The following is a 57,671-nucleotide window of genomic DNA, read 5'->3' as shown; positions in this document are numbered from 1 at the left end:
CGATAATTCTAAGTAAGGATCTTTACCATCATTACCAAACAAATATTGCCCTTTACCCTTAGTAACTTTATGCAGAGTTTTATTGTTTTCTCTTTCGCTTTTTATAATACCGCTCGACTCAGCCCAATACTGAATCGCTTTAACCATATTTTTACCAACGCCAAGCTCAACAATAGAATGACGAATACTTTCTTCGTCAGAACTTGAGAAATTACCATTTGAATTCAAATGATTAACCGCTTTGAATAGCCATCCATAGCGCAGAGGGAAAGTATCATGACCTGTAAATTTAGCTTTCATAGCTTTTTGAGTGCCTCTGGAGAAATTGTCCAAGCGGCGATATTAACGTGAATTAAGATTAAGAGGAAGACTTCTAGGTAATTAATCAGTAAAAAAACTGTACCTTTATACAGTTTAATTTAATTTATCTCAATACCTTGTAGATGTAAGGTCTTTATTGTAAAGTTTTGAATATAAAGATAAATAATCAAGTGATTTAGCCTGACTTTGTACCTGTAGGCTCTAAGTAAATGGAAGCTATCATATTGATTTATATTAAAGGACTAAAAATGCTTACTAAAATTTTATCAAACTTTTCTGAAGATGAATTGTTAAACTTTCTCCCCAAAAATTCAATAAATTTCGCACTTCAACTTGATATACAAGAGAACCAGATTTCAGAAACTAACGCCTATAATAAAAATAAACTGGCAGGTATAGTTGCGAGTGTTAAACAGGTTGACTTTATTTTTGATTCGCAATTGCGTATTAAGCTAATTGAACGATTATCAGCACAGCAACTAGCTGAGTTGTTTCCTAGCTTTGAGCTTGAAGCAAAAAACGTTACTCCAAAATACTATGATGCCATCATAAGTTGGGCTGGAGATAATCCTGAAAAGTTCGCAGCTTTATTAGGACTTTCTGCGCTATATGAAAGTCAATTAAGCCAAGATAATGGATTAGAAAGCATAACGTGTATTGAGCCAAGTTACGGTCTTTATCCATACCAACAAAACATTAGCAAACAGGTGTTTACTGAACTTGCACAGGATAAAAAACGAGTACTGATTCACTTACCTACAGGTGCAGGTAAAACACGCACTGCAATGAATATTGCTACTGAGCATTTAAGGCAATCTGAAAGTAACCTAGTACTTTGGTTAGCAGATAGAGAAGAGCTTTGCTCGCAAGCTTATATAGAGTTTTCAAAAGCATGGAAGTCATTAGGTAATCGCTCTACCTCTCTTTATGGCTTTTACTCAAGTTCAACTGAAAGTTTGAGTGGTATCGATTCGGGTTTTGTTGTTGGTGGCTTACACAAGTTTTTGAGTTTACGAAAAAGTGATTCTAGACAGCTCCAACTTTTATATAGCAAGCTTGCTGAAAAAGTAACATTAGTAATTTTTGATGAGGCCCACAAGGCTGTCGCGCCAAAGTTCCAAGAAGTTGTTCAGGACTTTATTGAAGATGAGTCATTCCATGCAGATCTGATTGGTTTAACAGCCACTCCAGGCAGAAGTTATTCTGAAGATGGTTTATCAGAAGAAGATGCCCGTTTAGCCGATTTTTTCTATAACAATAAAGTATCTATGCAAATTTCAGGCTATTTATCGCCAATAGATTACTTAGTTGAGAAGGGCTATTTAGCAAAAGCTAACTTTAAATCATTAAATTATGATCATTCAGGTATTGCTGCATACGAATTAAGAGATGCGGGTGGTGTTGAAACGATGACGACGCTAGCAAATAACATAGAGCGTAACCGACAGATCCTAAATACGATTATTGATGAATGTAACCTTGGGTCACAAATCATCGTTTTTGCGTGTACCGTAGAGCACGGAATTAACCTTGCTACTGCACTTGCATATCAAGGTATAAAAGCAGCTTCTATTGATAGTAAAAATGATACGGCAGAGAGTCGAAGAGCAAAAATAGCACAATATAAAAACGGTAATTTACAAGTTTTGGTTAATTTTAATGTATTAACTGCAGGGTTTGATGCCCCTAAAACAAATGTCACTGTTATCGCAAAGCCAATGAACTCATTAGTACAGTACTTACAAATGGCTGGTCGTGCCATGCGTGGTTATAAAAGCGGCGGTAATAAAGAGTGCAATATTTATACAGTAATGGATAACATACCTGAATTTCAAAGTATTAGCCTAGCATTTGGTTATTGGAATGATATGTGGGCAGAAAAGGAGACTAAATAATGAGTAACAGATTTTTAAGTGCAGAAACTGTAATAGAATCTTTAAGAGATAATGGTTACAACAATACTGCATACGCGCTTGCCGAGTTAATCGATAATAGCCTGCAAGCAACCGCTACGCGTGTGGAGGTTGGTTTTATAGAAGAACAACAAGAAACCCGGAAAAATTACACTGTTTCAGAAATCTCCCTTTGGGACAATGGTGTTGGTATGGATCTCGATACCTTAAGAGTTGCCATGCAGTTTGGTGGCGGTACGCATCGTAAAGATGCCGGTGGTATGGGTAAGTTCGGTATGGGTTTACCTAACTCATCTATTTCTCAGTGTAAGCGTGTTGATGTGTGGAGCTGGCAAGCCGGTGGAGAGCCTCATCATACATATTTAGATGTTGATGAAATGAAAAGCGGCGCACTTGAAGATGTCCCAATGCCAACAGCAAAAGCAATTCCTACAAAGTACGAAAAAGCTTTTTTTACAAAAAAACCAGAATCTGGCTCTTTAATTATTTGGTCTAAGCTCGATCGCCTAAGTTGGAAAACGGGCAAGTCAATCTACCGTCACTGTGAGCATCTAGTCGGCAGAATGTATCGTAATTTCATTAGCGATGACAATATAAAAATAGAAAGCATCACTTACCGTAAATCAGCTGATGACAGACTTGATGTTTACGATAAAGAAACTTTTAAAGCTAATGATCCAATGTATCTTAAAAAGAATACTTCGTTGCCAGAATTGCCAGGTAGTTATAAAAATGAAGCTTTTTTTGAAAAAATGGATGAGGAAGTAATTTCTGTAGAATACATAGATGCAGATGGAATACCTAAACGAGATGATGTAACCGTTACCACCTCAATGGTTAAGAAAAATATATCAAATCGAATTCTAAAAGATACTATCGGAAAATTAGGTGGTACTGCTTGGGGTAAACATTGTAGTAAAAATGTAGGAGTTTCAATTGTTCGTGCTAATAGAGAATTAGTTTTAAGAGATTCATTTCTAACTTCTGCACTGAGAGAGAGCAAAGGGCGATTTATTGGTATTGAAGTATCTTTTCCGCCAACCCTAGATGCTGTTTTTGGCGTAACTAACAATAAACAAGATGCTATCAGATTAATTCCTTACGAGATGAAAACCATCTTTACGCAAGCCGGTTTTGACTCTGAACAAGAGTACTTAAGGGATTTAGAAGAAAACTCTGATTCCTTATTACAAGTGCTAAAAGTTGTTGCGGTTATAAAAAAGCATGTTTCTGCTTTAACAAAGGCCTTAGATACAATCAATGTAGAAGGCAAGGCAATCAAAGGCGAAGAACCAAAAACAACCTCAGAGGGTGCCGCATCTAAAGCAACACAAGGTTCGGCGCATCGTGAAACTCATGGCCATAAAACAAATGATGAATCATCAAAAGAGCTTAATAAAGACGATGTTGTAAAGCACCTTACTCAGCAGGGCGGAATGAGCAAAGAAGAAGCCGAAGAAAAGGCAGAACGCTTAATTCTTACAGGTAATCGTTTTTTAATCGAAGATGTAGCACGAGATTCTGAAGCATTTTTTGATGTATCAACAAGTAAAGGTTTAACGTTAGTTTTATTCAATACAAATCATGTTTTTTATCAAAAGCTTGTAAGTAAGCTTGGTGGTGATGAGCTCGAAATAATGCAAACTACTATCGCAGGCTTTGCCCGTGTGATGAATGAAACAACTGACGAAAAACGTTTAAATTATCTAAATACAATTCGTCGCGAATGGGGCTTAGTTATAAGTGAGTTTCTTCAAGGCCCTGAAGATGATGATGCGGACGACTTTTAATGTCGAGCTTAATCTCAAATACTGAGCTTACGCAACAATTAGAGGCACTTCTTCCTAGTTGCGCAAATTTAATTATCATCTCAGCCTTTATGACTCAACCAGCTACTCGCTGGCTGGGTCATTTAATTACAGCTAATAAGCCTAAAGTTAAATTGGTAGGTCGTTTTACACCAAATGATTTTGTCAAAGGTGCAAGTGATTTAAATGCATTGCGAGATTGCATCAATAATGGCTACGAAGTAAAGGCATTAGCAAACCTACATGCAAAAATTTATCAAATTGATCACGATACTATTTTTAACGGTAGCGCTAATTTAACAGGTAAAGGGTTAGCTTTAGTTAATAATGGAAATTTAGAATCGTGTAGCAGAGTTAATGCGTGTGAACAATCTAAAGCATTCATAAATAAAATTGTTGAATCAGCAACTAATCTAACCCTAAATACGCTTGATAAAATGCAAGCTTATTTAGAGCAATTTGAAGATGCAGATAAAGCTGAGTTACCTGCGGTGTGGCCTGAAGAGATACTATCACAAACATCAGAATTGTTTGTATCTGACTTTCCGTTAGGTAAACCAGGCGTTAGTTTGAACGAATATCAACTCAATCCTTCATTACCTTTTGCTCAAATTGAATATGCTAAAGATGACTTAGTATTAGCTTCGACTTTATTCAAACAAACTAAAGCATATTGTTGGCTAAAAGCACAAATTACTGAAAACCATTCAGACCGCGACTTAGGTTTCGGGCAAGTATCAAGGTTACTACATGACGTTTTATGTGATGATCCAGCTCCATACCGTCGAGATATAAAAGGCATCCAAGCCAATCTATATGGATATTTAGCTTTGTATGCATCTAATGAGATAGAAATATATGTTCCTGGGGGGAGAAGCCAGGTTTTAAAAATAAAAAATAATTTTACCTAACGGATTTATATGAAAAAATTTAAAGAAATAACTTTAGATAGCTTAAGAGATATGAGAGGTCATCAGTATAGAAACTTAGTACGTGGTAAAGATCGATTACCTACTAATCCAGGTGTTTATATTTGGAGGTACTGGCCTTCACCAAACTCATTAAATAAAGAGGGACTGATAAAGTTTATAAATGAATTAAACGCTAGTTTCCCTATATATGAAGAAATACTTAAAAATAACCGCGCCACAGTTACAATGCAAAGAACTGCTTTTGGTGAACGAGGCGGAGAGGGCCTTTTGGGCATAAATAAGGCTAATAAAAAAATACAAAATTTATTAAAATATATGGAAACAGATCAGGTGTCTAGAGAGAAACTAGCATCAATTTTAGAAACTATGATTTCAACAGCACCTCCTTTATACATAGGTAAAGCGGATAATATTAAAACAAGGCTAATACAGCACTTTAATTTGGAAACTGACTTTTCAGTTAGGTTAAAAGAATCGTTGATTCCAATAAAAGATATCTATGTTTCTTTTCTAATAGATGAAGTATCCGAAGAAGATAAAATTATCACGACAGGGATTGAAGAAATATTACAGCGTATTACAAACCCTCCTCTAACAAAACGATACGGTTAATGGAACACATTATGCAAAAAAGAAAAAAAAGAACAACGGGTACCGAACCTAATTTAAATACGTATGATTTTTCGAATCCTATAAGTTATTTTCGTTCAGACTTTGGTCGTTCAAACGAAGATGTAGGTGTTTTTACACTTAATTTGACTTGTGGCCAGTTATTGGCAGATTTTAAAATATTTGAGGATATGAATAGTGTCGAACATTGGCCCGTTAGTACTTTAATTCAAAGGGAGTTAGATCATAACCGAGCAAAAAATATTGCTAATGATTATCTTTTAAAAGATGGTGGATTAAAGTTTTTTCCATCCTTGACTGCTGTATTAATTCCAACAGATGATAAATACCAGCCTATAGATGAATATTTACAACCATCAGAGGATAGTTTAAATGCATTTACAACTAAGTTTTATAAAGGAGATAACAAGTATTCGACTGATGGATATGAATTACCTAAAGAATTGGTTGGCGGGATCTTTGATATAATATTTGATGAATCCCAAGGAGATATTGGGTGGGATAAAAATAAACTGACAGCTGTAATTATTGATGGACAACATAGGTTGAAATCATTAGAGGCAGCTGTTGCTGTAGATAAGAGTTTTATGAATTGTAAACTAAATATAACACTTATAGATGTTACAAAAATTAGTAAATCTCAAAAACAAACCCCAACTAAAGTAGCTCGTGATTTGTTTGTAACAATTAACCATACACCCGAACAAATCGATGAGGCAAGACTATGTTTAATGGATGATAAAGATGCTTTATCAACTTTTACACAGGTGTTAGTCGATGATGCAGATACTGAGAACAAACCAGCTATTCGTCCAGAGCTCGTTGATTGGGATTGTGAAGGTGGAAAACATCGTAGTGAAAATAGTCTCTCAGGTGTTCTTGTGTTAAGGCAAATTATTTTAACCGCATTATTTGATAATGTGAAATTGTCGTCTATTGAGGATAGGCAAAACAAACGAACTGTAAGCAAATGGTTGAGTAAAGTTGATGCTTGGCTTGGTATTGATGAGTTAATCAAGGATAAATTTGGAGAAAATGAAAGTTTAGGTAAAAGGTTTGATATAGCGAATAATGGCGCAATGCAGCAAGACGAGAGTGATGAAGATAGTTTGTTTTTATTTTCATATAACAATGAAGTGTCTGAGCTATTAAAGTCCCAGTTTAAAGCACTATATTTATCTACATTTAGACATGTTTACTCAAACCTTTCCCCATTTAAAGATATCAATGATGTAGCAGAAAAAAATAATATTTTTAAAGTTGGAAGTAGCTTAAATCGATACTTTAGATCTTTTAAAGGCAAGAGGCTAACAATGAAAAAAGATATTGTTGTAGCTTCTGAAGTAGATATTTATGAAAAAGAATTACGCGAACAAAGCAAAAGCAATATTGCACACACAGTGATGGGACAGAAAGCTATATTTAAAACATTGTTTGATAGTTATTTATTCGAAACAGCGCATGATGAACCTGATATTTTAAATGCTACAAAAAAATTCACTCAAGAGTTCAATAACGCATATGATATATTGACTACATCGGGGAGTTTCGATGAGAATTTATTCTCAATAGAGTTTGAGAAAAAAGGAAAGAGTGTAAGTAATTCTTTATCTGTAGGTAGTAAATTTTGGAAAGGTATAATACTCAAAGTTAATGATGAAATTGATTACTCTACAACAGCAGTTAAAATTTTATCAGGTGTTTTTGATGATTTTATTGTAGCTGTAAGAGAAGACAGTAAATTTGAATTTAGTAATCGCTCCTCTATAATAAAGAGACATGAAAGCCATTTAAAAAGAATTGGAATAGAATTTGGTGAGGATAATGAGGATGATGAAAATGCCAAGCGCAATGAGTTAGCTGTTAATGTTGTTGCTCATAAAGAAAAAGTAGTGAATAAGCTTATTAATAAATATAAATAAATCGCCTGCAGTAATTATTGTTCTTATAGGTAAATTTACAGGGGGCTATAATTTAAAAAATCTATACCCTCTAATTTCCTGGTTGTTAAGAGATATTAATGACTTAAATTGAATTAATGAAAAGTTTTTATCTTTAATGTTTTTTTTAAAATTAATTAATATTTTGTTAAACGCCTTTTGCTTTTTATAATCATCAAATGTGTCGTCAATATAATCAATTTTATTGAGAAGTAGCGGGCGCTTCTCTTCAATTATGTAATCAAAAAAATCAACATCCTGATCGGCCATTTTTATTTTAACGCGTTCTTTTAGCTCCGGAAGGGGGGAGTTATAAAACCCTTCGTAACCGAGCAGTGTCACTTTACCTGAATGTATATGAATTTTAATAAGCTGAATATCATCAAGCTCACCATACATTTGTAGGGCCGCGCCAATATATACGCGAAGCACAAGGGGTAATAAAGTGATAAAGTCTTTATGCAGTGTTAGTGAGTGAGGCTGGTCGTTTTCAAAGTCGATTTTACCTGCAGGTAGTAGCTCTACGGCTTCGACGCACAGCGATTCAATTAATGCACTATCTGCTATTTGAAAAAGCAGCTCAGAGGCTTGGTGCTGCGCTATTTTGTAAGTGTCGAAGAATGCTTTAATGTCGCGCTTTAAGTCTTCTGGCTGTTGTGCGTAAGGTTTACGCTTTTCAAACATAGCAAGTGCAAAGTAAAGCAGTAAATCTTCTTTACGCATTGTTTCTGCTGTTTTTAGCTCGTCTTCTTCAAACCATTTTAATACAAGTTGCAGGGCTTTTTTATTTGAGCCAATAACTTCTTTTATTTTTTCGCTTTGCGAATATTCATTGTTTGCTGGGCAGCGGCCAAGCGTTAAGCATGTTAACCAAAACGATTCAAAAAGTTGCTGGTGTTGTGTAAATAAAATTCGCGCTTGTTCTTCATTAACAGGTTCTGGCGCTGTTAGGTGCTGCCATTTATATGCACGTTTATGGCGGTTTTGTAAAAAGTGTTGTTCGAGCTGCTTATCTTTAAATATGTAATAAATACCAGGAGCAACAGCAATCGCGTTTTCGTCAACGCTCATTTCTATAAATGCTTTAAGCTCTGCTTGCGTGTAGTATTTTTGAAAGGTATTACGACTCGTAATTACGCCATCTTTATAAGGTTGAAACTGGCTTATCAGTGTTTCGTTGCCTAACATTGCCGACACAATAAGTAACTTTTGTGAAAGCTCCCATGCACCAAGTAACGCTTCTATTCGCTCATCTCTATCTTCTATTACATTAATCACAAAACCAATGTTAACAATGTCAGAAATAACTTTATCAGCATCAGGACGGTAGTTTAAATCCCAACCTAATGCATCTATTCCATGGGCTTCGAGTTCTCGTAAGTCGTCACCTCTGCCGCACCCGTAATCAAATATTGAATAGTCGCCGCTCAAAAAACCATTTTTAGCTAATGATTTTAAAGGAGCTGAAAGTTCATGTCGTACAATGGCCGTTAAATGCCTGTCTATTGTTTTATCGTTATCAGGGCTTTGTACGGCAGAGCTTCGAAATAAACGACCATCAACTAGCTCATATCCTTTTTTAGCAATTAAACGTTCCCAAGAACCTTTAAAACCGATCATACGCGTGTTTTCGTATAAGCCTGCTTGCTCACCTTCAGCAGTTAGGTCACAGAATAATTGGTAATACTTACTAGCTGGTGAAACCATAGTTTCTTTTCGGTGCAAAATAGGTGGATTTTCGCTGTTATTGTATTTTGTTATTCTGTGCGACAGCTTTGCTAGATCTACTGTAACGCTTTGCTTTAATGCGGGGTAAGAGTCTTGATAAAAGGTTGGGTAGCTTAACAGTGAAAGCCTAAAGTCACTTTTAAACAGCTTGATTAAGTCGAAATCGGATTCATCAACCTTTAAAGCTTGCGCAACAACTTTAATAAATTTAACTAAATCGGCAGGTGCATCAGCAAATGCATCTTTATGGAAATAAATTGCATCAGGTAGCTTTTTTGCTATTTTTACTTTTTTTACAAGCTGCTTAAATTGCTCTGCGTTCATAGTTTAATAATTTGCTAAATGTAGTGCCTGCACTTTACAGGGGCTTAATGTATCCAAACTATATAGTTCATCTTGTTGATTTACAATGCAAGGACACTCAGCAATATAAAAGTTGATACCATTTTCTGTTTTTATACTTCTTAAGTAAACGGGAACTATAGGCATAGATGAAGGAAGTTTTTGCAATAAGCTTAAACTAGGGTAAAGCAATTTGTGTTTTGCTAGTGAATCAAACTTATCGCCATGTTTTGCTTCTATCACAAATAAGTGTTCTTTACCGTCTCGCTTAGCAACAAAGACAGCATCGATTTCAACTTGGCCATTTATATGCTCAAGGGCAACGTCTTCGTTAGCGAGTGGCTTAAAGTTAAACGTGAATGTACTTTGCCCCGTTGCTGGCACTACTATAGTTTTGTCATCTTTTAAGTTAAGTGCTTCAGCCATTAACCCTGATGCTATAGCTAAATTTACAACTGAGGTTTCAGTGACTTTGGGCAGGAGCTGAAATGCAAATAAGCTTCTTATTGATACGTTTGGTAAGAATAGCTCTGGTTGCAATTGGCCAAACAGAGCTTGGTCATTAAAAAAGAAATCGTTTACATCATTTGATTTTACAAGTGAAAAATAAGTTTGATTATCGCCTAAGCGAGAGCCAAGCCTAAGTACCATCGTATTACAATCTCGTAAAGTTTTTGGCAGCTTTTTTATCGAATCTATAGATATTGATGCTGCTGTGTTTGCCTTTAAATTATTGGTACTCACATATTTTTGAAAGCTTTGTGCAGAAGATACGTTTTGCTTATTTGCCTGCATTTCCAGCACTATATTTTGAAATAGCATTTATTCGCCCTTGCTCTCAATAAAATAAAAAAATGCTCGCCCGCGCTTCTCAAACTTAAGCTCACCTCGCTCTCGGCGATGCATTAACTCACAGTCTGATATTTTTAAGAGCTTTATCGTTTCTTTGCTTGAAAACCACTCACCTTGTTGTTTTTGGTTAGCCATTTAAGTTACTCAAATTATGTATAAATTTAATATACCTAACTCTAAGTACATCGACAAATTTAGCTTAAACTCGACAGCTAAGGTATCCCCCCGTGATTACATCCGAAATTAAATGAATGATGAGTAATTAACAGCATGGATGCTGTTAAAAGCGTAGCTTGGCCATGGATGGCCTATCTACGCTGGTTACGTTTATATCATTCATTTGATTTAGGAGACAGTGTGATCCTCGGGGCGCCGTGGGGTTCCAAGGGGCGGTCGGCGGTATCCGCCCCTTGGTTGCCATCGCCAACGCGATATTTGTAAATTATTTTAAAAGCTTCGCTTTTCGCGCGAGCAAGCTGAGCGCCTACAGGTGTTTAGGTGAGCTTTGTAGCGTTGATTGGGAGTTATGAGCCTGAGTTACTAGAGGTCAAAGCGCGATGTAAAATCGCACCTACGGGTTTGTTGAGTTCGATGGCTTAATTAATGTAGGTGAGGTTTTATACCTCGCGGGTGCTTTATAAAAACCAAGACACAAGGTGCACTCCCACCCATAGTTTTAATTTTTGCTTTTTGGATTAGTAATGTTGATGTGTTTTTTCACATTTATAGGTACACTATTTTAAAGTTTTAATTCAGGGAATGAATAATGATTAAATGGATTTTACTGGTATTTATTAGCGTATTTACAACTTTTCCTCAAGCTGGTGAGGCTTACACACAAGCCCAATGCGATAGCATTAAAAAGCAGCGCGAAGCTATTCGGTCTCAATTTAGAAGTGGCTACAGTAATAAAGAAGGTGAGCGTTTAACTGCGCGCGATAAAGCGCTATTTACATTACTTGCTAATCACTGCAGTAAGCCTAAAAAGAGTGGCAGCGCTTATCAGGCTACTTCTTCTACCCCAACCCGTACGCCTAATAGCAATTGGTTACTCAATCAAAAAGTATCAAACATGTCTTTGCACAGCGATAGCTATAAAGATGCCACTAAGCTTGATGGTTGGTCTAAATTTTATAAATTGCCTAAACGTTGCCGTAAAAAATGGATGGAGTCGGCCGACTTTATATGGTGTAGCGAGTATCGGGGTAAGCAAAAAGAGTTATTTGAAGCACAGTGGCAAGGGCGTCCATAAATATGTTTAAAACAAAATTACGCGTGGTGTTTGTATTTTTTGTGCTGCTAATTGCATCGGCGCTCATTGCTAATCATTTTACTGGGCGGGTATTTAATTATCATGATCCTATAGGCGAGGTTAAACGAATTTATAGTAGTATATCGTCGCAGGTAACTACTGAACCGTTAGCAACTAAACAGCTTAAAAATATAAGCTCGGCAACTTTACAAAATGCATCAGTATCTGCCGATAATCATTTATCGCAAGCTAACAATACGCGCTGCGTAGATGTATCGTTGGGTAAGGTTAAATATAAACGTAATGGCGATATATTTACGTGGACAGACAGTGACGGTGTGCCGCATTTTAGTGATAAAAAACCGGATTTTGCGGTAGCAACTTACGATCCTGGTTTTATTGAACCGTTAGATTACTTTGATCTTACTTTAAATACGCCTAATTTACCTTCGTCATTTAACCAAGCGTTACGCATAAAACTCAATACTGTATTTAAAGTATATGGACAGATTATTGGCGTGCATGCACTTAAAAAGGTAAAGCTTAATTTAACGGTATTGCCTACGCGTGGTACTTATGAGGCCGCAATTAAGCAACGCGGTGGTGACTCTACAAACACTGCGGGTATGTATTTTCACGCGAGTAATTCTGCTTTTATTCATTATGATAATGCACACAGTGCAATGCGAACTGCGGTACATGAAGCAGTGCACGCCATTAATAAAGCAGTTTTAGGCTACACCCCGAGATGGTTTAATGAGGGATTTGCAGAATACTTTGAGCTTACTAAAAGTAATATGCAAACAGCTATTGTTGAGTCGAATAGTTCATGGACGAAAAATAACAATATTACTAAAAGTGTATTTTCGATTGATTCGTTAGTGGGTTTGGATGACTCGTGGAAAAAAGGTGATACCAGTAAGCTGTACGCAAGCAGTTGGGCTGCAATTTACTTTTTAATGGATACGCAAGCAGGGCGATCGTTACTTAAGAATATAATGCTTGCTGAGCAAGAATTTCTCTGTAATAAGCTATCTGAAAAGCAATTAAAAACGATGATGTATAAGCAGCTTCCTAATCTTAATCGTGAATATTCTAAGCGGTTAAAAAGTCCTTTAAAAGCGCATATATTTTAAATTACAAACCAAAAGCGCGATGTAAACTCCCGCCTACAGCTTTTCGCGCGAGCAAGCTGAGCGCCCACAGGTGTTTAGCTTGGCCTTATTTAAAAGCCAAAGCGCGATATAAAATCGCACCTACGCTTTTGTTGAAAGTTGTGTTTGCAATGATGTAGGTGAGGTTTTATACCTCGCTTATAAATACATTTTTTACCACAGAAAAGTGAATTATTGTTCTATGTAGCGCTTAAAAGTAATGAGGCAATTAACTCTGCTATTCGCCTCATTGCATGAGGCAAATAAATTGTTATTCGCCTCACCATGTGAGGCGAATAGGTGTTTAGGTGAGCTTTGTAGAGTTGATTGGGGTAATGATCTAGTTACTAGAGGGCAAAGCGCGATGTAAAATCGCACCTACAATTTAAAAGCTTCGCTTTTCGCGCGAGCAAGCTTTGCGCCTACAGGAGTTTAGGCGGGCTTTGTAGCGTTGATTGGGAGTTATGAGCCGTTACTAAAGAGCAAAGCGCGATGTAAAATCGCACCTACGGGTTTGTTGAGTGTCGTGTTTGAGTTGTTGTAGGTGAGGTTTTATACCTCGCATGGTGTTTTTATAAAGCCAAAGCGCGAGATAAACTCACGCCTACTATTTTAAATATTGTGCAACCTCTTATCCCAGCCGCGTTACTTTTACTTTTATTTTTCCGGCATTAGCGCCATAAAAGCGGCTTAGGTCGTTTGCGAATGGGCAAAACTCGCCAGATTTATCTATTTTAATATCGGCGCCGTTGGCTATTTCAAAAAGGTGGTCGTCGTTTTTATTAATAGCACCAATGAGTGAAAACCATTGCGCGCGAGGAAATCGTCTAAATGGTTCAAGCACGGCCATTGGGATTTCTTTTACGCCAAGTTGTACGTTGTCGCGGTTCCAGCCTAATGGCGTGCACTTTATGCCATCGTCAAACCAGTATTGATTTGGGTATGGGGTAAAGCGATACGTAGCGCCTTGCTCTAGCATGAGGCCGGTTGCGTTGTATTGCTCAGAGGCAAATACCACTATATCTTGGCTTTGGTTAATGCTCAGCACACTCATGTTTTGATTAGCCAGTTCTATATGTTGGCTTAAACCAATAAAGCTAAGTGTGGTGTTGTCGTTGTAGCTAATTTTGTAATGCAGTTTTTTAAGTGATTCTGGGCGATAACTGGTTAGTTTATTAATGCGTTCGGCTACGCTGTAGTGCACTAAAGGCTCAAGGTTGCTGGCTTCGTCATCAATTAATACATAGCACTCTCTATCTACTAGTTTAAAAAATGGGTTAAACCAAAAGTAATTTTGTTGATGACTTAATGCGAGCGGATCGGGCGTTACGGTTACGTCATCTTGTGCTACTAAGTTGCTGTCGGGGAGTAGGGTTTCGTAATCTATGTCGTGGCTAGTGAGTAACGATATATTAAGCGGTTGTTCTATTAACCACTCAAGTGCATAGCGCAAGCTAATATCGGCTAGGCCATCGCGGTAGTAACCGCCTCCAATGTCTGAATGCGCACCTGCAAACCATAATTCAGTAATATTGTTTTGATGGTTCATGAGTGTGGGTTCAAAGGCGCGGCGTTTTTCGTCAAGGGCTACGCAGTGCAGCGCGTGAGTAATGTTGTTGGCAATGGTGTGGTTTTCAAAAATAACATGCTCTGCGCCACGTGTGGCTTTACTTACTTTTGATAAGCCAATAGAGGCGACGGTATCAAACACACATACATACACGTTGTTGCTTATTAAGGGTTCTAAACATTTAGCAAAACGTCTGGCAAGCGCAGCGCCTCGGCTAAAGCCTGTTAGCAGTATGGTATCGCCTAGTTGATAGTGAGCTTTAAAGTCGCTTAATGCTTGATTTAAAATACTGGCTACGTCGTCACCACGAGGTGCAAGAGTTTGGTTTAAAATACGTTTAAGGCGGCTGCCTTTAGTACCAATACCTTGATAATAAAAACTGAGTTGGTTAGCAAAAGGAGTAATAGGGGAGTCTTCTAATTTACCGCCAAGCAGTAAATGCAGTTTTAGAATGTTGGTAATATTAGAGTCTTCTTTAAAATGATCTGAGCTAAATTGTTCTGCGTCACGGGGCTCGTTTCCTGTGCCGTCAAAGTTAAAAATTAGCGTTTTACCCGTCATAACCCAATTCCCTTAGTTGTTTTAAATACTCTACACAGACTATGTTAAAAATTAAAGACAATATTCATCAGGTAATGACGAGCTAATTTATGGCTCGCCTGCTATGAAGATCAGTGATTATAAAAAGTATAGCTATTTAACGTTGTTTCCTCTAATGGTTTAAGCGCAGAGTTAAGTTGTACCAACTGCTGATAAACTTCAGGGTAAAATATTTTTAATCGGGCAACGCGAGAAAAGTGGTTTGGTTCAAATTTTTCAACAAGCTGCAAAGCTAAAGGAACCATTGGGCTTAACTCACCTTTGGTGTAGCTTTGTTCTAGCGCTAAGTCGAGTATATCTACGCCAAGTTTACTGGGAACAGTCGGTATTTTGTTATCAATTAGAAATTGGACTGCTTCGACAGAAGACGACGCAGCTTGTGTATAAACGTCGCGTCCATGTATATCGGTAATCGAAAAATCAAAACCAAGTTGTGCAAGTTCTTGCCATTGACTAAGCGGAATCCAGCTTAGTCTAACCAACTCTGTTGGAGGGATAGGTAGCGTTCGACTATTCCAAATAGGCACTAAGTCATATGGATTCTTAAGTAACCTAATAAATAGCACGTTTGTCTCTGTTTGATTTAGTGGAGTTGTCTGGCTGTATTCATGTGCTTTTTGAAATTCTTTTTTAGCTAAATACTCACGAAATACACTATCGCTTCTATCTGAAGAGGTACGGCGGGCAAGAGTGTTCCACCAATAATTAACTAAAACAGGGTCTATATTTTGTAATACGTCTTCAAAGTTACTGCCATACTCTTTTTCGATTTTGCGCACTTTGTCGTAAGCATCACTATCTCGTATGAGCTTTTGGGCTGCAAACAGCTTTTCTGTTAATTGATTACAATTGCTTGAGGCTGAATCTAGATCTTCTTTTTTATGTTGTAGCTCTAGTAAAAATTGAGATATTTCAGAGTTATCTGGCTCAGTTACTCTAGGCAGCATAGAGTTTTCAATTATAGAGATTTGGCTAAAGTAGAGGTAACTTAAAGGGTTTGTTTGCTCACTAATAAAAGTACCTTGTTGATATTTAAATTTGTTTTCAAAAAGTAGAGTCTTATCTGATGAATTTTTATAATTAAACTCACCATGGGCTTTATATCCTTCGGCGATTAAGTAATCCATCATATCAGTCTTACTTTTATCTAAATCTTCTAAAGTTAAGTTTCCGTTTTTAGGTAAATTAATTATGGCAATATCTAACGCTGTAAATAGGCCTGCTTTATTGGTTGGCGAGACTCCTGCTTGTTTTAATGCTTTTACTAAGGGTAAATTAAATTGGCTAATAGCTAAATCGGCTAAGTTATATAAAACGGTAAAATTGTCATAAATAGGCATATCATTAAGTGAAGGTACTTGCTTCATTAACGCAAAAATATACTCATTAGGTAGACCGTTATTTATAGCTACTGCGAGTTCATTTACCGTAAATTGATTTACTGCGATTACATGCTCAAATTCGTCAATGGAAAGTTTATTTGCATTGAGCATAAGTAGCGTGGCGGGAGAGATAACATTACTACCTTCAATACGAATAAACGACTGCAAATAAGTGGTAAACGTGTCGGAATTGTTTAATAGTGCATAGAGGGTTTCTTTTTTTACATTTTCATCAAGTGGAACGTTAAATGTTAAACCAGCAGGGCTTTGGGTAGCCGAACCTAACTGCTGCACCATCTCTTTTACTTTATCAGTGGTGAAATTTTGAATAGCTTCAATGCCTTGCCAGTCAGCTAAAATAGCTATGCTTTCAATTATTTTATAGTCTTTTTTTTGTTTATCTTTAATCGCTTCTTTAAGTAGCGTTGTATATGACTGATAAGATGCCTCGTACAAACCTGAATACATTAATAGGTCGGCGACAGAAGTACCTTTGTTGAGTTCATTTTTAAAAAATAAAGTAAGCGATTGGTTTATTTCATTTATTTTGTATGCTTTATCAGCCGATTTATTTTTACAAAGGCTAATTTCGTGTTTTAGTTTTACTACTTTCTGTTGTGGGGATGCTTGAACGATCTGCTTTTGTTGTTTTATTTTGGGCTGAACTATATTTGAGGCAGGTTTTAAATTTTGCTTTACTACTGGTGAGCTGGATTGAGCTATAAATATATAAGTTGCCAATACAACCGTAGCAATGGCAATAAGCGCCAGGGGTCCTTTTTTCATAAACGTTAATCCTTTAGGTTCACTATTTCAATTATCCACATGGTACTATTTTAGATACTAATAGTGTAAGAGGCTTTAATAAAGTATTAATTTATTAAAGCCATTTTATAGGCTGCTAATTCAGTTTGCTTTTAATGCAATTTCATTTTAGGGCGCACTACTCGCAGTACTTTTTCGCTTATCCATAATGCAAAGGTTTTTGCGCTACCGTGTATGGCGCGTTGGTGCATACGATATAAAGATATATACATAAAGCGGGCAATTTTACCTTCAATAAAAAAGGTATTGCTGGTTAGGTTGCCCATTAAGTTACCTACCGTGCTGTAGCTCGATAAGTTAACTAGCGAGCCATGGTCGCTGTATTTAAAGCCGCGTAGTGGTTGCTGCTTTAACGTGGCGATGAGATTTTTTTCGACGCATAACGCCATTTGATGCGCCGATTGTGCGCGTGGTGGTACTTGCTTGCCGTCGGCTTGGGTAAATGCGCAGCAATCGCCTAATACAAAAATGCTTTCGTCAACGGTGCTTTGTAAAAACTCGTTTACTTGAATTTGGTTGCTACGAGTAAGCTCAAAAATACCTAAGTCTTTAATAAAATCAGGTGCTTTTACGCCTGCCGCCCACACCATTATATCGGCATCAATGTGTTCTTCATCTTTGGTGATAAAGCCTTGTGCGGTGCCTTCTTTTACTTGTGTTTGCTCGCGCACGTTTACGCCAAGCTTTAATAGCTCGCGTTTGGCACTTACGGCAATACGCTCTGGTAATGCAGGTAAAATACGCGGTCCAGCTTCAATTAAATGAATATGCAAACGCTTAGATGACATATTTGTTAAGCCATAAAGCTTTAATAGTTCAGACACATGATAAAGCTCAGCTGAGAGTTCAACGCCCGTAGCGCCGCCACCTACAATGGCAATATTAAGTGATTGTTGTTGGTTGTCGTCTTGATGAAGGCGGGTAAAGCTGTCGAGTAATGAGTGCTGAAAGCGCTCTGCTTGTTGGCTTGAATCTAAAAAGTAGCAATGATCTTTTATACCCGGAGTATTAAAGTCGTTACTTACGCTGCCAATGGCAATAACAAGGTGATCGTAGCGTACGGTACGCCCAGGTAAAATGGTGTGGCCTAATTCGTCGTTAAGTGGTGCAAGGGTAATTGTTTTATTGCTTTGGTCTATATTGCAAAAAGTACCAAGTTGAAAGTTATAGTGATGTTTTGCGGCATGGGCTGAATACACAACGCCATCTAAATCGGGGTCAATAGAGCCTGTCGCTACTTCGTGCAGTAACGGCTTCCATATGTGGGTGCGGTTTTTGTCTATTAGTAGAATTTCTGCTTGTTTTTTCTTTCCTAGTTTATGACCTAATTGCGTTGCGAGTTCTAATCCGCCAGCACCACCGCCAATAACGACAATTTTAGGTGTAGTAATATTCATAACGTTGCCCTCAAAAATAATATACCCAAATAATCTGTATTATTTTTAGTGTTTTGAGGTTACTTGGGTATGGCAAAAAGTTATTTTTGGCAAACGTGACTATTTATTTTTACGCTATTAGTTTGCGCCTAAATAAAGGATATGTCAGCAAAAAATGCTGAATAAAGGCATATAAGTTATACTCACTTTTTTATCGTTTAGCTGTGCAGTTAAATTGCTGTTAAAACACCAAAAGGACATTTATGACCACGCCACTAATTCAATCACTTGAGCAGCACTTTGGTTTTAGCCAATTTAGAACAGGCCAACAACAAACTATTGAGCAGCTTTTAAATGGTCAGTCGTCGTTGGCTATATTTCCTACGGGCTCGGGTAAATCGTTGTGCTACCAGCTAACTGCGTTGCATTTACCAAATTTAACCTTAGTTGTATCGCCTTTACTTGCATTGATGAAAGATCAAATTAGCTTTTTAAATAGCAAAGGCATTTATGCTGCCAGCCTTGATTCGAGCCAAGATCAAATGCAAAGCAGCACCGTAATGAACGATGTTCGAAACGGTAAAATTAAAGTATTAATGGTGTCGGTTGAGCGTTTTAAAAACGAGCGTTTTAGAGAGTTTATAAGCCAAGTTGCGCTTTCGATGTTAGTGGTAGACGAAGCACACTGTATATCTGAATGGGGCCATAACTTTAGACCCGACTACCTTAAATTGCCGCGTTACCGCGAAGAGCTTAATATTCCTTTAGTGTTGTTACTTACGGCAACGGCCACTAAAAAAGTAAAACGCGATATGGCAGAGCGCTTTGCTATTGCGCCTGAGTGCATTGTGCAAACGGGCTTTTACCGCGCTAATTTAGATTTAAGCGTGCTGAGTGTTAAAACCGCCGATAAAAACACAGAGCTTGCCAACATTGTACGTGCGCAAAGTGGCCCTGGTATTGTGTATGTAACGCTGCAGCAAAGTGCCGAGCAAGTAGCAAACACGCTCAGTGCGCAAGGTATTCATGCTGTTGCTTACCACGCAGGGCTTGAAGATACGCTACGCTGGCAAATTCAAGATGACTTTATGGGCGGTAAAATTAACGTAGTGGTGGCAACCATTGCCTTTGGTATGGGCGTTGATAAATCGGATATTCGTTTTGTTATACATTACGATTTACCTAAATCGATAGAAAATTACAGCCAAGAAATTGGCCGAGCAGGGCGCGATGGTAACCCGTCAAACTGCTACACGCTTGCTAATTTAGATGGCCTAAACACAGTCGAAAACTTTGTATATGGCGACACCCCAGAGCTGAGCGGTATTGAATACGTAATTAACGATATTCGCCAAAGCCACCAGCAATGGGAAATGCAAGAATATAGCCTTTCAAGCGAAAGTAATATTAGGCAACTGGCACTTAAAACCTTACTTGTACAGCTTGAAATGCAAGGCGCTATAACGCCGCAATATGCCTACTACGCTGATTTTAAATACAAATTTTTGGTTGATAAAAACGAGCTACTTGGTCATTTTGATGAGCAACGCCAAGCATTTTTAACACAAATATTTAGCCATACCGATTTTAAAAAAATATGGGGCACGCTAAATTTTGACTCCCTTACGCAAGCCGCGCAGGTTGATCGCAAACGCGTAGTGGCTGCTCTTGATTACCTAGCCGAAAAAAACCTAATAACGCTCGAAACCAAACGTATTACCCAAGTATACAAAGTGCATAGCGAGGTTATAAATAACCCAGAACTTGCCCAGCAACTTCACGACTACTTTACCGACAAAGAACAAGCCGAAATTAAACGTATTGCTGCACTTGTGCGCTTTTTTGAGCTACAAAGTTGCTTAAGCTATAACTTAGCGCGCTATTTTGACGATCAAAATGCACCTGAGCAATGTGGGCATTGTAGTGTGTGTAGAGGGCATGCGGTTAAGCTTGAGTACTCTATAGAGCCTGCATATATTGACGATCAGCTTATTTATCAAAAAGTTGATGAGTTTTTAGCGCATATGGCGGGCAAGGGTAATAATAATGTGGGGATTGAAACCCAATGCCGCTTTTTAGCGGGGATGAGTGTGCCGTTATTTGCGCGTAATAAAGTACGCCAGCTGAGTGGTTTTGCACTGTGTGAGCAAATGCGTTACAGCGATATTAAAGCAAAACTACTAGCGCGTTAAATTAGTTACTGTATCCTAGTGGCTTATTCAAAAAAGTAAGCCACTATGCCTCATATTGTTATCCCCGTTGAAAATATTTCTACTACCCCAGAGCCCGTTACGTGTGCTAACTGCCAAGCCTGTTGTTGCCAATTAGAAGTGCGCATAGTAACCGACACTGGCGTGCCTTTTAACTATATAGAATACGATAAATGGGGCAGTGAAGTAATGAAACGCGCTGACGACGGTTGGTGCCAAGCACTCGACCGCAATACGCTTATGTGCTCTATTTACGAAAACCGCCCATTAGTATGTCGCGAGTTTGAAATGGCCTCGGGTGAGTGTATTACCGAGCGCGATTTAGCGGGTATATAGTCCGCTATTATTAATGTACATAAACAACAAAGGGGCTTAAAAGCCCCTTTGTTTATTGCTTACTATAAAAATTAAACTTTAAAGTAGCTAATATACTTTTTAAGTGTGTTTGAAAGGTCAGCTAATGCAACAGCTTCTTGTGCGTTACTGTTAAGCGACATGCTGGTTTCTTTGGACATACTGGCAATTTCTTCTACGCCAGTACTAATTTGCGCCACGGTGGCTACTTGGTTTGATGTTGATTCAACAATTTCAAGCACGTTACTTAATGAATCGTTAGCTTGTTGCTGTATTTGATGCAGTAACTGGTTTGCCTCGTGAGTAAGCGTTAAGCCATTTTCTACTTGCGGTACTGTGGTTTCCATAGCTGTTACCGACGCTTGCGTGTTTTCTTGTACTTGCAAAATCATCTTTTCAATATCGCCTGTAGCATCACCGGTACGTTGGGCAAGTTGCCTTACCTCGTCAGCAACTACTGCAAACCCTCGGCCTGTTTCGCCTGCTCTTGCAGCTTCTATTGCTGCATTTAGTGCAAGCAAGTTTGTTTGATCAGAAATACTGCGGATCACACTTAAAATATCGCCAATGTGTTTTACATGTTCTTGCAGCACGTTTACTTGGGTAACTGTGGCTTTTACGGTTACTGAGATTTGCTCAATTTCGGCCGCTACTTTTTGCACTGCAATACTACCTTGCTGCGATAATTGCGCGGTTATTTTTGAGTTATCTTCTGTTTGCCTAACTGAGTCGGCTACAGCATGGATACTACGGCTCATTTCTTCTAGGCTGCTTACTGCCGAGTTTGTATAAGTTACTTGTGCGTCAGCGGCACTAAGTGCTTGCTGCGAGCCAGATGCTACGCTTGCAGAGTGCGTAGAAAGCTCTTCAGATGAGTTAATAATGCTATCTACAATGGTTTTTAATTTAGATTGCATCACCCCTACAGAAGCCATCATGCTATTTGGGCAACACGACTGCACATCACCTCTTAAGTCGCCTTGTGCAATAAGGGCAATTACTTCGGCGGCTTCTTGTGGTTCGCCACCTACTGAATTTCTGATCAGTTGGCTAATAACATACGCAACGCTTATGCCTATTAAAAAGGCAAGTGCGGTGAGCGAAATCATCCAAATTTTAAACGAGCTGGCAATATCGAGAGTATCAATAGTGGTGGTTTGATTTGCTTGCTCTTGCAGGTTTATAAATTGGTTTATAACATTTAGCCACTGGGTAAACGCAGGGCGCGCATCGGTTAATAAAATGCGCTCAGCTTCGTTTAGGTTTCCTGCATTTTTAGCGTTTATTACACCTTGAATGAAAGGTTGAGTGCGCTGCTCTATTTGATTTATTTTATTAATTAGAGCGCGTTCTTCACTATTCATATTACCCATTAGCTCGGCCATAGACCGGCTTGATGTTTGGTAAAATGCGTTTAGCTCTTTTATGCTCTTTAACACGGAGCTTAAACTGCTTTGATCGGTAATTAGCACTACATCGCGCACGGCTATTGCTCTGTCGTGTACGCTGCCTCTAAAGTTAATTGCGTAACGTTGCTTTACCGAATTTACGTCGGTCATGTGGGTAATGTTATTATTAATGAGGCTAACGCGCGAAATACCAATAATGGTTAAAATAAGCATCATTGATAAAATTACGCCAAAGCCGGTCGTTAAACGCATGTTTATGGTCATGGTTGATCCCAAGTGTGAGTCAATACGCGCAAGAGCAGCTTGTATTATTAGTGATTATTCTAAAACAATAGCAGCATTATGCCTTATTAATTAAAGTTTTATTAGCAATAAGGGGTTGTTTGTTAATTTAGTTTACAAGCGTAACTTTAATGAGGAGTGTTTTTCAGGCATTAAAAAAGGGGCTAAATGCCCCTTAATGTTATATAAAAATATTATATAAAAGTTTAGTCGTACTTTGCTTCTAGCTCATTAGCTGTATGAAACTTCTCATGGCTTTGTAATTGCTCGTCGTATTTAACGAGGTTTTTAAAGTGCGCTAATTGACCTGAGTTTTTAACTATTTCAACAATAAACGACATCATAAAATCAGCGCCCGTTAGGGTATCGCCCACTAAATAACGTTTACCTTCAAGGCGGTCGTTAAAGTAGCTAATTACTTTAGCTGTTTCAGCGTCAGCATAGCCTTCTAAAAACTGCGTTTTAGCGCCGTCTTTTAGTACAAACATTTTAAGTAAAAGCGGTAAAATTGCTGAGCTTTCTGCAAAGTGCAGCCATTGCTGGTAGTCAACATATTCAGCGGTATCTACTTTTGGAGCAAATTTACCATTGCCGTATTTAGTAATAAGGTAGTCGGTAATCGCGCCTGATTCGGCAATAATTAGGCCGCCGTCTTCAATCACTGGCGACTTACCAAGTTGATGAATATGCTTTAATTCGTCAGGGGCTAGGAAGGTGTCTTTATTACGCTGATAAGCCACAATTTCGTAATCAACATTTAGCTCTTCTAAAAGCCAAATTACGCGTTTAGAACGTGATTTATTTAAATGGTGTAGTTTGATCATGTCAGTCCTTTTGTGGCTTGTAAGGACTTGGCCTTACAAACCGTTTAAAATTAAAGTGGGTTATTAATTTTAACCACAGTTTTACCAAAGTTTTTACCGCATATCATGTCGTTGAACGCGCCTACTGTATTTTCGATGCCTTCTACCATGTGCTCACGGTATTGAATTTTTCCGTCTTGTAGCCATTTTTGCATGTCTTGTGCAAACTCGTCGTAACGGTCGCCGTAATCATCAAAAATGATAAAGCCTTGCATTTTAATACGCTTAGTAAGCAATTGACCCATTAGCATACCTAAACGGTCTGGGCCTTCTGGCAAGCTAGTAGCGTTATATTGCGATACTAAACCACACAATGGTACGCGCGCTGCGGTATTTAGTAATGGTAGTACGGCGTCGAATACTTTACCGCCCACATTTTCGTAGTAAACATCAATGCCTTTATCACAGGCTTTTTCTAACTGCTCTGCAAAGTCATCAGCTTTGTGATCAATACAGGCATCAAACCCTAGTTTTTCAACTGCGTGTGCACATTTTTCGCTGCCACCAGCAACACCCACTACTTTACAGCCTTTAATTTTAGCTATTTGACCAACCGTTGCACCTACTGGGCCTGTTGCTGCTGCAACAACTACGGTTTCGCCTTCTTTAGGCTGGCCAATATCAAGTAAACCCATGTAAGCAGTAAAGCCAGGCATACCCATAATACCTAATGCGTATGAAGGGTTTGCAGGCTCTTTACCTAACTGCATTAAACCTTCGCCATTGGTAATGGCGTAATCTTGCCAACCTGTGTAGGCAAGTACCCATTCACCGATCCTAAACTTATCGTTTTTAGACTCTTCGACTTGGCACACTGTAGCGCCAACCATTACATCACCAATATTAACTGGGTCAGCGTACGACTTAGCATCACTCATACGACCACGCATGTATGGGTCTAGCGATAGGTAAATGGTACGTAGTAAAACTTCGCCGTCTTTTAATGCAGGAAGCTCTACCGTTTTTAATTTAAAGTTTTCATCTGTTGGAGCGCCATTAGGGCGTGATTCAAGAGTAAGTTGGCGACTAGTCGTAGACATATAAGATCTCCTATTAATATAAATAAACTACTTACCGAATGTTTACGCTTTAAAAATCGTGATCAGCTAAACAATAATGCGCGGCTAAGCAGTATGAATATGTACAATGCGTACCTTAATAAAGGAGTTTTGGGCGGGTGGTTGATAATTCAACCTTTGCAGAGTATTTATTCTAAATGGTTTATTTTAGCTTGCTAAAAATATGGCTATTGTAAAACACCCCGTTTTTATAAATGGCCTGTTTAAGCACAGCCTCTTGCTCAAAGCCACTTTTAATAAGTGCTTTCATAGAGCCGGTATTACCAGCAAACACAGCGCCAAAAATTCTGTTTATGTGTGAGCTTGCAAACGCTTCATTGCATATAAGTTCAATAGCGCGAGTAATAATGCCTTGCCCCCAATAGGCTTTATTTAGCCAATAACCAATTTCGCCACTGTGGCTGTATTCAAATTCGCCGGGAGTTACACCAATACAGCCCGCAAATTGCCCATTTACCTCAATGGCTTTAACTGTTGCATCAATTACGCCGTTTTTTGAGCCTTGGTTTATCCACCAATCAGCATCGGCTTGCGTATAAGGAAACGGAATTTTTGACGATAAATAACGCGTTACCTGTTCATCATTTAAGGTGCTAATAATAAAAGGCGCGTCTTGGGCTTTAAACTCTCTGAGGGTGATCATATTTTTTCATAAATTTTTAGTATGCACACTAACTTAACAATCATTTAAGAGTTAAACAATCAGAACCTAAATTAAACGGTTTACGGCTATTACTTTGTTTTAAAGTCCTCTAATATAAGCAAAATATTACACCTATTTTAGATGCCATTATGCACCCTCACATTAAAGCGCTTTATAACAGCGCCCAAAAACCAAGCCGTTTAATTATTGGTTTAATGAGCGGTACCTCGTTGGACGGGCTTGATGTTGCACTGTGTAAAGTAACGGGCGCGGGCTTAAATACACACATTGAGGTTTTAAATTTTACTACTGTTGATTACAACGACGATTATAAAACTAAAATAAAGCAGGTATTTGCTAAGCGAGAATGCGATTTAGAGATTGTTACTTTACTGCACCCGTGGGTAGGTAAACTCCATGGCAATATGGTTAACCAGTGCTTAGCTAAGTGGAATATAAACCCTGCAAGTATTGATGTAATAGCAAGCCACGGGCAAACCATTTATCACTGCCCGCAGTCGCAGCATAACCACAAAAGCTTTACTAATGGCACCTTACAAATTGGCGATAGTGACCAAATAGCCGTTACTACGGGTATTACAACCATTGGTGATTTTAGACAAAAACACATAGCCGCAGGAGGCGAGGGCGCACCACTGGCTGTGTATGGCGATTATTTGTATTTTTCGAGCGCTGCTGAGAGTCGGATTTTGCTAAATATGGGCGGCATTGCTAACTTAACGTTTTTACCCAAAAATGGTGATGCAAACGGTGTGTTTAGCTCCGACATTGGCCCCGGTAATACCATTATGGATGCCTACGTACAGCAACATTTTAAAGATATGCATTATGACGATGGCGCAAAAATAGCAAAAGCAGGCAAGATAAATACACCATTATTGAATGCATTGTGTAATAACGCATTTTTTAAACTCCCAATGCCTAAAACCACAGGGCCTGAGGTATTTAACTTAGCGTATTTAAATGCTGCACAGCAGGTTACAAATACTCACCATTTAAGCCATGAAGATGTAATGGCCACCTTAAATACCTTTACTGCAACCGTTATAGCAAATGCATTAAACGAGTGTGCAGAGCGCGCACAAAATTGTGTGGTGTATGCAAGTGGTGGCGGTATTCATAACCCGTTGCTAATGGCGCAACTTACAGCGCTTTGCCCACGTATTAAGGCTTTTAAAAACACCGACGATTTAGGTATAAACCCCGACGCAAAAGAGGCTGTACTATTTGCTATTTTAGCAAACGAATGCCTAGCAGGAGAGCAGCAACACCTAAGTAATACTGCACAAGGTATTGCGGGAGTTACTATGGGTAAAGTAAGTTTTGCAGACTAACAACTTATAAGTAGCGTCGCGTAATTTAAGTGCAGCCAGCACTAAAACAGCGATAAAAACGTAGAACCCATACTCGCAAAGTAGCTACGAACGCCCTGAGGCTTAGCATGTTCAGTTGTTATGTGTTCAGGAATATAGCCTTGCTCAAATGCTTTAATGTACACATCGAGTTGTTGGCTTTCTTTTAAGGTCGTGTTTTTTCCGTGCAGCATCATTTGCACTACAAAACATTGGCTTTGTGTAATGTTACTTAAAGTAAGGTTTACAGTACCAGATTCAAGGTCGTCATTGCTTAGCATTTTTTCAGTAAAATACTGTGCCCCACGCGCACTGGGCTGCGTAGCACTTAGTGAAATAACATCGCTCTCATTTGCGCCATCAGGCAACACACACTGCAGCGTAATGTTATGCGCAGCATTGGCTTTTAGCGATAGCTTTTCATATTCCATAGCGTGGCTCATCGCCGCAGACATAGAATCATCAAATGATTGCTGTGCAAATGTTAGTTGCACTAAGGGTGTACTCATCTTACTTAGTCTTCTTGAGTTTATTCATTTATCGGATAGAAATTATCGCGGATCAAGGTTACAGATTTATGACTAATTGCACTAATTAGTACAATTATTGAGTGGTTTGATCAAAGAGGATCTTTGCACTTCTAATATGAAAACAGTTTGTGATACATTTAGAGTAGATAGTCATATACAGCAAAGTCAGGCGAGTGAGTATTGACTAGATAAAGCCGCTAACCAGTAATGCTATGTAAAATGAGTAAATAAAAAATATAATGTAAATTATATTTTAGTGTAAACACTTTATCCCACAGTAAAAAATAAATTAAGCTCAAGCAACTGGCATCAGAACGAAAAAACCCACGCCTAAGCATGGGTTTATTCTTTATCTTTTGTCTTTGGTGGGCTGCATAAGCAGGGATATCCAAAGCTCTCAATAAACACATTACCAGAAAATGTATTATGATCAACCAAAGATAAAGAAAAACTTATAAGATGGAAAGTTAATGCGATACAAAGCAATTGAAAAGACCATATCAATTAGTCGATTTACAACATACAGAAATGCTGTCATTGCGAGTACTGGTGTTGATTGCGGTATAAAAGCTCTCTCGCTATATGAATGGAATGCAAATTTATCATCTGATTTTTTATTTCCTTTACATATATATGAAGTGGTATTACGTAATGCTATTAGTGAAGCTATTGCAAAAAGATATGGTACTGATTGGCCTATTAATACGGTATTTCAAAACTCACTGGCTTATAAAAATAAAAGAGAGCTATTAAGCATTGTTAGCAATAATTACTAAGGGTTAGGCAAGGTGTTACCAGAGTTAAAGTTATCTTGGTGGGAAGAAATGCTAACGCGGAGGCATGATGGGCGTATTTGGAACGTTCATATTCAGACTGCATTTCCAAACGCTGATAACCTAACTGCGGCGCAAATTAGAACGCTATTAAAAGAAGCTTGCTTTGTAATAAGAAAAATAAGAAATCGAATCGCTCACCATGAGCCTATTTTCAACCACAATAAGTTACTTGATATTTATCCTTTAATTGAAACTACTGTGGCAATGCGGTGTAAAGAAACAAAAATATGGTTGGATGAAATAGAAAAGGTTAATAACTTACTTTTGAACCCTGTTATATGAAAGTATTAAAAATTTATTTGGTACATAAGAGGGAAAACTGAGTCTAAAAAATGAGAAAGAGTCATAACTCCATCTATGCCCAAAGATCTTTCACCAAAACAAAGTACATAGGCTCATTAATATGTTTTCTCTCATAGTTTTGAAGATTGAGCGGATACAGTTGATTAGCTCACACACTTGACTATTTGTAGCGAGCGGAAAGTACAATCTTAGTTGAAAGCTGTCTAGAGGAATGCTTGAAATCCACGAGTGTAATTTATTAGCCAAAGTAAATACTCCGAGCTAGTTTTTACAACGACCAAATAAAAAGCAGATACCTAATTAGCATCTGCTTTTATATTTAAAAACCACAGTGCTAAGCGCTGTGGTTTTTAATTTTTAACGAAGAATATTTACTTAAGCTTGAGGTTTAATTAAGTACTTTTCGCCTGTTGCTTGTTTAGAATAAGCCGCGATTGATTGTAAATGTAACACCTCAGCTAATGACACTTCGTGCGTGTAATTGCTCGCAAATGTTGTGGTGATTTCGTCTGCAATACGTTTGCGCATTTTTATTACTGTATCTGTGCTTAACTTACCTAAGGCATTAAATAACAAGAATCCGTTTACACCCCATGCAAAACCAAAGTTACGGTTTATTGTGATAGGGCCTCGGTTTAATGCACCATAAATATACACTTGTTTGTAAGTGTCTGAGCCATAAACGCTGTGCTCTTTCATATCGCGTGCAGCTGCAACTTCCATACAGTTAAGAATATCACTTGTTAGTTGGCCGCCACCGATTGGGTCGAACGCTATAGTTGCACCCGTTTCAATTATTGCAGCGGTTAGATCAGCAAGAAAAGTGTCGCTGCTTGAGTTAACAATATATTTTGCACCCATATCGCGCAGTAATTTTTCTTGTTTTGGTTTACGAACAATATTAATTAAATCAACGCCATCAGCAATACAAATACGGTTTAGCATTTGGCCAAGATTAGAGGCTGCAGCCGCGTGAATAATAGCTTTATGACCTTCAGCGCGCATGGTTTCTACCATTGCTAGTGCGGTAAGTGGGTTAACAAAAGATGATGCACCTTCTTTAGCGGTAGTCCCTTCTTTTAGCTCTAGGCAACTTTGTACATTGGCACAAATAAATTGACGATACGTACCAGCGCCAATTACAGCAACGGTTTTACCCATTAATGCTTGTGCGGCTGGTGATGAACCTGCTGCTACAACGGTGCCTGCGCCTTCATTACCTACTTGTGTGGCTTTACCTACGCGTGTTTTAAGTGATGGCATAAATTGAGCTGGAACATCGGCAGTAATTACTGGGTTTTCATCAGTACCCGATTGCTTTGCAGTAGACATATCAGCTGCGCTGAATAAAACGCCTAAGTCTGATGGGTTTAATGGTGCAGCTTCAATACGAATAACCACTTCATCGGCACTAGGCTTTGGCATCTCGATGTTTTTTAAGGCAAGTGTTAGTTTATTGTCTTCGCTGATAGTTGAAGTAAGTTGGATATTTTTATCTGTCATTATGTTTGCTCCCACAAAAATGAGTATTGATTACTGTTATAGCTAAGGGCTGTTATAGCTAAAGGCTTCTTATATAGCTAAGGGCTATTTAGCGTTTACTGCTTGAATTTGCACTTTCACTTTTTGCATAAATTCAGCCATATTTGATTGGCGATCGGCCTCTATGCTTTGGGCAATGGCTAATTGGCTCATTGATTCGTTCCACTCTTTCATACCGGGAACTTGTGCTAGTACATCCCAATCAAGCTGGCTTGAACCAAAGGCGCTAACTATGGTGTTTACGTAATAAACGTAAATGTCTGCCATTGTAAATTGCTCGCCTGCAATCCAAGGTGAAAACTTACACACGCTACTCAAAGCGGTTACGCCACGCGTTAATACTTGGCGTACTTCGGCTTTAGTTGTTTCAGGTACTTCAGCGCCAGAAAATACATAAGGGATGAACCGTCTGCTTGGGAGTTCAAAATAAAGCTCTGCCATTTTCATAATTTGACGTACAACTGCGCGCTCACCTGCATCTTCAGGGTATAGCGGGGTTTGCGGGTACGACTCTTCTATAAAGTCGCAAATAACACTCGACTCTGAAATATTAAGGCCGTTAGCTGTTGTGATTGCAGGCACTTTGCCTGCAGGGCTTATTGCTAGTAAATCTTCACTACCGCCGTAAACAAGGTGTTCTTTAAATGGCAGTTGTTTGTGTAAAAGTACATGTTTAACTAGGTTGTAATAGTTGCTAGCAGCAAAACCGTGCAAAGTAATCATAAGTCAGCTTTCCTTTATTAACGTGAGGATACTCATTGCCAAATAATGCAATTTTGGTCCCCGTGTTTAAGTTGAGCCTATTATTACTTGTTTTAATTTGCTTATATATAAGGGAAAATGCGAATCACTTTTGTCTTTAAGACAATAAAGAATTTTATTTAATGGAGAGGCGACTTGGATCAACTAAAAGCCATACGGTATTTTATTGAGGTGGTTGAAACAGGCAGTTTTACTAAAGCCGCAAAAGCATTTGGTGTGCCGCCTTCGTCGTTGTCGAGGCGAGTTGCCGATTTAGAAAAAAGCCTAGGGGCGACGCTTTTAAAACGCTCAACCCGCATAGTTAAGCTGACCGAAGTAGGGCAAATTTACTACAGCGATGTACAAAAAATAGTGAACCAGCTTGAGCAAAGCCACGAAACGGTTCGAAGTTACCAAACAACCCCAAAGGGGCGTTTATCTATAAGTTGCATGGTAGGTTTTGGCGACAAAATGCTCATGCCGCTGCTTGATGAGCTTAGCGCGTTATACCCTGAAATAATACTCGATGTAAGCTTAAGCGATGAGCTGTCGACACTCGGGCGTGACGATGTTGATATTGCTATTCGTGGTGGTTATGCACCCAATGAGCGCGTGATAGCAATAAAACTTATGGATAATGGCTTTATACCTGTGGCGTCCCCCTGCTATTTACAAAAACACGGAGTGCCAAGTAACGCCATGGAATTAAAGCACCATAATGGGCTTTATTTTAAAACGCCTTCAGGGCCAACGCCGTGGTTATGTAAAGTAGATGAGCAATGGCATGACGTTTCTGGGCCTGCTGTCGCTATTTCAAATAACGGGTCGTGGCTTGCTAAAAAAGCATGTAACGGGGAAGGTATTTTAATGTCAACTCGATGGGCACTGGCTTCATATCTTGAGCTGGGTGAGTTACAAGAGCTTAAGTTTGAGCATGAGGTGGCAATAACTCAAAATTCTAATATGGCTGTTTATTTGTTGTATCAAAAACAACGTTATTTGGTACCAAAGGTAAAAGCGGCGGTCGATTTTTTAGTACAAAGAATAAAAGAAACAGGTGAAGGTAGTAAGCAAATAAAATAGCCCTTAAGAGTAAGGTGAGTAGATTAATAGAGTGTCGGATGGCGCTGCGCTTATCCGACCTACGCTTATCCGGTTTATTTTTACCAGATATATATTTATGTTTGTTTAACTTATTAATAAATTATTTGTATAAATAATAGGTAAAAAATGCTCCTTTAGGCTAAAGCTTTTAACTAAGCGCCCGATAAGTTACTTAATAGGGTTTAGCGATTAGGGATAATCATGGTTAATAATATATTAGGCAGTCAGGCTAATCTAAGCACTATGCTTGCCCAATCAGTTAATAACGCCAACCAAATATCTGCGACACCTTCACTGCATAGCAGTGGCGACCTTCAAGCTATTAATGATTTACAAACTAATGCGCCTAAAATAACCGACGAGTTATTAAGCCAGCTAAATGATGAAACGATTTACGAAGCACTAGCCAGTAATCAAAAAGTAGGGGATATTTTACAACAGCAACTTACCTCGCTATTTATTATTACAAGCACGCCTAGCACGCTTAACTATAAACTCTCCGATGAAGAACTCGCCCTGCGCACCGTAATAAGTTCTCAGCATGAGGGGTTATTAAAAAATGAAAACAGCACCCAATTAATTGAGCGATTAAATACATCCGTTAAAAATATTCAGGGTGCTTATGCTAATACCAGCGATATTTTATCAAGCTTGGGGCAACTTGGGCATGAGCAAAAAACGTTTTTAGCCTCAAGCCAGCAACGTGTTGAGCGCACGCTTAATCCATACATGGAAAGTGCTAACCGTAGCAAGTACGAGGATGACGATAATTATTTATTTGAGCTCTCGGTAAAAACCAAAGAGGGTGATGTAATAAATATCACTTTTAATTCGTCACAAGGCTTTGATGAAAAAACGGGCGAAGCCGTTGATGGCTTTGGCATAAGTTACGAAGTAAATGGCGATTTATCTGAGGCTGAACATGCGGCTTTAACGCAGGTTATGGCGGGTGTTGGCGAAATGGCCGATGAGTTTTTTAAAGTGAGTGAAAACTCATTTAATCCTATTATAGTGCCAAACCAAACAGACATGAGTTTAGACTTTTTAGCAGGCTTTAATAGTGAGCAGCTAGCGGGTTTTAATGTGTCGTTTTCAACAACGCAAAATGATGCGCTTGATACAGGCGAAAACACGCTTGATTTAAGTTACTCAATAGATGAAGCGACAAATCAACAAGCACTTGTGTTTAAGGCTGAGAATGGGAAAAACGAAATCGACTTTGCACTCGATATGTCGACCATTGGCGCTAAAGACACACAGCAAATGCAGCAGTATTTAGCGTCCCTCGATCAAAGCTTAGAAGATAGCCGAGTAAACAGTACCGAGGATAGTAAAGACTCGGCATTTGGTCGTAAAGGGGATGAGACAATGCAGCAAGGTTTTGCATTATTTAAAGGCGCTTTTACAAGTATGTCGTCAGCGGCTGAACGTTATAGCAATATTGAGTCGCTTGCAGATAAGCAATTTAATGACGGGCGCGCTATGGTTGCCGATTTAGTTGATAACATGATCGCAAACGATCCCCGTTACCAAGGGCTTGGTAATAAAGCACCCAATACATTGGGGGCGGGTGTGTCTAAGCTCGCTGATTTTGATGCTACGTTTTCTTACGCACTGGATAGCGGTGACTATCAGCCTAAAAGTACCATTGAGCTAAGCCAAGCGACTGAGCAAACCCAATTAGGCGAGCTTAGCGGTTTAACACAAAGTAAAAATGTAAGTAGCCACTTTGATTATCAATACAGTCGCCCCGACTACTACGACAAAGAAGAGAGTTATAACGTAGGTACCGCAGTTAAAAATAAAGAACTTGTGGGGCTTGACCAGTCTCACGAAGTTGATGTTGATACAAAAATGTATGCGTTTAACCCTCAAACAAATCAATACGAGCTGCAAATGGCGATGCAAGAGCAAACCATTAGTAAAAGTGACATTCGCTTAATTGACGATATTTGGCTTGAAGAAAACGAAAACAGCTACAACATGAATAAAAAAGAGCGTGTTGAGAGCGACGAAAAGCAAGATGACTTTAAAACAACCAGCAGTCATTCTCATAATAAGTTAGTTACCTTAATTGGTGATTTAGACAAGCTGGCTGAAAATAAAGACGTAAGACGCGAGTATTTAACTAACTTATCGCAAGTTAACTTTTTTATGGATAAAAAGTAACGGTCTTGAGCTGTTCACTCCACACTTAATATTGGGTATAGTCGTTTAATACCTAAATTAATACCTAAATTAAGAGCAACCTTATGTTTAAACAATTAATTTTACTGTGCGCTTTAAGCATGCCGCTTGTAAGCTGCGCTGCTACGGCGCCATTTTCGGGCGAGATAAGTACGCAAGAACTGCTAAGCGACTACAACAAGTTTAACGAGCAATACAAAGCGTATACACCAACAGCACAAGATATAGCCCTAATGCAAAAGCTAGAAGGCAAAGAGCTTATTGTATTATTTGGTACGTGGTGCCACGACAGTGAGCGCGAAGTGCCAAAGCTGATTAAGTTACTTGATGCGTCGAAAGTTGAACTTGCAAGCATTGAATATGTGGCCGTAGGTTACAACAAGCAAGACGATGCAGGCATTGCACAGGCTAATGACTTGCAATACACACCAACGTTTATTGTTAAACAAAATGGCAAAGAGTTAGTACGCGTAATTGAAAAACCAACGGGTACATTGGCGCAAGATTTAACGCAGGGTTTGTAAATAGAGCTTGTTCGTATTTGGGGTTAACGATTTAGCAAATAGGTTTATAAGTTAGCTGTTGGGCTGCTATGAGTAGTCTCCTGATACTTTAATGTGTAAAGGCCAAAAATTTCCCCCTTTGGCTGAGCAAAAATAGGAATTCAGCTATGGTTTGCATATCAATTAAAACAAATAAAAAACTAATTAATCTACAAGCTCGTTATGGTGTTTCTTAATATGTTTAAGGATCTCCGTAAAAATTTGATTGCTGCGATCCTTAGTCCTTTAATTGTATTACCAGTCCTTGGTTTTTGTTATTTTTATGCGGGTATAGAAAATTATACTTCTCTTAGTTCATTAATTTCAGGTGTTGGTTTTGGTGTGTCAATAGGGATGGGAAGTTTATTTTATTTCTATCCTTTAATGTTCATTTACGGATTACCTATTAGCTTATTACTCCAAAAGTTAAATTTATTTAAATTACCTGTAGTTTTAATCTTAAGTATACTTCCAGTTTTTTTACTTAGTCTTTTTAGTGAATTTAATCGTGCAACATTGGTTCTTCATTTATTAGTACTTTCAATGGGTTTAACTAGTTGGCTTATATATAATAAATTAAGGTAACACCACAAAAAGCGATTAATGTTACACAACCGTTTTCTTACTCGACTTACAGCTCAGATCTAAATCTACTCATACAAAAATTATTCACTAAACAGGCTTTTTTCGAATGCTTGCGCAGCATGAGAAGACGGTCTGTCTTTGTAGTGTAATTGGTATAATGGTCTTGATAACTCGACGTCATTTGGCTGTTCTAGCCGTGTTAATTTACCCAATTGTACTAAATCGTCTGTGACTACATTAGGCAATAAAGCAACGCCCATTCCTTGTGCTACTGCTCTTGCTATTGCTTCATTACTTCCGAGTTGCATACAGTTTTTTGCCGTAATACCGTGTTGCTGTAATAACTTAACCGACACCTCTAAAGTGCCCGAGCCAGGTTCGCGTAGTAACCAAAATTGATTGTTTAACCATGCTTTTACATTTTTAGCGGGTTTTAAATTGCTTGGTATAACCACACTCATTAAATCGTTTTGCCAGTGCTTACTAATAATGTGTGGCTCGGTGGGTGTGCCCTCAACCAGTGCTAAATCGATGGTGCATTCAAGTAGTGCGTGCTCAATTTGCGCAGTATTAGCCACTTGTACTTCTACTTTTATATGTGGGTACTGCGCGCAAAATTTAGCTAAGTAAGGAGGCAGCCAATAGCTGGCAATGGTGGTGCTGGTGCCTATAACCAATGTGCCGCGCTTAAGCCCTGTGCGCGATTTAATATCTTCAATGGCGGCTTTTTCTATGGCAAAAATACTACGCGCATGTTCAAAAAGCGCTTGCCCGCCTTCACTTAAAGTGAGTTTTTTGCCTTTAGATGCACGTTCAATAAGTTGAATATTTAATTGATACTCAAGCTCTTTTAGCGCTTTAGATACCGCAGGTTGGCTTATAAAAAGCGCCTCGGCTGCGCTTGAAAAACTACCAAGCTTTGCTACCGTATAAAACACCCTAAGTGCATGTAAATTCATTGCGCCTCTCAAATTACATAACCTTAAGTTATCGAATCATGATTTTAATATATTGGAGTTATATTTTGGCCTTTATTAAAATGAAGTCAACTAATTAGAGTTGTTTGATTGAGGGAATATTATGCTTAGCGCTATTAAAAATGGGTTACAGCCTTTAGGTGTTAACACTAAACAGTATGGTGACTCTCGCTGGTGGATTGGCATGTTACTGGTTATTGTACTTGCGGGCGTTTCTGTTGCGCTTAGTAAATTACCAATAATGCAAACTGCGCAATTTAGCTCACTCACTATTGGTATTGTGGTTGGTATTATTGTGGGTAACAGTATTTTTTCGGGTATAGCGACTCATACCGATGTGGGCGTTGATTACGCTAAAAGTATTTTGCTCAAAGCGGGCGTTGTGTTGTTTGGTTTTAGAATAACCTTTACGCAAGTAGCGGGCGTTGGTTGGAGTGGCTTACTAACTGACATTGTTATGCTTGTTGGTACATTTATATTAGCAATTCAACTTGGCAAACGTGTATTTAAGCTAGATGAGCAAACAACTATATTAATTGGCGCGGGTAGCTCTATTTGTGGCGCTGCAGCGGTGATGGCAACCGAGCCTGTTATAAAAGCACAGGCGCATAAAGTATCAGTAGCGGTAGCAACGGTGGTGGTGTTTGGTACGCTAAGCATGTTTGCCTACCCAATAATGTTTGAGTACATGGGATTGAGCGAACACGCATACGGTATTTTTGTAGGCTCAACCATTCATGAAGTAGCGCAAGTGGTTGCAGCGGGCACTGCGGTAAGCGCTAACGCGGCCGACACCGCAGTAATAGAAAAAATGCTAAGAGTGATGATGCTTGCGCCATTTTTAGTGGGTTTATCATTTTGGCAAAGTAAAAAAAGAGCAAAAGCAGGTGATGCAGCAAGCAGTGAGGGCGATAAATCAGGTATTACTATCCCTTGGTTTGCGGTGTTATTTATAGTGGCCAGTGGTGTGCATTCACTCTCTATTATTCCTCAAGTGACTACAAACGCAGTTGTTTGGTTTGATAATATATTACTCACCATTGCGATGGTGGCTTTGGGTTTACGCACACATGTTGGGGCAATTCGCCAAGCGGGTATTAAACCGCTGTTACTGGCACTGTGTTTATTTTTGTTTTTAACGTTAGGCGGCTTTGCCATTAATATAGGTATTGCTGAGCTGTTTTAAACGTTATTTGGTAAAAGTTGATTGGCTTAAATTGGCCAATCAACTTCGTTTAAGTCATCCAGCTGCGCGCTGGTATTTTTATTACCTTGCCATTTATTAGTGTAAATACCGAGCGGATCAAACTGTAACGTTTGTTTTTCAATATTAAAGTGCCTACCGCCACGCGGATCTACACCTACGCCCGCTATGTATTGCCAGTTGCCCCAGTTTGCGGCTACGTCGTAATCAATCAATTGCTGTTCAAAATAAGCCGCGCCATAGCGCCAATCAAGGCCAAGTTCGTTAACTAAACAACTTGCCGCAACTTGCCTTGCTCGGTTTGATATATAACCAGTGGCATTAAGCTCATTCATAATGGCATTGACCAATGGGAAGGGTGTTGAGCCATTACACCACGCAGCAAAGCGGTTTGGCATAAACGTTGTTAGGGGTTTGGTTTGTTTTTGGCCTTTAAAGCTAAATAAGCTGTTGCCCGCATTGAGTGCATGCCATTTAAAATACTCTCGCCATAGCAATTCAAACTTAATCCAATAAGTAGATTCGTTGACGATATGTTTATGTTCGTACTCTTCAACCGCTTTATAAACTTGCCGTGCACTTACACAGCCAAAGGCAAGCCAGGTACTAAATTTTGTGGTGTTATTAAAGCCATCAAGCTCGTTTCGAGTTGTTTTATAGGTACTTGGCAGTAAGCCCGAAAAGTACTGCGCTAAATGAGCTTGCGCACTTTTAAATCCGCCGTGCATTATCGCGTTGTTGTCATCAGTATGTTCAGTAAGCTCAATTGGTTTGGCCGCACATAATGTTATAGGTTGAGGGAGTAAACCTTCAGGTAACATTGAGAGAGTTATAGGTATATTGGCTGCCTCTACCTTTTTACGAAACGGCGTAAAGCTTTTAGGCAGCTCGTTTAAATTAAAAGGTAGGTCGCTTTGTTTAAATAGGGTGTCTTGCAGCACGCCTGTAAATTCTGTATTTGGGCAATGCGCTTTAAGTAAACTTATTTGGCGTTGCTCGTACAAACCGATTTGCTTGCTAAATACAACTTCATCAATGTTTAGATCATTTATACGCGCTTTTAAAAGCGCTATTGGTTCACCTTCAAGCACGTGCAGTGTTTGTCCGCGTTCAATAAGCGTCTGCTGTAGCTCAAATAAGCTTTGCATTAAAAACTGTTGTTTATGCACGCCATATGGTTTTTGTTGGTAGTTATTATTTTTGAACCAATGCGGATTTATTACAAATACAATATCGAGTGCGCATTGCTGCGACGCAAGGTCACTAAAAATAGTGTTGTCAGTGAGGCGTAAATCGTTTTGTAGCCAATATAAAATGCGTTTGCTCATAGGTTTGCTCAGGTTTTTTTAATCATTAACTTTACGAAGCAAAAGCGGGTAGGGATTAGTTTTGAGATGGTTAATAGACTTTTAAAAAGAGGCGATTATTAAACCGCCTCTTAGCTTATTGAAGTATTGTTTTTAAATAGCTGATTTTTGCTCTGCTATCCAATCGTTTATTACATCCTCAAGTACTGACATAGGCAATGAACCTTGGCCAATAACGGTGTCGTGAAAGCTGCGAATATCAAATTTAGCGCCTAGTTCTTTTTCCGCTTTTGCACGTAGTTCGCGTATTTTTAGCTCGCCCATTTTGTACGAGAGCGCTTGGCCTGGCCATGAGATATAACGATCTATTTGATCCTCCACTGCGCTTTGTGGCAATGCAGTGTGATCTGCTAAGTAGTCTATTGCCTTTTGGCGGCTCCAGCCAAATGCATGAATACCGGTATCAACAACAAGCCTCACTGCGCGCCACATTTCGTAACCTAAACGACCAAAGTCGCTGTATGGGTTTTGATAAAAGCCGGCTTCTTTACCTAAGCGTTCAGAGTAAAGTGCCCAGCCTTCGCCAAATGCTGAGTGGCTAAGTGTGCGTCTAAACTCAGGTACGTCTAACTCCATTGCAATGGCGTTTTGTAAATGATGCCCTGGTATTGCTTCGTGTAGGCTTAGTGCTTCTAAATTATATAAAGGTTGTAGCTTAGGTGTTGAGGCTAAAAAGTAAGTACCCGGCGAGCGGTTATCAGCCGGTGGCATATAAAAAGCGCCACGACTCGCTGAGCCTTTTATTGTAAAGGTGTTACGCGGTAAATGATTAAAGTAGGTTGGTAATTTGCCATACATTTTTTGCGTAATAAAGGCTGTTTTTTCAAGCAGGTCTTGCGCGTCTGTTGCGTAAAATTGCTCATCGGTTGCTAAAAATTCTAAAAAATCGCTGTAAGTGCCGTCAAAACCTACTTTATCAATAATGTTTTGCATTTGCGTTTTTATACGCGCCACTTCTTTTAAGCCAAGCTCGTGTATTTGCTTGGGTGTTGCATTGGTTGTGGTGTAATAATTTACCGCATATTTATAATACTCAAGCCCGCCTTTAACACTTGAAATACCTGGCTCTGCTCTACAGTTAGGCATGTAATCGTTTTCAAAAAAGTCGTAAAAGTGCTGATAAGCTGGTACTACTTTTGAGCTAATTAAGGCTTTAGCTTTGTTTTGGTATGTGGCCTTTTGCTCTGCTGTAAATGTATTTGGTATACGGGTGAAGGGCTCGTATAAGGCGCTATTTTCAGGTTGCTTAACTATATGAGCGTTAATGCTCTGGCTGTAATTTTCAAATGTTTTGCAGTAGTGGGTGTAACCCTTTTCAATGCCTTCCTTCATCAAGTTAATGTTTTCTTGATTAAAGCGAGGGTAGTCGGCAAGGCTTACTAAAAATGCGTTGTAATCATCAGGTGTTAAAAATGCCATATTAGCCGGTGCTTCGGCAAAGTAGGTATGCCAGCCACTTAAAAAGTTAACCTGAAAATACTTATCTTGAAAAAGGTAACTTTGCTGCTCTGTTTCTCGCTCGTATTTAAATAAACGGTAGTTCATTAACTGCGAGCTGCTCAGCGTTTTAGGATCTATTTTACTTAAGTTTTTTAATACATTGTTATTATAAGCTTGGCGCTTTGCAATGGCTTGTTCGGTCCAATTTGGTAATGTACCACTGGGTTTCCAACCATCAGGGTCGGTACGAAAGAATATTTTTTCGGCTTTTGCATTTTGCCAATGGTTATCAATAATGGTTTTTAAATCTGCATTGCTATCGGCTGCGCTCGGCAGTGATGCTACAGCTAAGCAAATAGCTAAAATTGTTTTTTTGAACATATTATTCTCATTTTTAGCGCGTTAATTTTTATTAGTGTACGCACATTTATCATTTTTGTTTTTAATATAGTACCAAGTTAACTTTATTAATGCGCTTACTTTTATAACCAGTATCAATTGGTTTTACTTTTTGATTGAACAAATTTCACCGCTGAAGTGAGTGGGCCACTAGTTTATTGTTTTATCAGCGTTTAGAATGATTAAAACTAATTACAATAAAAGACCGTCATGTTTAATAAAGTAATAACGCTGATTGATGAAGCTAATAACCAAGACCCTAATACTGAGCAGCACAATGGGCAAAGCTTTCCAAAAGAAAGCTTATACGGCTTGCGTATGAGCGAAATGCTAACTCGTTTTAAACCAGATGCCGATGAACTCATGCAAGTTGCAGTGCGTGCACAGCATATTCAGCGTTGGAAGTCGCCACGTAGTGACTTTGAAATGAACAAGCAGGGTTATCATCAATGGCGCAGCGCACTTTATATTTTTCATGCGTCACTAGCCGTTGAATTAATGAAACAAGCTGGGTTTAACGATACGGACCAAAACCGTGTTTATAACGCTGTTGCTAAAAAAGATATTAAGCGCAATCCAGATAGCCAATTAGTAGAAGATGTAGCGAGTTTGGTGTTTATTGAACACTACATGCTTGGGTTTGCCAATGCAAAACCAGATTACAATGAAGAAAAATGGATTGGTATTATTCGCCGCACATGGCAAAAAATGTCAGATGAAGCCCATGAGTTTGTACTTACAGGTAATATTACATTACCAGATCCACTTGTTGGGCTTATTCATAAAGCGCTTGAGTAAAGTAGTGTAAGCTAGGTATTAAAATAAAAAGGATTTTTAGAATGTTATGCCCACGTACAAATGCCTCTCTTGAGCCGTTATTAATTGGCGGTATTACTGTTTACACTTCAGTGCAAGGTGGCGTATTTTTTGATAACAGCCAAATTTTTAAGTTTAGCTCGCCAGAGTTAAAGCACGGTCAGGTATTACTTAAACACTTAAGTAACTATATTGAAGGTGAGGGCGATGTCTCAATGCGAGTAAATTGTCCTAAATGCCCAAGTATTGTGATGATGCGCCGGTATTTTTCACCGCTTAAAGTGGTTGAAATAGACGAATGCCCAGGTTGTGCAGGCATATGGCTTGATAGCGGTGAACTGGCAAAAATACACGAAAACCATTTAACACCTAAAGAGCGAAAGCTATTAGCTCATGAAATGGCAACCAATCATGGCTTTATAACTATTAAATCACCTACTTCTAGGTTTATGCCAACTAATAAAAATAAAAGTGCACATGAAGCCACGGTGGAAAACTTAGTGCGCTTAGCTTTACTTGGTTTGTAACTCTTAATAACATATTAAAACAAAAACGGCGTACTAAAAAGTACGCCGTTTTTATTGTAATAAACTAACGCTTGAAAAGTTTATTTATTACGGTTTTCTTTAGCAAATGCACGTATTTTACGCTTTTGCGACAGTGTTACTTTATTAACACGACCAGCAAATGGGTTTTCACCTTCTCTAAATTCGATTTTAATAGGTGTGCCCATAATTTTAAGCGCTTTACGGTAGTAGTTCATCAGGTAGCGTTTATAACTATCTGGTAAATCTTTAACTTGGTTACCGTGAATAACAATACGTGGTGGGTTATAACCACCGGCATGCGCATATTTGAGCTTAACACGACGACCACGAACAAGTGGCGGCTGGTGATCGGCTTGAGCCATGTCCATAATACGACGTAACATTGCAGTACTTATACGTTTAGTCGCTGATTCATACGCTTCGTCAACAGACTCGAATAAATGACCAACACCTGTACCGTGTAGTGCAGATATAAAGTGTAGGCGTGCAAAGTCAATAAACCCTAAACGGCGATCGAGCTCTGATTTAATACGATCTTTAACGTAATCGTCTAAGCCATCCCATTTGTTCACTGCAATTACCAATGAACGACCTGAGTTAAGAGCAAAGCCTAATAAGCTTAAATCTTGATCTGAAATACCATCGCGAGCATCAACAATCAATAACACAACGTTACAATCTTCGATTGCTTGAAGCGTTTTAATGACAGAGAACTTTTCAACTACGTCGCTTACTTTTTTACGCTTACGAACACCTGCGGTGTCAATTAACACATACTCTTTTTCATTTCGAGTCATCGGAATGTAGATAGAGTCACGTGTTGTACCTGGCATGTCGTATACAATTACGCGATCTTCACCCAGTATACGGTTTGTAAGCGTTGACTTACCAACGTTAGGGCGACCAATAATTGCAAGCTTTACAGGTTTGTCTGCAAATGCCTGGTGATCGGTATCGCTGTCTTCATCTTCTTCGTAAAGATTAATAAGCTCTTCGTCATCGCCTGTTACGTCTTCGTCTTGTGCAGCTAATTCAGCAATAAGCGGCTGAAGTGTTTGCTCAAGTAATAACGTAATACCACGGCCATGCGATGCAGCAATATGATGAATTTCACCTAATGATAATTGGTAAAATTCAGCACAGTTTGAATCTGCATCAATACCATCGGTTTTATTAGCAACAACAAAACACTTTTTATCTTGCTTGCGCAAGTGATTAGCAATTGCTTGGTCAGCTACGGTCATACCTACACGAGCATCTACTAAAAACAGAACAATGTCGGCTTCTTCAATGGCTAGCAGAGATTGATCTGCCATTTCGATTTCGATGCCTTCTTCTGAGCCATCAATACCGCCCGTGTCTACCACGATAAATTCATAGCCATCGTAACTAGCTTGGCCATATTTTCTATCTCGTGTTAAACCTGGAAAATCGGCTACGAGTGCATCACGAGTACGTGTTAAACGGTTAAATAATGTGGATTTGCCCACATTGGGTCGCCCAACTAGAGCGATCACGGGAAGCATAAACTACCTCTTTAAAAAACAACAAAAGGCTTCGCAGTGCGAAGCCTTAAAAAAACCATATGACTATTAGTAACTTAGTTTGGTATTTTTACCATACTAACTTCACCATCACGGGTGTATAAAATTAGCTTATCGTCGGCAACAACTGGCTCAACAAAAAAGCCCGAGCTGTCAAAGTCTTCACGAGATACTAGCTCGCCAGTTTCTTTATTTAGCCAATGTAGGTTACCTTCTTGGTCGCCTAAAGCTAAGTGGCTACCTGCAACTGCAGGCCCTGTTAGGTACCAACCACGTAGAGCGGGTTGGCTCCAACGTTCAATACCTGAATTTTTATCTAATGCGTAAATAACACCATCGCTATCTACTAAATAAATTGTTTGTGCATCCATCGCAATTTCGCGGTAGCTGCTGTACTCACGTTTCCATACAACATTGCCAGAGCGAATATCTACAGCAGCTAAGTTGCCGTTGTAAGCTATAGCGTAAGCGTATGGACCGCTAATAAGTGGTTGAGTGTCTACGTCAACTAGGCGTTCAAATTCTGATGCGCCTTTAGCAACCGCAATTTCTGCGCTCCATGCTGAGTAACCACTGTCTGAAATTAATACGCTTAGCTTGCCTGTTTCAAGGCCTACTAATACACCACCGTTAGCAACGGTTGGCGAGCTTTGTCCGCGTAATGTTAGTGGTGGAACTTCTTGTTCAAAGCTCCAACGCTCTTCGCCTGTATCTGGGTGAAGGGCTAACAATTTACCAGAGCCTAAATTTACAAATATTAAGCCATCGCCTGCTGTTGGTTTAGACAGTGATTCGCCTGGTACGTTTTTACGCCAAACTTCTTCACCGGTTTCGCGATCAAGAGCAATAATAAAGCCGTGTTCAGAACCTATATAAATTTTACCATAGGCTTGCAAAATACCACCTGATAATTTTGCATTTCCGTTGTTAGCCCAAGGCCAAAATGATAAGTCTTGGCGTACATCGGTTTCCCATTTTGTATCGCCATTATCAAGCGAAAGCGCTTCTACTTGGCCTTCGCGGCTAGCAACATACACAGTATCTTTGTAAACTGCGGGTGTTAAACGAGAAAAATAATGCTCTACGCCATCACCTACAGATTCTTGCCAAACAACGTCAGTTTCAAATTGGTTTACAATTTCAGGAAGTACTAGTTCATCTTCATCATCACTTGATGAACAACCCATCAATGTTGCCATACATAGGGCAAGAGCTGCTGTTGTAAATTTTTTCATGCCTAAAACCTTATGCCGCTGGGCTAGTTACTGCTAGGTCATCTAACTTAATTTGTAATAGTGGGTTACTTGTTAATCCACCCGCATCTATTGCTGCTTGGTATGCAGTACGTGCTTGATCTTTATTACCTTGCTCAGTGTAAATGTCGCCTTTAAGCTCGGCCACGTTTGCATTGAACGCTTCAGGTAATGGTGCATTTAATGTCGTTAATGCATCGTCATATTTAGTTTGCGCAATTTGAACACGTGCTAAACGTGTAATCGCAATTGCTTTTAATTCTGTATTTGGCGTATTAGACACAACCCAGCTTAGCTTTTCGCTTGCTACGTCTAGTTTTTTCGCTTCTACTGCGTCTTTTGCAGCAACGAATGCAGCAAGTGTTGCGTAGTTTGTGTCTTTATTTTCGCTAATAAACGCATCAGCTGAAGATAAAACATCATCGCTTTCAACAAGCGCTGTATATGAATCTGATGCTTTTTCAGCGGTAGTAATTTGGTTTTGGTTATATGCTTTCCAGCCATATAAGCCACCTAGGCCAACAAGTATACCTAGCGCAAGTGAAATGCCGTTTTCACGGAAAAAGCGTTTAATGGCTTCTGCTTGTTGTTCTTCTGTTGAATAAATATCCATTCTTACCTCTAATGTTCGCTTAGCCGTTAATAAGCTCAGCTAATAGCGCTTTAGCTTGTTCTAATTCTAATGTGACTTGTTCTTTACGCTCGCGTAAATACTTGATGGTCACAACGCCTTTTTCTAATTCATCTTCACCAATAATCACTGCAACAAGTGCATCGCTTTTATCAGCACGTTTTAATTGTTTTTTAAAGTTGCCGCCGCCCGCATGTACCATAACGCGTAAACCCGGTACGTCTTTACGTAGTTGCGCTGCAATTGCAGGAGCTTGAATGCTTGCTTTGTCGCCCATTGCTGCTAAATATACATCAGCATTACGACGAATGTCACCTACACACTCAAGTGCTTGTAGTAATAATACTAAGCGCTCTAGACCCATTGCAAAACCAACTGCTGGCGTTGCTTTGCCGCCAAGTTGTTCAACTAAGCCATCGTAACGTCCGCCAGCACATACAGTGCCTTGTGCACCTAAACTGTCGGTTACCCATTCAAATACAGTGCGGTTGTAGTAGTCTAAACCACGTACTAACTTTTCATTAATCGTATATGAGACGCCAGCAGCGTCTAAACGTTCACATAAATTTTCAAAATGTTCTTTTGATTCAGCATCTAAATTTTCAGACAATTTAGGCGCATCAGTTAAAATTGCTTGTACGTCTGGGTTTTTGCTATCAAGTACGCGTAATGGATTTGAATACATACGACGTTTTGAGTCTTCATCAAGCACATCAAGGTGTTGCTCAAGGTAGGCTACTAACGCATCACGGTAATCTGCACGCGCTTCGTTAGACCCTAAAGAATTTAGCTCTAAACGAACGTGCTCAGTAATACCAAAGGCTTCCCATAGCTGCGCTGTTAATAAAATAACTTCTGCGTCTATGTCGGCTGTAGCAATACCAAATGTTTCTAAACCAAATTGGTGAAACTGACGGTAACGACCTTTTTGCGGGCGCTCGTGACGAAACATTGGACCCATGTACCAAAGGCGTTGTTCTTGGTTGTATAGTAAGCCATTTTGGTTGCCAGCACGTACGCATACTGCGGTGCCTTCTGGGCGAAGTGTTAATAAGTCGCCATTGCGATCGGCAAAGGTGTACATTTCTTTTTCTACTATATCGGTAACTTCACCAATAGAGCGTTTAAATAAGTCGGTTGATTCTACAATAGGAAAACGAATTTCTTGATAACCGAACGATGCTACTGTCTCGCGTAAAATGTTTTCTACTTTCTGCCAAACTTGTGTATCGCCCGGCAGACAATCGTTCATACCGCGAACTGCCTGAATTTGTTTTGCCACTGATAAATCCTAAATGCTGTTTTTTTGTGTAATGAAAAATGCTTACACAACAAGAATGCTAAAAATTGACCCGTCATTATATACCCAAATGACCCCATGATGCGAGTTTCAGTTGGAATTAAAAGCGATTTAGGCAAGGCATTGATTGAAAGTAATAGTGGTTCTATTGTTAAAATCAATAACGCAGTATAAATCGCTTTTAAACCAACCCGTTGGGCGGTTCACAGACACTTACTCTCATCGTTGTTACTTTTTAAAAGGGATTGCCATTCTTGCAAAGTAACGCCTTGATATTAAGAGCCTGTGAAACGCTGAATTCTGTATCTTGGGGTCGTTTGGGTATCCACTAGCTATAAAGGTAAACGGCAAACCACGGGGTTTGCCACCTTAAACGGTATTTATTCGACTATTTTTATGTCAATCGGTGTTTGGCTCTGCTTTTTTTCTATAAAGTCGCGTACATAACCTTCAAGCTGATCAACAATGTTGTTGTTATCAATGCGCGCTTTTTGGCGTTCGCCATTTATATACAAACCAGAGCGACGATTTGCACCGGCAAGCCCTATATCACTCACAAGCGCTTCACCTGGTCCATTTACAACGCAACCAATTACCGAAACTGACATAGGTTCGATAATATCCTCTAAGCGCTCTTCAAGTTGGTTCATGGTGCTTACTACATCAAACTCTTGGCGTGAGCAGCTAGGGCAGGCAATAAAGTTAATTCCACGCGAACGAATGCGCAATGAATTTAAGATATCAAAGCCGACTTTAATTTCTTGAACAGGATCGGCAGCAAGTGATACACGCAGGGTATCGCCAATACCTTCGGCTAATAACATACCTAAACCTACTGCAGATTTAACAGAGCCTGAGCGCATGCCGCCCGCTTCGGTAATACCTAAATGTAGTGGTTGGTCTATTTCTTTAGCGAGTAAGCGATATGCTCCTACAGCTAAAAATACGTCAGACGCTTTTACTGATATTTTAAATTGGTCAAAATCAAGGCGGCGCAATATATCTACATGGCGCATTGCTGATTCTAATAAGGCTTCTGGTGTTGGTTCGCCGTATTTTTCTTGTAAGTCGCGCTCTAGTGAACCGCCATTTACACCAATACGAATAGGAATGTTATGCTCGCGTGCTGAGTCTACTACGGCTCTAATACGCTCTTCACTACCTATATTCCCTGGGTTTATACGCAGGCAATCAACGCCGTATTTTGCCACTTTTAAGGCTATACGGTAATCAAAGTGAATATCGGCTACTAGCGGAATCGTTACTTGTTCTTTAATACTTTTAAACGCTTCGGCTGCATCCATTGTTGGTACTGATACACGGACTATGTCGGCACCTGCATCTTGTATTGCCTGTATTTGTGCAACAGTTGCATCAACATCCATGGTGTCGGTGTTGGTCATTGATTGCACTGCAATAGGGGCACCATCACCAATAGGGACGTTACCTACATTGATTCGGGTGGATTTTCTGCGTTTAATTGGAGATTCTGAAAACATAGCGACTACTCTGCTAGTGGTAATGTAAATTTGGCTAAACGGTTTTGAGGAAATGCAGAAACATCTACAGGTTCACCGTTTAAAGTAATGTCTACAGCGTCATGCTTACCAAGCACAACTGAAAAAGGAGGCGTACCGCTTACGGTCATAATGTAGCCTGCTTTTTTAACGCCGAATGCTATTTTCTCGCCTTCGCCGTCGTAAATTTCAACCCAACTTTCGCCATTAAAGTTCATGACAATTGTACTGCTAGCATCGTCTTGACTTGCGCTGTTAGAAGCAATAGGAGCCGTTTCTTTAACTATTTCTGGGCTTGTTGATGTTTCACTAGACGTGCTTTGTGATTCTAATAATGATTCATCGTCAATTTCGGCTTGTTGCTGTTGCTCTGAAATACTGGGTTGAGCGGCTTGGCGCTCGCTCATTTTTGAGTTGGCAACGTTTATGTTACTCGTTTGCTCTTCAATAGGTGTCGCGTTTTGCCAAAACCATAAAGCAGATGAGCCAATAACAATCGCTAAAATTAAATAGCTAAAAAACATTAAGCGGCTGTCGTTTGCTTCTTTTTCTGTACGGCGTGAAAAACTCTGCATATTAGCGGGTTTAGCCGGCTCCGGTGGGGCTGGCATCATTGCTAATATAGGTGCGCTATCTACTTTTAATTCACGGCAATAGTTTTTTATATAGCCTTTAACAAAAGTAATAGGGCCTAGTAATGTAAATTCATCATTTTCAAGGCGTTTAATTTGAAGTTCAGACAGCTTTAACGGTGCAGCAATAGTCGCTATGCTAACGTTCGCTTGTTCTCTGTGATTTTTTAATATCTGGCCTACAGTTGGCTGTTCGCTCTGTGTTTGCGTATTTTCTTCATTCATAATGTGTATGAGTCTGGATCCACTAGTAAAAGTTTGTGCCCTGGTTTTAGTGCTATATCAGGACTTAATTTATTCCATCGCATTAATTCATCAATTAATACATGCCGCTGGGTAGCTATATCGTAAAGGGAATCACCAGCTTTAATTTCGTAATAAATATTTGGATCGTTTAGGTATATTTTACTTCCATTCATTACCCGATCCGACTCTTTTAGACCATTCCATTGCAGGAGCTTTTGTAGTTTAACATTGTATCGCACCGAAATGCTAAATAGGTTTTCGCCAACAGCAATTACGTGAAATGGCACGCGTAAAGGCGATACTTTAGGGTTAAGCATTGGGAGCTCTGTTTTTTGTACTGCTTCGTAACTTTTAAATTCAATATCTGCATCATTTTGATAGCTGCTATTTTTAAATACAGTTGTATTTTTAGTCGCTTCGTAGAATACCACGTCACTACTATTTTTTTGAGCGGTAACTGCAGGAACTGAATTACTATAGTTACTAGTTTGCTGCGAATTAAACTGGCCTGTTTTAGGTGCGCCAAACGAAATTATTGTAACTTCGTCATCGGCTTTAGCTGGTTGTTTTGTTGCTATAACTTCTTTTTGAGGTTCGTAAACGGGCTTAGCTTTTTTAGGTGCAGCTACTACGGAATCTGCAGAGTCGTGCTTAGTAGTAAGTGCAAGCATAACAGCCGATGTATCGGTAGGGTTGCTTGGCGCGACGACTTTAGGAGCATCTTCTTTTTGAGTTGTTATTTGTTTTGCTATTACGGTTGCTTCATCGGCTTGCTTACTGACCGTGTTTTTTACCGTCTTAGCTTGCTTTTCTCTTACTATAACTGGATTTACATCTTGGTTATTTGCTATTGCGAGCTTTTTATCTGTTTTTTGCTCGTCGTTTGTTACCAAGCTTGTTGAACCGTCTTGTGGTGAACGTTTCTTTCTGATTACTTTTATTTTTGGTTTTGAACTAACGTGCGCGCCGCTTTCGTCATTTTTTAGTTCTTTTAACTGCGCTTTACGGTATTTTTCTCGCAGTATTTCAAACTCATTAAAACGTGTTCTTTTCTCTTTTAATGCATAGGCTTCGTTACTGCTAGAGTAAGTTTGTAAGATAGTGCTGGAAATTTTTTCAGCCTCTTCTATTCTGCCCATTCTGTTTTTTACAAGGTAGCTAAGCATTAATGCGCGAGAAGATACTCGACCTGTGCTTTCGTAGCGTTTTAAAAGTTCACTGGCTTTGTATAAGTCACTTTTTGCGTAATACAGCGCTGCTAAACTAATTAACGTAGATGTACGCTGAGAGCTGTGATTAAGTGCCTGTTGAAAGTAACTTTCTGCATTTTCAAAATCATCAAATTCAATAGCACACAAGGCTAAATTTTCGTAACTTTCGGCAACGCGAATATAACTTGGTACTTCAATGGCTTTTAAAAATTGATCAGTTGCACGATCGTATTCATCAATACCACATAAAAACACGCCGTAGTTATTAAGGGTATTAGGATCGTCAGGCTTTATTTCGAGTGCTTTTTGGTAGGCTTTATCAGCTAGCGGGTTTTCGCCTACTTGTTGATAGTAATAAGCAAGAGAGTAATGTACTTCAGGTAGGTCAGGAGCAAATGCAGCTGCACGTTCTAAATTGTATTTGGCTTGAGAGTTATTACCCGTTTTTAAATACTGTAGGGCTAAAGCAATTCGTGTTCGTGCTGCGCCAGTATTATTAATTTTATTTTCGACGACGGGCTTATTACTGCCGTTATAACTACTTTCGCTAACACAGCCACTTAAGGCAAGTGTTGATAGTGTTATAGCAAGTATAGATCGCATTACCTTATCTCTTTATTTTTAGTCCATGGCGCCTATCTTACCTAAAACCTTTGTTGTTGCATCATTTATTTAAAAATAAACAACTTAACCACCCTACATGACTAATTAACATAGGGTGGTTACAGATTATGCTTGGTGGATATTAACGCTAATTGCGTTATCGTCACGCATTTTCTTTTTAGCTAAACGTTTAGTACGGTCAACTACATCACCTACTAACTGTCCGCAAGCAGCGTCAATATCGTCACCGCGAGTTCGGCGCACAATACAGGTAACGCCTGCTGCTTGTAATACTTTTGAAAAACGGTCAATACGGCTATTGCTTGAGCGCGTGTATTCATTACCCGGAAACGGGTTAAACGGAATAAGGTTTACCTTACAAGGTGTGCCTTTTAACGTTTGCACTAATGCATGCGCCTGATCGGTGCTGTCGTTAATACCGTTAAGCATAACGTATTCAACCGTTACATCTTTATTTGCTTTTGAGCCATCGATATAACGACGACACGAGGCTAAAAATTCTTCAATAGGGTACTTTTTATTAACTGGCACTAAAATGTCACGCAGTGCGTTATCGGGTGCGTGAAGTGAAATAGCCAGTGCTACGTCAATTTTCTCTTTTAGTAAATCAAGAGCAGGTACAACGCCTGAAGTACTTAATGTTACGCGGCGCTTAGATAAACCAAAGCCCCAATCGTCCATCATTAGTTCCATTGCTGGCACTACGTTTTTAAGATTAAGTAAAGGCTCGCCCATACCCATCATTACAACGTTAGTTACTGGGCGCTTTTCGCTATGACCATCAAGGCCTATATCTTTAGCTACACGCCAAACTTGACCAATAATTTCAGATACTTTTAAGTTACGGTTAAAGCCTTGTTGAGCAGTAGAACAAAAAGTACATTCAAGAGCACAACCCACTTGTGATGATACACATAACGTAGCGCGCTCTTTTTCAGGGATCCAAACGGCTTCTACTTCTTGGCCGCCTTCCAGAATAAGTGCGTACTTAATAGTACCGTCGCTTGCTTGTTGGCGCACAGTGATTTCTGGCGCTACAATTTCGCACTCAGCTTTAAGTTTTTCTTTAAGCTTTTTGTTTACGTTGCTCATATCGTCGAAGTTATCTACGCCAAAATGATAAATCCATTTCATCACCTGGTCACTACGAAACGGCTTTTCACCGAACGATGCAAATAGCTCGCGCATTGCTTCTCGGTTTAAATCTAATAAGTTAATCTTTTTTTGCTCGGTCATGAAACAACCTCAATCGGTGACGGTGGAGATAAAATTTACGAGGACGAATTGTACACAATTCACTCACTTTAATCATTAAGTAAAACATCATGAGTTTCTGATTAATACTTTACGTAATGACTAAAAAAGGGCCCGAAAGCCCTTTTCAATATGTTAACGAATTCGAATTAACGAGTACGTGAACAAAGCTCTTCGTCAGCGAAGAAGTACGCGATTTCGCGAGCAGCAGATTCAACAGCGTCAGAACCGTGAACAGCATTTTCGTCGATGCTATCAGCGTAGTCTGCACGTAAAGTACCAGCTAGTGCTTCAGCAGGGTTAGTAGCACCCATGATTTCACGGTTTTTAAGAACAGCGTTTTCGCCTTCAAGAACTGTAACCATTACTGGACCAGATGTCATGAAAGATACTAAAGCACCGAAGAAAGGACGTTCGCTATGTTCAGCGTAGAAACCTTCAGCTTTCTCTTGTGAAAGGTGAACCATTTTAGCTGCAACGATTTTAAGGCCAGCAGATTCGAAACGGTTGTAGATAGCGCCAATGTGGTTTTTAGCAACTGCATCAGGTTTTACGATTGAAAAAGTACGTTCTAAAGCCATCTTTATGCTCCAATAATTTTAAGTAAAAGTGTGAATATTAACGGGCGCGAATTATACGCGTTTTAAGTGAAAAATCCTAATTTTATTAAAAACCAGTTTGGTTGCCGTTTTGTGATCTCGATCAAACGCAAATTATTGACCGCATTTATACTGCCGCGCTTCTGTTTACTTATTTGTTAATGACTAATCTGAATTCTGCTTGGGATAGATTTATTTTTCAGAGTTTAGGTTAACTACTTATGCAACTGGCTTAAACCCAGTTTGATGTATGGAGCGCACATGTCACCCGTTATTTCTTCAATGCCTTTTATTCCTGAATTATTATGCCCCGCAGGCAGTTTAAAAAACATGCGCTACGCGTTTGCTTATGGCGCAGATGCGGTTTATGCAGGGCAGCCTCGCTATAGTTTGCGTGTACGTAATAATGAGTTTGACCTAGATACTCTGCAAGTAGGAATTAGTGAAGCGCATGTGCAAAATAAAAAGTTTTATGTGGTGTCTAATATTGCACCGCACAACGCTAAAGTTAAATCGTATTTACGTGATATAGAACCGGTTATTGCGATGAAACCCGATGCGCTAATTATGTCAGACCCTGGTTTAATTATGCTTGTTCGTGAAAAATGGCCTGCCATGCCGATCCACTTATCGGTACAGGCGAATGCGGTAAATTACGCGAGTGTACAATTTTGGGCAAAGCAGGGAATTGAACGCGTTATTTTATCGCGGGAGCTGTCGCTCGAAGAAATAACTGAAATACGCACACTCTGCCCAGACACCCAACTTGAAGTGTTTGTACATGGCGCACTGTGTATGGCGTATTCGGGGCGTTGTTTGCTCTCTGGTTACATAAATAAGCGCGATCCAAATCAAGGCACATGTACTAATGCATGTCGCTGGGATTACGATGTAAAACCTGGTGTTGAGAACGAAACTGGCGAAATGGTGCATAAAATTGACCCCAAACAGGTTATTCCTACACTGGGTGAAGGCGCGCCAAGTAACGATGTATTTATGCTAGAGGAACAAGGTCGCCCTGGTGAGTATATGCCTGCGTTTGAGGATGAACACGGCACGTATATTATGAACTCAAAAGATTTACGCGCTGTGCAATACGTAGAGCAGTTAACAAAAATGGGTGTACATAGTTTAAAAATAGAAGGGCGTACTAAGTCATTTTATTATGTAGCGCGCACAGCACAAGTTTATCGCAGAGCAATAGACGACGCAGCTTCGGGTAAACCATTTGATACTAACTTATTTAAAACACTCGAAAATCTAGCACATCGTGGTTATACCGAAGGCTTTTTAAAACGCCATGCCCATCAAGATTATCAAAATTATGAATACGGCCATTCGGTATCAACTAAGCAGCAATTTGTGGGAGAAGTACTTGAGCGCTGCGAAAATGGATTAGTTGAAATAGACGTTAAAAATAAATTTTGTACAGGCCACTCTTTAGAGCTTATGACACCACAAGGTAACTTTACTTTTAAGCTTGAATATATGGAAAACAAAAAGGGCGAAAGTATTAGCGATGCTAAAGGCTCCGGTCACATTGTAAAAATACTGCTAGATGAAGACATTAACTTAGCGCATGCTATTTTAATGCGTAATCTTGAGGAACACCAAGATACTCGTAATCCATTTAAACAAGCTGTTTAGCTACAGCTGAATATAGTTTTTTCAAAAAACTCGGGGTTATAAAAACCCCGAGTTTGCGACTTTATTTAAAATAATATTAATTATTTTTCAAGCTGCTTTAGCTTATCTCTTCGCTCTTTACGTTTTTGTTTTAATGTTTTGCTTGCATGTTTTTTAGGTTTTTCTTTACTCATTACAAATAACTCCAATTAAATATATAAAATTAATAAATAAAAATTGAAATAATTTACTCTATATTTCCTCCTTAATATTAATGGCTATTATTTCCCAAAGGTGGGATTCCCCAGCTTCTTTATATTCAATAATATGATTTATTTTATGCCCTAAAAGAGCGACCCCAAGAGGAGAGTGAAATGATACGTCATTAATAAAGTGCCTTCGTTGGTTTGGAGGCACTAAAGTTATACGGCGCTTAAAACCGGTGGTTATATTTTTAATAACCACCGTGCTATTAATTTTTACATGCGGATTGAATTTTGACCAAGGCCGCTGTGAATACTCGACTTCTTGTAGTAAATACGCAAGCTTTAACGGTTGTAATAGTACCGCTGCGTCTGTGAAGTCATTTTTAGACAGGAAAGATTTTTTACGCTCGAACAGAAAAGAAAGCACGGACTAATCCCCACAAAAACTAAATCGAATTTAAATATATAAAGGTACAGTGTAACTGCCGAGTGTAAGGGTTACACTCGGCTTAAATTCCGAAGGTGGTATTTGTTTTTAGCAGATATGTGATTAAAGTAAACATATTATCCTCTTTGTTTAAATCAATCATATTGAGTTTAAAAATAAAGTCAATTGAGTTTTAGGTTAAAAATATATTGGCGATAAAATGACAGTTTAAAACTGTTTTTTTTATGTTTTTATAAATTCGTTTTTTTCACTAAATTGTTGTTATTTCTGTGTGTTAGTTGCTCACTATTTGATTGAAGCTAAGCGACTAAATAGTTAAGTGCTATTTATGGGATCTATAGTGCCACTTATGCCTATTTATAATATTTATAGATTAAATATACTGGTGTTGTTGTTTATTAAAGTGTAATTGTGTGGCTAGTATTTTATTATGTGAAGCCTAAGCTGCTTATTTTATAGAGTAGAAGCTAGGTATCGGGTAACGCTCTTGTAGTGGCTACGTGCTTTACTGCTGAACCTTTATGTAATAGTTACTCCATTCAACAATGTTAAATAACCACTTTTTATTCGGGTTTATCAAAGTAAATTATAAAGGGTCTCACTTATATGTGGATAATTTTTGCATTACTCGCCACTGTTTTTTTTGGTGCGCGAGGAATAATGTACCAATGGACGTCACAAAAAAAGATTAATCGTAATCTATTATTATTCGGTGTTTTTTTTGTGGGATTTATAATTAGTGCGCTAGGTACTGTGGTGTTTGAGCACACATGGTACGGCTGGGCTGACATTACTGTTGGACTCGCTTTAGGTTTTGGATCTTTTGCGGCTAATGGGTTTTTACACAAAGGGTTTTCGGTTGGGAAAGCGTCTTTAATTAGTATTCTGTCGGGGTTAACGCCTTTATTTGTGCTTTTATTTGCCTTTTTATTATGGCAAGAAACCTTAACTGTTATTCAATTAATCGGCTTTTTTATTATTTTTGGCGGCCTTTATATTATTCGCTACTCCAGCGATATCTCATTAAGTAACTTACAAGGCGCGCAATGGGGATTACTGGCGGCACTGTCCTTTGCATTTAATGATTTAATGGGTAAGCAATCAACGCTTCTTGAGGCGGATACGTTTGCAACTTTAACGTCTATGTTTGGGTTTGGTAGCTTTCTTTTTGCCGTTAGTTGGTTAGTAAAGCGTAAAAAAATGCTAGCAGAGCAAGGCAGCTCTCAAGCGTATTGGTCTGCCGGTAAAACATTCTCATGCGGGTTACTTATTGGTTTAACAAATGTAGCAGGCATGGTTGCAATAATATCGGCTTTTGCAATTGGTAATACAGGGCTTGTGTCGGCAATTTCAGGAATGAACATTTTAATTATTTTGCTGTACTCACGCATAATTCTAAAAGAGTCTTTTACACGCCAAGAAGTTATAGGATTAACAACGGCATTTTTAGGTGTAATTGTACTAAGGCTTAGTTTTTAAAAGATGAATTAGCTTAATTACTTTGCTGTGAAAAGCCTACACTGCTACATTTTAGTGAAGTGTTGCAGTGTATGCTCTATAAGTAATCGCACTCGATAAGGGATTTGTTTTCTGTCGCGATAAAGCATAGAAAATGGCTGCCCTTTGCTTTGCCAATCATGAAGAATGTGTTTAAGCTTTCCTGCTTTAATAAGTGGTAATGCTATATAATCAGGGATGTAGCTAATACCCACACCAGACTCAACTGCTTGTTTCATCATTTGAATTTCATCAACTTCTAATCGAACATGTGTGTTTGGATTAAAACTGTACTCTTCACTCGTTTGCTGATTTTTTAATTGCCACGGTACCAACCCAACGCACGTAACTTTTGGTTGCTCTTCTAATTGCTCAGGATGAGTGATGGATTGATAATCATAGTCAGGATGAGCACACAATACATTATGAGTAAGCTTTAGTTCTCTAATAACCCAATTATCAATGGCAGGATTTCTTACTCTAAACGCTATATCAATCCCTTCTTTTTCAATATCAATAAGGTTATTTGAAAAGCGTAAATCTAGTTGAATATCGGGATACTGCAGTAAAAAATCACAAAAAATAGCACTTAAAAAATGTTTACCCATGTAAATGGGTGCACAGATCCTAATTTTCCCTTTAGGTTGGTTTTTCTCATCACAAAGTGCTTGCTCTATACACTCTACTTCATCAAACAGTTTACGATAGCGATCGTAATATAACTCGCCAGTATGCGTAAGTGTAACTCGATGGGCATCTCGATTTAGGAGTGTTAATTGCAGAGTCTGCTCTAATAAACGTATTCTACGGCTCAAAGTTGATAGTGACATATCAAGGCTTGTTGATGCTTTTTTAAAGCTACCTAATTTTACTATGGTGCAAAAGTAACGTAAATCATCGAGAGAATAACTAGCTGCCATCAGAACTACTTTATTGTTTAGGATGTAGGCAATATTAACAGCGACGCTTTAGAATTTCATTAGAGAAGCCAGAAGTTTTTATTGATAAAGATCAACAAAGAAAAAGTCAATAAAATGCATAATTTAAGAGGGCGTTCAGAATTCTGTGTCAGCCTAAATTGCTAAATATCTAGCACACCATCTAACCTACCTTCGAAGTGGATG

General features: G+C 39.0%; 49 protein-coding genes (1 of these 49 running past the window's edge). 21 read left to right on the top strand and 28 right to left on the bottom strand.

Annotated elements, in window-relative coordinates:
• Positions 1 to 300 carry the 5' portion of a DUF4007 family protein gene (locus I6F66_RS05020; RefSeq protein ID WP_197208857.1) on the bottom strand. The gene continues 636 nt to the left of window position 1, outside the view, so the window shows 300 of its 936 coding nt (coding positions 1-300); the start codon lies at positions 298 to 300; its stop codon lies off the left edge, out of view.
• A gap of 269 nt (positions 301 to 569) precedes the next feature.
• Here I6F66_RS05020 and I6F66_RS05015 point away from each other — a divergent pair, with 269 nt between their 5' ends.
• The 5 genes from I6F66_RS05015 to I6F66_RS04995 are packed head-to-tail and all read left to right on the top strand — an operon-like array spanning position 570 to position 7,526.
• Positions 570 to 2,216 carry a DEAD/DEAH box helicase gene (locus tag I6F66_RS05015; RefSeq protein WP_197208856.1) on the top strand — a complete coding sequence of 549 codons (1,647 nt, stop codon included), beginning with the start codon at positions 570 to 572 and terminating at the stop codon, positions 2,214 to 2,216.
• Positions 2,216 to 4,024 (top strand): ATP-binding protein, encoded by a 1,809-nt coding sequence (locus I6F66_RS05010; protein ID WP_197208855.1) that lies wholly within the window; start codon positions 2,216 to 2,218, stop codon positions 4,022 to 4,024. Before I6F66_RS05015 ends, I6F66_RS05010 begins: the two co-directional genes overlap by 1 nt.
• Positions 4,024 to 4,953 (top strand): phospholipase D-like domain-containing protein, encoded by a 930-nt coding sequence (locus tag I6F66_RS05005; protein WP_197208854.1) that lies wholly within the window; start codon positions 4,024 to 4,026, stop codon positions 4,951 to 4,953. Before I6F66_RS05010 ends, I6F66_RS05005 begins: the two co-directional genes overlap by 1 nt.
• Before the next feature lie 9 nt (positions 4,954 to 4,962).
• Positions 4,963 to 5,586 carry a hypothetical protein gene (locus I6F66_RS05000; RefSeq protein ID WP_197208853.1) on the top strand — a complete coding sequence of 208 codons (624 nt, stop codon included), beginning with the start codon at positions 4,963 to 4,965 and terminating at the stop codon, positions 5,584 to 5,586.
• An 11-nt stretch (positions 5,587 to 5,597) separates the two neighbouring features.
• A complete protein-coding gene (locus tag I6F66_RS04995; RefSeq protein ID WP_197208852.1) occupies positions 5,598 to 7,526 on the top strand; it encodes a hypothetical protein in 1,929 nt (642 codons plus the stop codon).
• Positions 7,527 to 7,571: 45 nt separating this feature from the next.
• Here I6F66_RS04995 and I6F66_RS04990 read toward each other — a convergent pair whose 3' ends face one another.
• The 3 genes from I6F66_RS04990 to I6F66_RS04980 are packed head-to-tail and all read right to left on the bottom strand — an operon-like array spanning position 7,572 to position 10,601.
• Positions 7,572 to 9,596, bottom strand: a complete 2,025-nt coding sequence (locus I6F66_RS04990; protein WP_197208851.1) for a DNA phosphorothioation-associated putative methyltransferase — start codon at positions 9,594 to 9,596, stop codon at positions 7,572 to 7,574.
• 3 nt (positions 9,597 to 9,599) lie between these two features.
• A complete protein-coding gene (locus tag I6F66_RS04985) occupies positions 9,600 to 10,436 on the bottom strand; it encodes a hypothetical protein (RefSeq protein ID WP_197208850.1) in 837 nt (278 codons plus the stop codon).
• On the bottom strand, positions 10,437 to 10,601 hold the full coding sequence (locus I6F66_RS04980) for a hypothetical protein (RefSeq protein ID WP_165740897.1): 165 nt from the start codon (positions 10,599 to 10,601) through the stop codon (positions 10,437 to 10,439).
• 631 nt (positions 10,602 to 11,232) lie between these two features.
• Here I6F66_RS04980 and I6F66_RS04975 point away from each other — a divergent pair.
• Positions 11,233 to 11,718 (top strand): hypothetical protein, encoded by a 486-nt coding sequence (locus tag I6F66_RS04975; RefSeq protein WP_197208849.1) that lies wholly within the window; start codon positions 11,233 to 11,235, stop codon positions 11,716 to 11,718.
• 2 nt (positions 11,719 to 11,720) lie between these two features.
• The gene (locus tag I6F66_RS04970) at positions 11,721 to 12,854 is read left to right on the top strand and encodes a DUF1570 domain-containing protein (RefSeq protein WP_197208848.1); all 1,134 of its coding nucleotides are present in this window, start codon (positions 11,721 to 11,723) and stop codon (positions 12,852 to 12,854) included.
• Between the two features lie 649 nt (positions 12,855 to 13,503).
• Here I6F66_RS04970 and I6F66_RS04965 read toward each other — a convergent pair.
• The 3 genes from I6F66_RS04965 to I6F66_RS04955 form a co-directional block, all read right to left on the bottom strand.
• Positions 13,504 to 15,003, bottom strand: coding sequence for a DUF2235 domain-containing protein (locus tag I6F66_RS04965; RefSeq protein WP_166377562.1), 1,500 nt, complete (start codon positions 15,001 to 15,003; stop codon positions 13,504 to 13,506).
• A 110-nt stretch (positions 15,004 to 15,113) separates the two neighbouring features.
• Positions 15,114 to 17,210 (bottom strand): cupric reductase, encoded by a 2,097-nt coding sequence (locus I6F66_RS04960; RefSeq protein WP_197119824.1) that lies wholly within the window; start codon positions 17,208 to 17,210, stop codon positions 15,114 to 15,116.
• Positions 17,211 to 17,341: 131 nt separating this feature from the next.
• Positions 17,342 to 18,646 carry an NAD(P)/FAD-dependent oxidoreductase gene (locus I6F66_RS04955; protein WP_197180437.1) on the bottom strand — a complete coding sequence of 435 codons (1,305 nt, stop codon included), beginning with the start codon at positions 18,644 to 18,646 and terminating at the stop codon, positions 17,342 to 17,344.
• Positions 18,647 to 18,888: 242 nt separating this feature from the next.
• Here I6F66_RS04955 and I6F66_RS04950 point away from each other — a divergent pair, with 242 nt between their 5' ends.
• Both I6F66_RS04950 and I6F66_RS04945 read left to right on the top strand, forming a co-directional pair.
• Positions 18,889 to 20,817, top strand: coding sequence for an ATP-dependent DNA helicase RecQ (locus I6F66_RS04950; protein ID WP_197119822.1), 1,929 nt, complete (start codon positions 18,889 to 18,891; stop codon positions 20,815 to 20,817).
• Between the two features lie 45 nt (positions 20,818 to 20,862).
• Entirely contained in the window at positions 20,863 to 21,171 is a 309-nt protein-coding gene (locus I6F66_RS04945; protein WP_010554993.1) for a YkgJ family cysteine cluster protein, read from the top strand.
• A 71-nt stretch (positions 21,172 to 21,242) separates the two neighbouring features.
• On the opposite strand, the gene I6F66_RS04940 is transcribed toward I6F66_RS04945, so the two are convergent.
• The 4 genes from I6F66_RS04940 to I6F66_RS04925 all read right to left on the bottom strand — a co-directional run bounded on the left by I6F66_RS04940 (position 21,243) and on the right by I6F66_RS04925 (position 25,465).
• The gene (locus tag I6F66_RS04940; RefSeq protein WP_197208847.1) at positions 21,243 to 22,862 is read right to left on the bottom strand and encodes a methyl-accepting chemotaxis protein; all 1,620 of its coding nucleotides are present in this window, start codon (positions 22,860 to 22,862) and stop codon (positions 21,243 to 21,245) included.
• Between the two features lie 224 nt (positions 22,863 to 23,086).
• The gene (locus I6F66_RS04935; protein ID WP_010554991.1) at positions 23,087 to 23,704 is read right to left on the bottom strand and encodes a glutathione S-transferase family protein; all 618 of its coding nucleotides are present in this window, start codon (positions 23,702 to 23,704) and stop codon (positions 23,087 to 23,089) included.
• Positions 23,705 to 23,754: 50 nt separating this feature from the next.
• Entirely contained in the window at positions 23,755 to 24,783 is a 1,029-nt protein-coding gene (locus tag I6F66_RS04930; protein ID WP_197161919.1) for an NADP-dependent oxidoreductase, read from the bottom strand.
• 181 nt (positions 24,784 to 24,964) lie between these two features.
• Complete coding sequence (locus I6F66_RS04925) at positions 24,965 to 25,465, bottom strand: GNAT family N-acetyltransferase (protein WP_165728773.1); 501 nt, start codon at positions 25,463 to 25,465, stop codon at positions 24,965 to 24,967.
• Between the two features lie 149 nt (positions 25,466 to 25,614).
• Here I6F66_RS04925 and I6F66_RS04920 point away from each other — a divergent pair, with 149 nt between their 5' ends.
• A complete protein-coding gene (locus tag I6F66_RS04920; protein WP_165741711.1) occupies positions 25,615 to 26,820 on the top strand; it encodes an anhydro-N-acetylmuramic acid kinase in 1,206 nt (401 codons plus the stop codon).
• Between the two features lie 41 nt (positions 26,821 to 26,861).
• Here I6F66_RS04920 and I6F66_RS04915 read toward each other — a convergent pair whose 3' ends face one another.
• Positions 26,862 to 27,347 (bottom strand): hypothetical protein, encoded by a 486-nt coding sequence (locus tag I6F66_RS04915; RefSeq protein ID WP_165728771.1) that lies wholly within the window; start codon positions 27,345 to 27,347, stop codon positions 26,862 to 26,864.
• Between the two features lie 491 nt (positions 27,348 to 27,838).
• Between I6F66_RS04915 and I6F66_RS22525 the strand changes: the two genes are divergently transcribed.
• Positions 27,839 to 28,144 carry a hypothetical protein gene (locus I6F66_RS22525; protein WP_231611832.1) on the top strand — a complete coding sequence of 102 codons (306 nt, stop codon included), beginning with the start codon at positions 27,839 to 27,841 and terminating at the stop codon, positions 28,142 to 28,144.
• 12 nt (positions 28,145 to 28,156) lie between these two features.
• Entirely contained in the window at positions 28,157 to 28,486 is a 330-nt protein-coding gene (locus tag I6F66_RS22520; protein WP_231611831.1) for a hypothetical protein, read from the top strand.
• A 396-nt stretch (positions 28,487 to 28,882) separates the two neighbouring features.
• Here the strand turns inward: I6F66_RS22520 and I6F66_RS04905 are convergent, their stop codons facing one another.
• Both I6F66_RS04905 and I6F66_RS04900 read right to left on the bottom strand, forming a co-directional pair.
• Entirely contained in the window at positions 28,883 to 30,010 is a 1,128-nt protein-coding gene (locus I6F66_RS04905; RefSeq protein WP_197177007.1) for a zinc-binding dehydrogenase, read from the bottom strand.
• 84 nt (positions 30,011 to 30,094) lie between these two features.
• Positions 30,095 to 30,772, bottom strand: coding sequence for a glutathione S-transferase family protein (locus I6F66_RS04900; protein WP_197177005.1), 678 nt, complete (start codon positions 30,770 to 30,772; stop codon positions 30,095 to 30,097).
• 174 nt (positions 30,773 to 30,946) lie between these two features.
• On the opposite strand from I6F66_RS04900, the gene I6F66_RS04895 reads away from it, so the two are divergent.
• From I6F66_RS04895 to I6F66_RS04880, 4 genes are all read left to right on the top strand, one after another.
• The gene (locus I6F66_RS04895; RefSeq protein ID WP_197177003.1) at positions 30,947 to 31,873 is read left to right on the top strand and encodes a LysR family transcriptional regulator; all 927 of its coding nucleotides are present in this window, start codon (positions 30,947 to 30,949) and stop codon (positions 31,871 to 31,873) included.
• A gap of 222 nt (positions 31,874 to 32,095) precedes the next feature.
• Complete coding sequence (locus I6F66_RS04890; protein ID WP_197177001.1) at positions 32,096 to 34,063, top strand: hypothetical protein; 1,968 nt, start codon at positions 32,096 to 32,098, stop codon at positions 34,061 to 34,063.
• 83 nt (positions 34,064 to 34,146) lie between these two features.
• Positions 34,147 to 34,605, top strand: coding sequence for a thioredoxin family protein (locus I6F66_RS04885; protein ID WP_165740657.1), 459 nt, complete (start codon positions 34,147 to 34,149; stop codon positions 34,603 to 34,605).
• 216 nt (positions 34,606 to 34,821) lie between these two features.
• Positions 34,822 to 35,208, top strand: a complete 387-nt coding sequence (locus tag I6F66_RS04880; protein ID WP_165740658.1) for a hypothetical protein — start codon at positions 34,822 to 34,824, stop codon at positions 35,206 to 35,208.
• Positions 35,209 to 35,288: 80 nt separating this feature from the next.
• Here I6F66_RS04880 and I6F66_RS04875 read toward each other — a convergent pair whose 3' ends face one another.
• Positions 35,289 to 36,167 carry a LysR family transcriptional regulator gene (locus tag I6F66_RS04875; protein ID WP_165740659.1) on the bottom strand — a complete coding sequence of 293 codons (879 nt, stop codon included), beginning with the start codon at positions 36,165 to 36,167 and terminating at the stop codon, positions 35,289 to 35,291.
• Between the two features lie 121 nt (positions 36,168 to 36,288).
• Between I6F66_RS04875 and I6F66_RS04870 the strand changes: the two genes are divergently transcribed.
• On the top strand, positions 36,289 to 37,371 hold the full coding sequence (locus tag I6F66_RS04870) for a YeiH family protein (RefSeq protein ID WP_165740660.1): 1,083 nt from the start codon (positions 36,289 to 36,291) through the stop codon (positions 37,369 to 37,371).
• Positions 37,372 to 37,397: 26 nt separating this feature from the next.
• On the opposite strand, the gene I6F66_RS04865 is transcribed toward I6F66_RS04870, so the two are convergent.
• Both I6F66_RS04865 and I6F66_RS04860 read right to left on the bottom strand, forming a co-directional pair.
• Entirely contained in the window at positions 37,398 to 38,717 is a 1,320-nt protein-coding gene (locus tag I6F66_RS04865; protein WP_165740661.1) for a DASH family cryptochrome, read from the bottom strand.
• A 132-nt stretch (positions 38,718 to 38,849) separates the two neighbouring features.
• Entirely contained in the window at positions 38,850 to 40,577 is a 1,728-nt protein-coding gene (locus I6F66_RS04860; protein WP_197208846.1) for a DUF885 family protein, read from the bottom strand.
• Positions 40,578 to 40,805: 228 nt separating this feature from the next.
• On the opposite strand from I6F66_RS04860, the gene I6F66_RS04855 reads away from it, so the two are divergent.
• A complete protein-coding gene (locus I6F66_RS04855) occupies positions 40,806 to 41,393 on the top strand; it encodes a DUF4202 domain-containing protein (RefSeq protein WP_166379210.1) in 588 nt (195 codons plus the stop codon).
• Positions 41,394 to 41,434: 41 nt separating this feature from the next.
• The gene (locus tag I6F66_RS04850) at positions 41,435 to 41,938 is read left to right on the top strand and encodes a zf-TFIIB domain-containing protein (protein ID WP_165728756.1); all 504 of its coding nucleotides are present in this window, start codon (positions 41,435 to 41,437) and stop codon (positions 41,936 to 41,938) included.
• Between the two features lie 80 nt (positions 41,939 to 42,018).
• On the opposite strand, the gene der is transcribed toward I6F66_RS04850, so the two are convergent.
• The 9 genes from der to ndk all read right to left on the bottom strand — a co-directional run bounded on the left by der (position 42,019) and on the right by ndk (position 52,752).
• Positions 42,019 to 43,485 (bottom strand): ribosome biogenesis GTPase Der, encoded by a 1,467-nt coding sequence (gene der, locus I6F66_RS04845; RefSeq protein ID WP_024592997.1) that lies wholly within the window; start codon positions 43,483 to 43,485, stop codon positions 42,019 to 42,021.
• Between the two features lie 74 nt (positions 43,486 to 43,559).
• Positions 43,560 to 44,738, bottom strand: a complete 1,179-nt coding sequence (gene bamB / locus I6F66_RS04840; RefSeq protein ID WP_165728755.1) for an outer membrane protein assembly factor BamB — start codon at positions 44,736 to 44,738, stop codon at positions 43,560 to 43,562.
• A gap of 10 nt (positions 44,739 to 44,748) precedes the next feature.
• Positions 44,749 to 45,369 (bottom strand): tetratricopeptide repeat protein, encoded by a 621-nt coding sequence (locus I6F66_RS04835; RefSeq protein ID WP_007583431.1) that lies wholly within the window; start codon positions 45,367 to 45,369, stop codon positions 44,749 to 44,751.
• A 19-nt stretch (positions 45,370 to 45,388) separates the two neighbouring features.
• On the bottom strand, positions 45,389 to 46,669 hold the full coding sequence (gene hisS, locus I6F66_RS04830; RefSeq protein WP_197161584.1) for a histidine--tRNA ligase: 1,281 nt from the start codon (positions 46,667 to 46,669) through the stop codon (positions 45,389 to 45,391).
• 398 nt (positions 46,670 to 47,067) lie between these two features.
• Complete coding sequence (gene ispG, locus I6F66_RS04825) at positions 47,068 to 48,186, bottom strand: flavodoxin-dependent (E)-4-hydroxy-3-methylbut-2-enyl-diphosphate synthase (protein ID WP_007583427.1); 1,119 nt, start codon at positions 48,184 to 48,186, stop codon at positions 47,068 to 47,070.
• Between the two features lie 5 nt (positions 48,187 to 48,191).
• Positions 48,192 to 49,061 (bottom strand): RodZ domain-containing protein, encoded by an 870-nt coding sequence (locus tag I6F66_RS04820; protein WP_007583424.1) that lies wholly within the window; start codon positions 49,059 to 49,061, stop codon positions 48,192 to 48,194.
• Positions 49,058 to 50,896, bottom strand: coding sequence for a type IV pilus biogenesis/stability protein PilW (gene pilW / locus I6F66_RS04815; protein WP_197119808.1), 1,839 nt, complete (start codon positions 50,894 to 50,896; stop codon positions 49,058 to 49,060). The genes I6F66_RS04820 and pilW overlap by 4 nt, the downstream gene beginning before the upstream one ends.
• A gap of 126 nt (positions 50,897 to 51,022) precedes the next feature.
• Positions 51,023 to 52,153 (bottom strand): bifunctional tRNA (adenosine(37)-C2)-methyltransferase TrmG/ribosomal RNA large subunit methyltransferase RlmN, encoded by a 1,131-nt coding sequence (locus tag I6F66_RS04810; RefSeq protein ID WP_007583420.1) that lies wholly within the window; start codon positions 52,151 to 52,153, stop codon positions 51,023 to 51,025.
• Positions 52,154 to 52,320: 167 nt separating this feature from the next.
• A complete protein-coding gene (ndk, locus tag I6F66_RS04805) occupies positions 52,321 to 52,752 on the bottom strand; it encodes a nucleoside-diphosphate kinase (protein WP_007377442.1) in 432 nt (143 codons plus the stop codon).
• Positions 52,753 to 53,031: 279 nt separating this feature from the next.
• On the opposite strand from ndk, the gene yegQ reads away from it, so the two are divergent.
• Positions 53,032 to 54,417, top strand: coding sequence for a tRNA 5-hydroxyuridine modification protein YegQ (gene yegQ / locus I6F66_RS04800; RefSeq protein WP_165728750.1), 1,386 nt, complete (start codon positions 53,032 to 53,034; stop codon positions 54,415 to 54,417).
• 231 nt (positions 54,418 to 54,648) lie between these two features.
• On the opposite strand, the gene I6F66_RS04795 is transcribed toward yegQ, so the two are convergent.
• Positions 54,649 to 55,029, bottom strand: a complete 381-nt coding sequence (locus I6F66_RS04795; protein WP_165728749.1) for a GreA/GreB family elongation factor — start codon at positions 55,027 to 55,029, stop codon at positions 54,649 to 54,651.
• 627 nt (positions 55,030 to 55,656) lie between these two features.
• Between I6F66_RS04795 and I6F66_RS04790 the strand changes: the two genes are divergently transcribed.
• On the top strand, positions 55,657 to 56,529 hold the full coding sequence (locus I6F66_RS04790; protein ID WP_024591184.1) for a DMT family transporter: 873 nt from the start codon (positions 55,657 to 55,659) through the stop codon (positions 56,527 to 56,529).
• A gap of 44 nt (positions 56,530 to 56,573) precedes the next feature.
• Here I6F66_RS04790 and I6F66_RS04785 read toward each other — a convergent pair whose 3' ends face one another.
• On the bottom strand, positions 56,574 to 57,467 hold the full coding sequence (locus I6F66_RS04785; protein ID WP_165728748.1) for a LysR family transcriptional regulator: 894 nt from the start codon (positions 57,465 to 57,467) through the stop codon (positions 56,574 to 56,576).
• Positions 57,468 to 57,671 lie beyond the last annotated feature (204 nt).

It is taken from the genome of Pseudoalteromonas sp. NZS100_1, assembly GCF_015864285.1.
In the GTDB taxonomy this organism is placed as follows: Bacteria; Pseudomonadota; Gammaproteobacteria; order Enterobacterales; family Alteromonadaceae; genus Pseudoalteromonas; species Pseudoalteromonas arctica.
Note: the sequence above shows the minus strand (reverse complement) of the source record. Positions and strands in the feature narration are given on the sequence as shown.

Bases quoted from the DNA above. Each gene is read 5' to 3' on its own strand.
- I6F66_RS05015 (WP_197208856.1), top strand. From the start codon at position 570: ATGCTTACTAAAATTTTATCAAACTTTTCTGAAGATGAATTGTTAAAC.
- I6F66_RS05010 (WP_197208855.1), top strand. From the start codon at position 2,216: ATGAGTAACAGATTTTTAAGTGCAGAAACTGTAATAGAATCTTTAAGA.
- I6F66_RS05005 (WP_197208854.1), top strand. From the start codon at position 4,024: ATGTCGAGCTTAATCTCAAATACTGAGCTTACGCAACAATTAGAGGCA.
- I6F66_RS05000 (WP_197208853.1), top strand. From the start codon at position 4,963: ATGAAAAAATTTAAAGAAATAACTTTAGATAGCTTAAGAGATATGAGA.
- I6F66_RS04995 (WP_197208852.1), top strand. From the start codon at position 5,598: ATGCAAAAAAGAAAAAAAAGAACAACGGGTACCGAACCTAATTTAAAT.
- I6F66_RS04990 (WP_197208851.1), bottom strand. From the start codon at position 9,596: ATGAACGCAGAGCAATTTAAGCAGCTTGTAAAAAAAGTAAAAATAGCA.
- I6F66_RS04985 (WP_197208850.1), bottom strand. From the start codon at position 10,436: ATGCTATTTCAAAATATAGTGCTGGAAATGCAGGCAAATAAGCAAAAC.
- I6F66_RS04980 (WP_165740897.1), bottom strand. From the start codon at position 10,601: ATGGCTAACCAAAAACAACAAGGTGAGTGGTTTTCAAGCAAAGAAACG.
- I6F66_RS04975 (WP_197208849.1), top strand. From the start codon at position 11,233: ATGATTAAATGGATTTTACTGGTATTTATTAGCGTATTTACAACTTTT.
- I6F66_RS04970 (WP_197208848.1), top strand. From the start codon at position 11,721: ATGTTTAAAACAAAATTACGCGTGGTGTTTGTATTTTTTGTGCTGCTA.
- I6F66_RS04965 (WP_166377562.1), bottom strand. From the start codon at position 15,003: ATGACGGGTAAAACGCTAATTTTTAACTTTGACGGCACAGGAAACGAG.
- I6F66_RS04960 (WP_197119824.1), bottom strand. From the start codon at position 17,210: ATGAAAAAAGGACCCCTGGCGCTTATTGCCATTGCTACGGTTGTATTG.
- I6F66_RS04955 (WP_197180437.1), bottom strand. From the start codon at position 18,646: ATGAATATTACTACACCTAAAATTGTCGTTATTGGCGGTGGTGCTGGC.
- I6F66_RS04950 (WP_197119822.1), top strand. From the start codon at position 18,889: ATGACCACGCCACTAATTCAATCACTTGAGCAGCACTTTGGTTTTAGC.
- I6F66_RS04945 (WP_010554993.1), top strand. From the start codon at position 20,863: ATGCCTCATATTGTTATCCCCGTTGAAAATATTTCTACTACCCCAGAG.
- I6F66_RS04940 (WP_197208847.1), bottom strand. From the start codon at position 22,862: ATGACCATAAACATGCGTTTAACGACCGGCTTTGGCGTAATTTTATCA.
- I6F66_RS04935 (WP_010554991.1), bottom strand. From the start codon at position 23,704: ATGATCAAACTACACCATTTAAATAAATCACGTTCTAAACGCGTAATT.
- I6F66_RS04930 (WP_197161919.1), bottom strand. From the start codon at position 24,783: ATGTCTACGACTAGTCGCCAACTTACTCTTGAATCACGCCCTAATGGC.
- I6F66_RS04925 (WP_165728773.1), bottom strand. From the start codon at position 25,465: ATGATCACCCTCAGAGAGTTTAAAGCCCAAGACGCGCCTTTTATTATT.
- I6F66_RS04920 (WP_165741711.1), top strand. From the start codon at position 25,615: ATGCACCCTCACATTAAAGCGCTTTATAACAGCGCCCAAAAACCAAGC.
- I6F66_RS04915 (WP_165728771.1), bottom strand. From the start codon at position 27,347: ATGAGTACACCCTTAGTGCAACTAACATTTGCACAGCAATCATTTGAT.
- I6F66_RS22525 (WP_231611832.1), top strand. From the start codon at position 27,839: ATGCGATACAAAGCAATTGAAAAGACCATATCAATTAGTCGATTTACA.
- I6F66_RS04905 (WP_197177007.1), bottom strand. From the start codon at position 30,010: ATGACAGATAAAAATATCCAACTTACTTCAACTATCAGCGAAGACAAT.
- I6F66_RS04900 (WP_197177005.1), bottom strand. From the start codon at position 30,772: ATGATTACTTTGCACGGTTTTGCTGCTAGCAACTATTACAACCTAGTT.
- I6F66_RS04890 (WP_197177001.1), top strand. From the start codon at position 32,096: ATGGTTAATAATATATTAGGCAGTCAGGCTAATCTAAGCACTATGCTT.
- I6F66_RS04885 (WP_165740657.1), top strand. From the start codon at position 34,147: ATGTTTAAACAATTAATTTTACTGTGCGCTTTAAGCATGCCGCTTGTA.
- I6F66_RS04880 (WP_165740658.1), top strand. From the start codon at position 34,822: ATGTTTAAGGATCTCCGTAAAAATTTGATTGCTGCGATCCTTAGTCCT.
- I6F66_RS04875 (WP_165740659.1), bottom strand. From the start codon at position 36,167: ATGAATTTACATGCACTTAGGGTGTTTTATACGGTAGCAAAGCTTGGT.
- I6F66_RS04870 (WP_165740660.1), top strand. From the start codon at position 36,289: ATGCTTAGCGCTATTAAAAATGGGTTACAGCCTTTAGGTGTTAACACT.
- I6F66_RS04865 (WP_165740661.1), bottom strand. From the start codon at position 38,717: ATGAGCAAACGCATTTTATATTGGCTACAAAACGATTTACGCCTCACT.
- I6F66_RS04860 (WP_197208846.1), bottom strand. From the start codon at position 40,577: ATGTTCAAAAAAACAATTTTAGCTATTTGCTTAGCTGTAGCATCACTG.
- I6F66_RS04855 (WP_166379210.1), top strand. From the start codon at position 40,806: ATGTTTAATAAAGTAATAACGCTGATTGATGAAGCTAATAACCAAGAC.
- I6F66_RS04850 (WP_165728756.1), top strand. From the start codon at position 41,435: ATGTTATGCCCACGTACAAATGCCTCTCTTGAGCCGTTATTAATTGGC.
- der (WP_024592997.1), bottom strand. From the start codon at position 43,485: ATGCTTCCCGTGATCGCTCTAGTTGGGCGACCCAATGTGGGCAAATCC.
- bamB (WP_165728755.1), bottom strand. From the start codon at position 44,738: ATGAAAAAATTTACAACAGCAGCTCTTGCCCTATGTATGGCAACATTG.
- I6F66_RS04835 (WP_007583431.1), bottom strand. From the start codon at position 45,369: ATGGATATTTATTCAACAGAAGAACAACAAGCAGAAGCCATTAAACGC.
- ispG (WP_007583427.1), bottom strand. From the start codon at position 48,186: ATGTTTTCAGAATCTCCAATTAAACGCAGAAAATCCACCCGAATCAAT.
- I6F66_RS04820 (WP_007583424.1), bottom strand. From the start codon at position 49,061: ATGAATGAAGAAAATACGCAAACACAGAGCGAACAGCCAACTGTAGGC.
- pilW (WP_197119808.1), bottom strand. From the start codon at position 50,896: ATGCGATCTATACTTGCTATAACACTATCAACACTTGCCTTAAGTGGC.
- I6F66_RS04810 (WP_007583420.1), bottom strand. From the start codon at position 52,153: ATGACCGAGCAAAAAAAGATTAACTTATTAGATTTAAACCGAGAAGCA.
- ndk (WP_007377442.1), bottom strand. From the start codon at position 52,752: ATGGCTTTAGAACGTACTTTTTCAATCGTAAAACCTGATGCAGTTGCT.
- yegQ (WP_165728750.1), top strand. From the start codon at position 53,032: ATGTCACCCGTTATTTCTTCAATGCCTTTTATTCCTGAATTATTATGC.
- I6F66_RS04790 (WP_024591184.1), top strand. From the start codon at position 55,657: ATGTGGATAATTTTTGCATTACTCGCCACTGTTTTTTTTGGTGCGCGA.
- I6F66_RS04785 (WP_165728748.1), bottom strand. From the start codon at position 57,467: ATGGCAGCTAGTTATTCTCTCGATGATTTACGTTACTTTTGCACCATA.